General features: G+C 43.7%; 48 protein-coding genes and 4 pseudogenes. 20 read left to right on the top strand and 32 right to left on the bottom strand.

What is annotated here, in order from left to right; all coding sequences use genetic code 11:
- Positions 1-391: 391 nt before the first annotated feature.
- From rplY to AB4405_RS20365, 5 genes are all read right to left on the bottom strand, one after another.
- Complete coding sequence (gene rplY / locus AB4405_RS20385) at positions 392-670, bottom strand: 50S ribosomal protein L25 (RefSeq protein WP_102470064.1); 279 nt, start codon at positions 668-670, stop codon at positions 392-394.
- Between the two features lie 167 nt (positions 671-837).
- On the bottom strand, positions 838-2214 hold the full coding sequence (locus AB4405_RS20380) for an ATP-binding protein (protein WP_372062597.1): 1377 nt from the start codon (positions 2212-2214) through the stop codon (positions 838-840).
- Positions 2207-2863 carry a response regulator transcription factor gene (locus AB4405_RS20375; protein ID WP_102470066.1) on the bottom strand — a complete coding sequence of 219 codons (657 nt, stop codon included), beginning with the start codon at positions 2861-2863 and terminating at the stop codon, positions 2207-2209. The genes AB4405_RS20380 and AB4405_RS20375 overlap by 8 nt, the downstream gene beginning before the upstream one ends.
- An 82-nt stretch (positions 2864-2945) precedes the next feature.
- Entirely contained in the window at positions 2946-3368 is a 423-nt protein-coding gene (locus AB4405_RS20370; protein ID WP_372062596.1) for a PepSY domain-containing protein, read from the bottom strand.
- A gap of 77 nt (positions 3369-3445) precedes the next feature.
- Complete coding sequence (locus tag AB4405_RS20365; protein ID WP_372062595.1) at positions 3446-5185, bottom strand: DEAD/DEAH box helicase; 1740 nt, start codon at positions 5183-5185, stop codon at positions 3446-3448.
- Positions 5186-5256: 71 nt separating this feature from the next.
- Between AB4405_RS20365 and rsuA the strand changes: the two genes are divergently transcribed.
- The 3 genes from rsuA (at position 5257) to AB4405_RS20350 (ending at position 8219) form a co-directional block, all read left to right on the top strand.
- A complete protein-coding gene (rsuA, locus tag AB4405_RS20360; protein ID WP_102470069.1) occupies positions 5257-5955 on the top strand; it encodes a 16S rRNA pseudouridine(516) synthase RsuA in 699 nt (232 codons plus the stop codon).
- A 402-nt stretch (positions 5956-6357) separates the two neighbouring features.
- On the top strand, positions 6358-7563 hold the full coding sequence (locus AB4405_RS20355) for a Bcr/CflA family multidrug efflux MFS transporter (protein ID WP_372062594.1): 1206 nt from the start codon (positions 6358-6360) through the stop codon (positions 7561-7563).
- Positions 7563-8219, top strand: coding sequence for a DUF2913 family protein (locus AB4405_RS20350; RefSeq protein WP_102470071.1), 657 nt, complete (start codon positions 7563-7565; stop codon positions 8217-8219). Before AB4405_RS20355 ends, AB4405_RS20350 begins: the two co-directional genes overlap by 1 nt.
- A 166-nt stretch (positions 8220-8385) precedes the next feature.
- Here the strand turns inward: AB4405_RS20350 and AB4405_RS20345 are convergent, their stop codons facing one another.
- From AB4405_RS20345 to AB4405_RS20335, 3 genes are all read right to left on the bottom strand, one after another.
- On the bottom strand, positions 8386-11187 hold the full coding sequence (locus AB4405_RS20345; RefSeq protein WP_372062593.1) for an Hsp70 family protein: 2802 nt from the start codon (positions 11185-11187) through the stop codon (positions 8386-8388).
- A gap of 95 nt (positions 11188-11282) precedes the next feature.
- Positions 11283-13121, bottom strand: coding sequence for an Hsp70 family protein (locus AB4405_RS20340; protein ID WP_372062592.1), 1839 nt, complete (start codon positions 13119-13121; stop codon positions 11283-11285).
- Entirely contained in the window at positions 13121-13753 is a 633-nt protein-coding gene (locus AB4405_RS20335) for a DUF2760 domain-containing protein (RefSeq protein WP_372062591.1), read from the bottom strand. The genes AB4405_RS20340 and AB4405_RS20335 overlap by 1 nt, the downstream gene beginning before the upstream one ends.
- A gap of 381 nt (positions 13754-14134) precedes the next feature.
- Between AB4405_RS20335 and AB4405_RS20330 the strand changes: the two genes are divergently transcribed.
- Complete coding sequence (locus AB4405_RS20330; RefSeq protein WP_372062590.1) at positions 14135-15670, top strand: diguanylate cyclase domain-containing protein; 1536 nt, start codon at positions 14135-14137, stop codon at positions 15668-15670.
- 90 nt (positions 15671-15760) lie between these two features.
- Positions 15761-16291: an exonuclease domain-containing protein gene (locus tag AB4405_RS20325; RefSeq protein ID WP_372062589.1), complete on the top strand. Its 531-nt coding sequence runs from the start codon at positions 15761-15763 to the stop codon at positions 16289-16291.
- Between the two features lie 108 nt (positions 16292-16399).
- On the opposite strand, the gene AB4405_RS20320 is transcribed toward AB4405_RS20325, so the two are convergent.
- The 3 genes from AB4405_RS20320 to AB4405_RS20310 form a co-directional block, all read right to left on the bottom strand.
- The gene (locus AB4405_RS20320) at positions 16400-16846 is read right to left on the bottom strand and encodes a TerB family tellurite resistance protein (protein WP_102470077.1); all 447 of its coding nucleotides are present in this window, start codon (positions 16844-16846) and stop codon (positions 16400-16402) included.
- Between the two features lie 71 nt (positions 16847-16917).
- Positions 16918-18870, bottom strand: a complete 1953-nt coding sequence (locus AB4405_RS20315) for an alkaline phosphatase family protein (protein WP_372062588.1) — start codon at positions 18868-18870, stop codon at positions 16918-16920.
- A complete protein-coding gene (locus tag AB4405_RS20310; RefSeq protein WP_372062587.1) occupies positions 18867-19295 on the bottom strand; it encodes a hypothetical protein in 429 nt (142 codons plus the stop codon). Before AB4405_RS20310 ends, AB4405_RS20315 begins: the two co-directional genes overlap by 4 nt.
- Positions 19296-19546: 251 nt before the next feature.
- Here AB4405_RS20310 and AB4405_RS20305 point away from each other — a divergent pair, with 251 nt between their 5' ends.
- The 3 genes from AB4405_RS20305 (at position 19547) to AB4405_RS20295 (ending at position 25657) form a co-directional block, all read left to right on the top strand.
- Positions 19547-20872: a MipA/OmpV family protein gene (locus AB4405_RS20305; RefSeq protein ID WP_372062586.1), complete on the top strand. Its 1326-nt coding sequence runs from the start codon at positions 19547-19549 to the stop codon at positions 20870-20872.
- 163 nt (positions 20873-21035) lie between these two features.
- Entirely contained in the window at positions 21036-24962 is a 3927-nt protein-coding gene (hrpA, locus tag AB4405_RS20300; protein WP_372062585.1) for an ATP-dependent RNA helicase HrpA, read from the top strand.
- 170 nt (positions 24963-25132) lie between these two features.
- Positions 25133-25657 carry an outer membrane beta-barrel protein gene (locus AB4405_RS20295; protein WP_372062584.1) on the top strand — a complete coding sequence of 175 codons (525 nt, stop codon included), beginning with the start codon at positions 25133-25135 and terminating at the stop codon, positions 25655-25657.
- A 174-nt stretch (positions 25658-25831) separates the two neighbouring features.
- Here the strand turns inward: AB4405_RS20295 and AB4405_RS20290 are convergent, their stop codons facing one another.
- From AB4405_RS20290 to AB4405_RS20270, 5 genes are all read right to left on the bottom strand, one after another.
- Positions 25832-26605 carry an EAL domain-containing protein gene (locus AB4405_RS20290; RefSeq protein ID WP_372062583.1) on the bottom strand — a complete coding sequence of 258 codons (774 nt, stop codon included), beginning with the start codon at positions 26603-26605 and terminating at the stop codon, positions 25832-25834.
- Positions 26606-26719: 114 nt separating this feature from the next.
- Positions 26720-28591, bottom strand: coding sequence for a methyl-accepting chemotaxis protein (locus AB4405_RS20285; protein ID WP_372062582.1), 1872 nt, complete (start codon positions 28589-28591; stop codon positions 26720-26722).
- A gap of 583 nt (positions 28592-29174) precedes the next feature.
- Positions 29175-29711 carry a porin family protein gene (locus AB4405_RS20280; protein ID WP_372062581.1) on the bottom strand — a complete coding sequence of 179 codons (537 nt, stop codon included), beginning with the start codon at positions 29709-29711 and terminating at the stop codon, positions 29175-29177.
- Between the two features lie 109 nt (positions 29712-29820).
- The gene (locus AB4405_RS20275; RefSeq protein ID WP_372062657.1) at positions 29821-30231 is read right to left on the bottom strand and encodes a glycine zipper family protein; all 411 of its coding nucleotides are present in this window, start codon (positions 30229-30231) and stop codon (positions 29821-29823) included.
- Between the two features lie 193 nt (positions 30232-30424).
- Positions 30425-31330, bottom strand: coding sequence for a LysR family transcriptional regulator (locus AB4405_RS20270; RefSeq protein WP_372062580.1), 906 nt, complete (start codon positions 31328-31330; stop codon positions 30425-30427).
- Between the two features lie 150 nt (positions 31331-31480).
- Here AB4405_RS20270 and AB4405_RS20265 point away from each other — a divergent pair.
- A pseudogene (locus tag AB4405_RS20265) lies at positions 31481-32685 on the top strand (MFS transporter).
- A gap of 198 nt (positions 32686-32883) precedes the next feature.
- On the opposite strand, the gene AB4405_RS20260 reads toward AB4405_RS20265, so the two are convergent.
- A complete protein-coding gene (locus tag AB4405_RS20260; RefSeq protein WP_372062579.1) occupies positions 32884-33252 on the bottom strand; it encodes a hypothetical protein in 369 nt (122 codons plus the stop codon).
- A 656-nt stretch (positions 33253-33908) separates the two neighbouring features.
- Positions 33909-34358: a hypothetical protein gene (locus AB4405_RS20255; protein WP_372062578.1), complete on the bottom strand. Its 450-nt coding sequence runs from the start codon at positions 34356-34358 to the stop codon at positions 33909-33911.
- Positions 34359-34388: 30 nt separating this feature from the next.
- On the opposite strand from AB4405_RS20255, the gene AB4405_RS20250 reads away from it, so the two are divergent.
- The 6 genes from AB4405_RS20250 to AB4405_RS20225 all read left to right on the top strand — a co-directional run bounded on the left by AB4405_RS20250 (position 34389) and on the right by AB4405_RS20225 (position 38039).
- The gene (locus tag AB4405_RS20250) at positions 34389-35468 is read left to right on the top strand and encodes a helix-turn-helix transcriptional regulator (protein ID WP_372062577.1); all 1080 of its coding nucleotides are present in this window, start codon (positions 34389-34391) and stop codon (positions 35466-35468) included.
- Between the two features lie 2 nt (positions 35469-35470).
- Positions 35471-36007: a hypothetical protein gene (locus tag AB4405_RS20245; RefSeq protein ID WP_372062576.1), complete on the top strand. Its 537-nt coding sequence runs from the start codon at positions 35471-35473 to the stop codon at positions 36005-36007.
- A gap of 66 nt (positions 36008-36073) precedes the next feature.
- The gene (locus AB4405_RS20240; RefSeq protein ID WP_372062575.1) at positions 36074-36511 is read left to right on the top strand and encodes a hypothetical protein; all 438 of its coding nucleotides are present in this window, start codon (positions 36074-36076) and stop codon (positions 36509-36511) included.
- A 218-nt stretch (positions 36512-36729) separates the two neighbouring features.
- Positions 36730-37452: an NAD-dependent deacetylase gene (locus tag AB4405_RS20235; RefSeq protein WP_372062574.1), complete on the top strand. Its 723-nt coding sequence runs from the start codon at positions 36730-36732 to the stop codon at positions 37450-37452.
- Positions 37449-37763: a cyclic-phosphate processing receiver domain-containing protein gene (locus AB4405_RS20230; RefSeq protein ID WP_372062573.1), complete on the top strand. Its 315-nt coding sequence runs from the start codon at positions 37449-37451 to the stop codon at positions 37761-37763. The genes AB4405_RS20235 and AB4405_RS20230 overlap by 4 nt, the downstream gene beginning before the upstream one ends.
- Before the next feature lie 45 nt (positions 37764-37808).
- Positions 37809-38039 carry a hypothetical protein gene (locus AB4405_RS20225; protein WP_372062572.1) on the top strand — a complete coding sequence of 77 codons (231 nt, stop codon included), beginning with the start codon at positions 37809-37811 and terminating at the stop codon, positions 38037-38039.
- Positions 38040-38448: 409 nt separating this feature from the next.
- Here the strand turns inward: AB4405_RS20225 and AB4405_RS20220 are convergent.
- The 4 genes and pseudogenes from AB4405_RS20220 to AB4405_RS20205 all read right to left on the bottom strand — a co-directional run.
- A pseudogene (locus AB4405_RS20220) lies at positions 38449-38718 on the bottom strand (carboxypeptidase M32); the annotation flags it as partial.
- Between the two features lie 226 nt (positions 38719-38944).
- Positions 38945-39262: a hypothetical protein gene (locus AB4405_RS20215; protein ID WP_372062571.1), complete on the bottom strand. Its 318-nt coding sequence runs from the start codon at positions 39260-39262 to the stop codon at positions 38945-38947.
- Positions 39262-39747: a DUF4405 domain-containing protein gene (locus AB4405_RS20210; protein ID WP_372062570.1), complete on the bottom strand. Its 486-nt coding sequence runs from the start codon at positions 39745-39747 to the stop codon at positions 39262-39264. The genes AB4405_RS20215 and AB4405_RS20210 overlap by 1 nt, the downstream gene beginning before the upstream one ends.
- A gap of 506 nt (positions 39748-40253) precedes the next feature.
- Positions 40254-40522: pseudogene (locus AB4405_RS20205) on the bottom strand (carboxypeptidase M32); the annotation flags it as partial.
- A 191-nt stretch (positions 40523-40713) separates the two neighbouring features.
- Between AB4405_RS20205 and AB4405_RS20200 the strand changes: the two are divergent.
- Both AB4405_RS20200 and AB4405_RS20195 read left to right on the top strand, forming a co-directional pair.
- A pseudogene (locus tag AB4405_RS20200) lies at positions 40714-43068 on the top strand (TOTE conflict system archaeo-eukaryotic primase domain-containing protein).
- Positions 43065-43676, top strand: coding sequence for a Fic/DOC family protein (locus AB4405_RS20195; RefSeq protein ID WP_372062569.1), 612 nt, complete (start codon positions 43065-43067; stop codon positions 43674-43676). The pseudogene AB4405_RS20200 and the gene AB4405_RS20195 overlap by 4 nt, the downstream one beginning before the upstream one ends.
- A gap of 269 nt (positions 43677-43945) precedes the next feature.
- Here AB4405_RS20195 and AB4405_RS20190 read toward each other — a convergent pair whose 3' ends face one another.
- Complete coding sequence (locus AB4405_RS20190) at positions 43946-45427, bottom strand: carboxypeptidase M32 (protein ID WP_372062568.1); 1482 nt, start codon at positions 45425-45427, stop codon at positions 43946-43948.
- A 244-nt stretch (positions 45428-45671) separates the two neighbouring features.
- Between AB4405_RS20190 and AB4405_RS20185 the strand changes: the two genes are divergently transcribed.
- Positions 45672-46307, top strand: a complete 636-nt coding sequence (locus AB4405_RS20185; RefSeq protein ID WP_372062567.1) for a LysE family translocator — start codon at positions 45672-45674, stop codon at positions 46305-46307.
- A gap of 5 nt (positions 46308-46312) precedes the next feature.
- Here AB4405_RS20185 and AB4405_RS20180 read toward each other — a convergent pair whose 3' ends face one another.
- The 9 genes from AB4405_RS20180 to AB4405_RS20140 all read right to left on the bottom strand — a co-directional run bounded on the left by AB4405_RS20180 (position 46313) and on the right by AB4405_RS20140 (position 53914).
- On the bottom strand, positions 46313-46564 hold the full coding sequence (locus AB4405_RS20180) for a hypothetical protein (RefSeq protein ID WP_372062566.1): 252 nt from the start codon (positions 46562-46564) through the stop codon (positions 46313-46315).
- Positions 46565-46662: 98 nt separating this feature from the next.
- Positions 46663-47406 (bottom strand): alpha/beta fold hydrolase, encoded by a 744-nt coding sequence (locus AB4405_RS20175; protein ID WP_372062565.1) that lies wholly within the window; start codon positions 47404-47406, stop codon positions 46663-46665.
- Positions 47388-48404 carry a DUF2817 domain-containing protein gene (locus AB4405_RS20170; protein WP_372062564.1) on the bottom strand — a complete coding sequence of 339 codons (1017 nt, stop codon included), beginning with the start codon at positions 48402-48404 and terminating at the stop codon, positions 47388-47390. The genes AB4405_RS20175 and AB4405_RS20170 overlap by 19 nt, the downstream gene beginning before the upstream one ends.
- 298 nt (positions 48405-48702) lie before the next feature.
- Positions 48703-48972, bottom strand: coding sequence for a DUF2960 domain-containing protein (locus tag AB4405_RS20165; protein WP_102470097.1), 270 nt, complete (start codon positions 48970-48972; stop codon positions 48703-48705).
- Positions 48973-48998: 26 nt separating this feature from the next.
- Positions 48999-50777, bottom strand: a complete 1779-nt coding sequence (locus tag AB4405_RS20160) for a bifunctional molybdopterin-guanine dinucleotide biosynthesis adaptor protein MobB/molybdopterin molybdotransferase MoeA (protein ID WP_372062656.1) — start codon at positions 50775-50777, stop codon at positions 48999-49001.
- Positions 50778-50957: 180 nt separating this feature from the next.
- Positions 50958-51542: a molybdenum cofactor guanylyltransferase MobA gene (mobA, locus tag AB4405_RS20155; RefSeq protein WP_372062563.1), complete on the bottom strand. Its 585-nt coding sequence runs from the start codon at positions 51540-51542 to the stop codon at positions 50958-50960.
- Positions 51520-52242 carry an energy-coupling factor ABC transporter ATP-binding protein gene (locus AB4405_RS20150; RefSeq protein WP_372062562.1) on the bottom strand — a complete coding sequence of 241 codons (723 nt, stop codon included), beginning with the start codon at positions 52240-52242 and terminating at the stop codon, positions 51520-51522. The genes mobA and AB4405_RS20150 overlap by 23 nt, the downstream gene beginning before the upstream one ends.
- Before the next feature lie 152 nt (positions 52243-52394).
- Positions 52395-53096: an ABC transporter permease gene (locus tag AB4405_RS20145; protein WP_102470101.1), complete on the bottom strand. Its 702-nt coding sequence runs from the start codon at positions 53094-53096 to the stop codon at positions 52395-52397.
- Positions 53096-53914, bottom strand: coding sequence for a substrate-binding domain-containing protein (locus AB4405_RS20140; protein ID WP_372062655.1), 819 nt, complete (start codon positions 53912-53914; stop codon positions 53096-53098). Before AB4405_RS20140 ends, AB4405_RS20145 begins: the two co-directional genes overlap by 1 nt.
- A 255-nt stretch (positions 53915-54169) precedes the next feature.
- On the opposite strand from AB4405_RS20140, the gene AB4405_RS20135 reads away from it, so the two are divergent.
- Together AB4405_RS20135 and AB4405_RS20130 are read left to right on the top strand one after the other, a co-directional pair.
- On the top strand, positions 54170-55630 hold the full coding sequence (locus tag AB4405_RS20135; protein WP_372062561.1) for a sigma-54-dependent transcriptional regulator: 1461 nt from the start codon (positions 54170-54172) through the stop codon (positions 55628-55630).
- Positions 55608-57665, top strand: coding sequence for a cache domain-containing protein (locus tag AB4405_RS20130; RefSeq protein ID WP_372062560.1), 2058 nt, complete (start codon positions 55608-55610; stop codon positions 57663-57665). Before AB4405_RS20135 ends, AB4405_RS20130 begins: the two co-directional genes overlap by 23 nt.
- The last annotated feature ends 6 nt before the right edge of the window (positions 57666-57671 follow it).

Raw genomic sequence — 57671 nt, 5'->3', positions numbered from 1 at the left:
ACCCAGTCAATTGGCTGGGTATTTTTAATAAAACTTAAGAGCATGACAGAATCGATTGGTACTTATCCCGTCAAGATCCCTCAGTTTTCTCCTAGTTGAATTTGGCTAGCAATACTCCTAAGGTTTCCATTAGAAAAATTACTGTATAAATTCATCTTTCGTCCACCCTTAATACGCCCAAGCAAGGTTGGGATCAAAGTGGGGTAGAGGAGGGTTGATTAGTTTCAGTGTATTGCGCGAGATTTTAGACGTTTTTGAGGGCTCAGAAACGGTGAAACCCCGATGTTGGTAGCATCGGGGTTTCGAATTTCTTTAGATTACTTAGTTGGTAAGACTGAGAATCTTTTTATGCAAAAGGTTGGATTTATCCAACTAATTCCTTGGTAGGAAATTAGATACGGATGAAGTCCATGTGCTCAACCTTTGGCTTGTACGCGTGACGTTGAACGTCTTGCGGCTTAACCTTAACTTCTGCGCCGTCAATCAATAGAGTGATTGCTTCGTAGAACTCAGGCTTGTCCATTTGGTTGATCACTTCATCGTGCGTAAGCGCGATAGAGATAGGTGCTGCTTCACCACCGTAGATGATTGCTGGGAATTTGCCAGCGTGACGTAGGCGGCGGCTCGCACCCTTACCTAGTTCAGTACGTACTACTGCTTCGAATTTCATAGTATTTACTCTCAATTAGTAAAATTAATAAATGCCGTTCTAATCTTAGCGACCTAGTTAGAACATATATCGTTAAAAAAGCATCAAAGATACTCTCAAAACGAGCGCGGATACTAACATTCAATAGTAGTCTGAGCAATAGATTCGGAGTGATATCTATAGATTTTTTAATCCTTTACTGCTCTTAACGTCAGCGTTGCTTTTAAACCACCCAATTTGCTTAAAGAAAGAACAAGATCGCCACGATAACCATGAGCCATTTCACTGACGATGTTTAGCCCTAGACCTGTACCCGGAGTGGTTTCATCTAGACGTACACCGCGTTTTATCACATCTTGGCATTGTGCCTCTGGGATGCCGACACCGTCATCTTCGATGATGATTTGAATGGCGTCGTTATCCAGTGCGAGAGAGTGAACCCGTATGAGGCTTTCTCCCCACTTGTATGCGTTTTCTATTAAGTTACCCAGCATTTCGTCGAGGTCAGTCTTTTCAACCGCGACGAACAAGTCGGGGTCCAATTCGTTAATAAGCGCAATTTCTCGCTGTGCGTAAACCTTATCAAACGCCAAAGACATTGCGTCTACGCGCTCACTTGGGTTTGCTTTCACCGATAGGATGTTCATTGCACCGGCCATACGTGCTCGGCCTAAGTGGTAATCAATCTGTGATTGAATTTGAAGTAGGGCGGGCGCCAGTTTATTTCTATCGGCTTCGTCTAGGTTCGCTTGCTCGTTTTTCAAGATGGACAACGGAGTTTTTAGTGCGTGAGATAAATTACCCGCGTGGTTTCTTGCTCTGGCGAGTAACTCTTGATAATGGAAAATCAATGCGTTGAGGTCATTCACTAATGGTGCGATCTCTTTTGGATATTGCTCGTCTAAGGATTGACGCTCACCGTTTCGCAACATTTGTAGCTCTTTTTGCATCTTGTTAAGTGGGCGGAGTGACCAGCTAACTTGCGCGACAACGAGGCTGAGAAGGCCTAGCATCATAATGCCGAGTATCACCCATACTTGGTTTGTTAAGGTGTGCAGTGCTTTGTCTATAGGATCTTCGTCTTGTGCGACAATAATAGTGACACCGTCACTTATATCTGGAAGAAACACCGTTCTTTTTATCGCGACAAGGCGCTCATCACGCGCGCCAAAATAAGAAGACGCGTGTGCGCGCTCTTTTTGCGATATATCTTTGTCCCAAAGTGAGCGAGACCGTAGCGTATCGGCAGGGGTTTTGATGTGCCAATACAATCCACTATAAGGTTGGTTAAATCTAGGGTCAGAAAGGCGTGACGACAAAACTAGGCGACCTTGCTTATCTGTTTCTAAGTTGGCCGCAATTTCATCCATAGAGCGTCCCAATTGTGTTTCTAGATCTTGAACCAGATACTCACGAACCAGGCCTGGGATGATGACACCCGCTGCGATGGTTATTACCGACAGCCACAACGACGCTGCAAGAAGTAATCGGGTTTTAAGGCTGAGTTTTTTAAACCCAGCCTTCAGTGATGAAGCTCGAGAAGGAACAATGTCTTGTTTAGGCATTGAGTTGGTATCCAAGACCTCGTACTGTTTTAATAATTTTCGGTGATATCTTTTTGCGGATGCGTCCAATAAACACTTCAACCGTATTTGAATCACGGTCAAAATCTTGTTTATAAATATGCTCGACTAGCTCAGTGCGAGAAATGACTTTATCCGCGTTATGAACAAAATACGCAACGACTTTGTATTCAAGCGCCGTAAGGCTTACGGCCTGACCTTGCCACATGACTTTTGACGATCGCGTATCCAAGCTTAGATCGCCCATCTGTACGATGGGAGAGGCGTTTCCTGATGCTCGGCGCAGTTGAGCTCGAATGCGTGCGATAAGTTCGATCATCTCAAATGGTTTGGTTAAGTAATCATCTGCACCAGCGTTCAACCCTTCCACTCGTTGGCTTAGGGTGTCGCGTGCGCTCAATATCACCACAGGGGTATTGATATTCTCGTCACGAATGCCTTTAAGAACGGTTAACCCATCGATTTTCGGTAATCCTAAGTCTAGGACAATAACGTCCCATTCTTCGGATGTTGCACGGTAAAGTGCATCAATGCCATCTTGTGCGAGTTCAGGCACCCATTCGGCACTCTCGAGCGTTGCTAAAATTTGTTCACCCAATTTAGGGTCATCTTCCACTACAAGAATTTTCATTATTATAATCTCTTCGGTATCTCGTCATAAACTTATGATGACTTATCGTTATGTTGAACGGCCGATATATGGTTTGACGCGCCTATTTTTTTATCACTCTTTGAAGATTATGGCCTTTTATTTCCATTAGCTCCAATGTGGTCGCGTTGTACTCAACCTGAATAACATCTTGTTCGTGCATAAGTTTTAATTCGTAGGTCCACTCATTATCGTCTTCTTCGAGCTCGACTTTGATTACTCGCCCGTTCAGATCATTCTCGACGGTGGCGAATAATTCTGAAAATGGCCGGATTAAGCCATCTTGTACCGCTTCGTACACCTCATCTTGGTCTTCATCAAATTCAATTCGAGCGTCACCAAGAGGGACATCTTGAACGAGCTCATGGCCATTAGGTGAGTCAGAGAAAAACTCGGCATGAACGGTTGCCGGCAGTATCAATATAAAAGATAGCGCGATTAAGGGCAGTTGGGAGTTCAAAAATGATCCTTTTGGTTTAATGGTCATGTTAAGCACCTATCAGAAGAGTTAATGGTTACTGTAATGCAAAGTATAATGTTTTCAATATGAATAGAAGCTGAATGCTATGACTTCAACTCGTCATCAAAGATTTTATCGCGAAGTTTCCAAAAACGACCACTTTTTCGTGCGATGACAAAAGCGGGCAAACGGAATCTATGTTGATTGTTTACAACCTTAGTCGGTGAGGTTGCATCAAATTCTCGGTGCTTATCAGCAAGGTGTGGTCGCACAAACCGGGCAAGGAACCCTTCTTTTTGTTTCTTTGTCGTGAGCGACCAAAACTCACTGACTTGCGCCTCATTCTCACCAATGTAATTCACACGAAGACTACTTTTACCCTTGTTGTCTTTGTGTACAGATAGTGACATATCGATACACTCAAACACGAGCGCGTCTTTTAAATTTAACGCTTCTTTTAGTTTTTTGTCGGGATCAACCAAGGTTGCATCGCATTCATGACAAATTCTCGCTGCGATATCATTATCGGCGCCACATTCGTTACAGTATTTAGCCCTAAATCGATAGTTACAGTGTTCACGCTCTTTGGTGTCTTCATCGGTAAAATATCCTTGGCACTTACGTCCAAAATGCTCGAGCAGGAAACCATTACTGTCGAGCTTGCCCCAAAAGTTATTATTAAATCCACACGCAGGGCAAGGGATGGTAATGATCTCGGAATCCGAATCGGGTTTAGGATTGCCTATCTCGGGTTGATATAAATCGTATGTATTCCCTGCATAATCGAGCACAAGGCATTCCGTTTTTCCTTCCGAAAGGCGAAGGCCTCGTCCAACAATTTGTTGATATAACCCAACGGATTCTGTTGGACGAAGAATGGCAATGAGGTCAACATGCGGTGCGTCAAAGCCTGTTGTTAATACGGAGACATTAACCAAATATTTAATTCGTTTTTCTTTGAAGTCATTGATGATGGAATCGCGATCAGGTGTCGGTGTATCACCGATGACGATTTGGCTGCTATCGGCAGGTAATAATGCGAGTATCTCCTGAGCATGGCGAACGGTTGCTGCAAATATCATGATGCCTTGTTTATCCGCACTGTACCGAATGATTTGCTCGATGATTTGTGGTGTTGCTCGCTTTGACTGTTCAATGACGAGGTCTAACTCTGATTCTTTGTACTTTCCCATACTCGAAGGTTTAAGCTGCGAAAAGTCATAGCTGAGTACCGGTGCATCAATAAGTTTTGCAGGTGTTAAAAATCCTTCATCCAGCAAATATTGAATTGGTAACTCGAAGATGCAGTCTTTAAAAAAACGGGGTTCGTCGCTGCGAACCAGGCCTTTTGTGTGATATTGGTAAATCCAACCAACACCGAGTCGATAGGGGGTTGCTGTTAGCCCGAGTATCTTAATGCCGGGGTTGACTTCGCTTAAGTGAGAAATGACTTTTTGGTAGCTTGAGGTTTTGACTTCAGGCACCCGATGGCATTCGTCAATGACGAGCAGGGAAAATTGGTTCGCAAAGTGGTGTAGGTTTCGTACTACGGATTGAACAGAGGCAAAAACTACTTGTTCAGAGGTTTCCTTCCTTCCTAGTCCGGCCGAAAATATCGAACCACTGAGTCCGTAGTCTTCATATTTCGCGTGGTTCTGTTCGACAAGTTCTTTGACATGAGCAAGAACGAGGACACGACCTCTGGCCAAGCGAGCAAGTTCAGCGATTACGAGGCTTTTGCCCGCTCCAGTAGGCAATACGATGACTGCTGGCGTGTCATTTTTGCGAAAATAGTGGATAACCGCTTTAACGGAATCGGCTTGATACGGACGAAGTGTGTACATATGAGTGAGTTTGACTCTACATCTGGCAGAAAAGCCCATATAATAGCGGACTTAATCAGATTGAGGTATTCATGCGTTTAGATAAATTTTTGTGTGATTCGCTAGGTGTCACCCGTAGAGAAGCAACCATCCTTTTAAGAAAGGGTGAAGTGACCGTTAACGACGAGATAAAAAAAAGCGGTTCCGTTAAGGTAAGCGAGCAATGTCGTGTCGAATGGCAAGAGCGTGAAATTACGGTGAAAGGTCCTCGTTATATCATGTTGTATAAGCCTGAAGGCTTTGTCTGCTCGCATGAAGACGGTTCGAATCAAACGGCGTTTGAGTTACTTGATGAAATCAAAATGGATTCACTTCATTTTGCTGGCCGTTTAGATGTTGATACGACAGGCTTGGTATTGATTACTGATGACGGTCAATGGTCGCACCGTATTACTTCCCCTAAGCATAAGTGCCAAAAAACATATCGTGTATGGTTGGTTGAGCCAGTTGAAGACGATTATGTTGAGAAGTTTAAGCAAGGTATTGAGCTGCGAAGTGAAAAAGCGCCGACACTGCCTGCTCACCTAGAAGTGAGAGCCGAAAAAGAAGTGTTGTTAACTATCCATGAAGGGAAGTATCACCAAGTTAAGCGCATGTTTGCGGCATTAGGCAACAAAGTCGAAGCATTACATCGTGAACGAATCGGTGAAATTGAACTAGATGAAGAATTGGAACTTGGTGAATATCGTTATTTAACCCAAGAAGAAATTGACTCGATCTGGAAAAAGTAATACAAAAGAGAGTGTTATCACTGTGGTGAATCCTTCTTGCCTGTCACCATAGTGTCTGGAATAAGTGTTATGCCTTTCAAATACCATGGCACTTATTTTATTGTTGTGATTTAAAGAGCCGCACTATCACCCCATTGTGAACGACCGTTGTCTAAAGAAATACGATAGAGTTTACAAAGAACGCAGTACGAGTATTCCTAGAGACTTATGTGGCGACAAAGTTATAAGCATACCGTTACTCGTGCTTTCTTACTGCAATGAAACGAGCTCTGTGAGAATAAAAGCAGCTTTTTAGTAACAAAGGCAATGGTCGGCAATGACCTCAATTTGGAATGATTGAGTCTTTTTAGCTTATTTGAATGCATGGAATGCCTGATAATAGCGCAATCAATTAGGAGCGATATGAGTTCTAAACCACTATCGCAGCCCGACATACCCCAGCTAGGCCTTCTTTTATTCCTAGTTCTTGGCGCAATTGGTGCTCTTACACCACTCGCGATCGACATGTACTTGCCTGCAATGCCAACGATTGCACAAGACCTTGGGGTAAATGCCGGTGCTGTTCAAATAACACTTACGGTATACACAGCGGGTTTTGCGCTCGGTCAATTGTTACATGGACCTCTAACCGATAGTTATGGCCGCAGACCAATCTTACTCTTTGGAGTGTTCTTTTTTGGTATCGCTTCAGCGGTAAGTGCTACGACGACGAGTATAGAATCCTTGACGTTAGTACGAACCGCGCAAGGTTTTGCTGGCGCAGCGGCGGCGGTGATTATTCAAGCAATTGTACGCGATATGTTCGACAAAGAAGACTTTGCTCGAACCATGTCGTTTGTAACATTAGTGATTACGCTTGCCCCGTTAGTCGCGCCAATGATCGGCGGACACCTTGCTATTTGGTTCGGCTGGCGCTCAATTTTCTGGGTGTTAACCGCATTTTCTGTTGTCGTTATTGCTGCGGTATTGTGGAAAATACCAGAGACACTAGCACCAGAAAATCGACAACCATTGCGATTTCGAACCACGATAAAAAACTATGCACGTTTGTGTAAAAACCCAGTTGCGATGGGGCTGATGTTTTCAGGCGCCTTTTCGTTTGCAGGTATGTTTGCCTTCTTGACCGCGGGTTCGTTTGTCTACATCGATATTTACGGGGTGACACCCGATCAATTTGGATACCTGTTTGGTTTAAATATCATCACAATGATCATCATGACCAGCATCAACGGCCGCCTCGTCAAGAAAGTGGGTCTGCACGGCATGCTAAAGTTTGGCTTAAGCGTTCAGCTTTTTGCCGGGTTAGGGTTGTTAGCAAGTGGTCTTTTGGATCTTGGTATCTGGGGAATTGTTCCTTTTGTTATGTTGTTTATTGGGACACTCTCCACGATTGGTAGTAACTCAATGGGTCTACTATTGAGTGGTTACCCTAAAATGGCAGGGACGACTTCGTCGCTTGCTGGCACACTAAGATTTGGTACGGGTTCGTTGGTTGGCGCGATTGTTGCGGTTCTTCCGGGCGGATCTATTTGGCCAATGATTGTATTAATGGCCATTTGTTCGGTATTATCCGCGGGCTTATATTGGACACTAGGAAAAAAAGCATAATGTCTGAGTATTATTCAGAAATCCAAAACGTTGTGAACAGTGCACTTGAAGAACTAGAACAAGGGCATGAGAGTGGCAAGGTGATTAACTCACCGACGTCGAACAATTTGTTCCTGCTTCGTTGGGTAACAAAAAGTATTAAATCGCAACGCTTTCATAAAGTCATTGCTGGTGACATTATTCGATGGCAAAAAATGGGTCGTTCGAAAGGTAATGACGCCATGCTTGAATCTACTTTCCGTCGTATCTCTGGGTACTATGGAGAATTCTTTGGTGATGAAACTAAAGTCGTTACCGATGCAATGATTGAAACGTTCCTTGAAGATATGGAACAAGCAGACTGGGGTGTGACCACGTCTGAAGTGTTGACGGACGGCAGCAAGGTTCAATTTTTTACGGATGGCCAAAACTCATTTGCATTGTGTGCGAACCAATGTGATGACTGTTTTGATGGTGAAAAGTTGGTGAAACCAATGAGCTGGTTTGTACGTGGTAATCATGCAGAGTTTATTACCAAAGCGTATGAAGCGGGTTTTATGTTGCATAAGCGTACCGATTACAAATCGAAGGTTAAGTATCATGGGGAGTACCTTGTGTACCCAATGAATCAAGGCCCGCAGCTTGTTGAGATCCCGTTGTCTTATGTGGTTAAGTAAACCACTATAAAATGACGATTCATTATTAAACAACTCGGTTATTAATAATGATTGAGCGTAGATAAAAGAAAAGGTGAACCCTACATGGGCTCACCTTTTTTAATGTTTGTGCTTATCGTCTTAACCAGCAACCAGCAACCAGCAACCAGCAACCAGCAACCAGTAATTAGTGATTAATTAGTTGCAAACCAACGGGTAATGCGTCACCAAAGACTCGTTTTGAATCTGATTCTGATAATACTTGTACTTCGCTGACAAGCGAAATCCAGCTTTCTGGCGCCTTAGTTTGACGAAGTTTCGTTAAGATCTGTTCGCGGTAGTCATCAGCGATATCGAGTGTTCGATCCCCTGTTTTTCGACACATCAATACACACGCAAAGCCTATCATCGACTCTTTTGACCAATCAAGCGCAAGCAATTTAGGTAACCATTGCTCAATTTGTTCTTTAGGGATGACGTTGTGTTGACTGCCATATAATGGCGTGCGAGAACCCAAACGCCCTAAAGCCCAGCAATGAGCTTGTAGGAATTGAGGCTGGTTAATGATTTTGCTGAGATACCAACTCGCCAGCAAAACTTTATCATCCACATACAGGTTCTCCAAACTGGCCGAGAGTCGGACCATTGCCTCATAACCTTTGTCTTTTGCCGCTTGAAAGGTCTTGGCGTTTTTCATCGCGCCAGGGTGCAGGTATTTGGCGATGTCGCTCAGTATGATTTCCTGTTGTTCTTCATTGAGGCCACCAGAAACACGACGCCAAAATACCCACCAATCACTCCAGCCTTGATGGTTTTGAAACTGAATACCTTGCTGATAGATGCCCCAAATTTGTTCCATACGCCATGAATCCGTGGCATCGCCAAACCCAGGACGCATGCAAAAACCGGTAAGACGTAACCAGTTTTTTTCGTGTTGCTCAGAGCGGCGACGACGTTTACGGCCGAGCGTGAAGGTGTCGACAAGCGAACGAAGAGAGTGAAAGTCCCAGGCTTCTTTTTTGCCGAGCTTTTTCTCTAACTCTTTACTGAGCGTTTTAATTTCTTTGGTATCAGCGCTGTTTTTGTTGCCACTGTATAGCCGAGAAACTAACGCCTGACTCACCTCAAGACCTGGGTGGATCTTGATGTCATTTTGTTCGGATTGTTTATTGCGAACTTCAAACTCTAACTCCCAGCGCTGATTGTCATTTTCAACACTGACGCATTCAACTTTTAACGTACCCACTTCAGTTAACTGGCAAGCCAGTTGAACCTCGACGCGTTGCTTTTGATTCTCAGCGAGCGCGACATCGTCACCCTGTAACGTATTTATGTAGGGTGGTAATGGTAAGAACTGATCTGGGTCGATACTCGCTAACATGCCATTTTGTACTTTTTGATGTTGGCCAAAAAAATCATGGGTAGATGTTAACAAGTTAAAGCGAACAGGCTCGCCTAGCGTTAGCGAGAATCGGCGCCCAGACAATCGAATTTCTTGACCCTCATCTGTGCCTTTAGACAGCAAGCACAGTGCCTGACCTAGTTTGTTCTTTTCCTGAAGGTGTAAGAAATAAGAACGAGCACTACCGCCGCCAATCTTTAACTGTGCACCGCGCCGAGCTTTAGCAAACGCAACGGCTCCAAGCGCCACTGACCAATCAGGGTGGGGGTTATTCAGTAGGGTGACAGGCGATCCTTTCCAACCTTCGATAAGCTCGATAACACGCTTGGTCACTAATTGACTGTTAAACACGCCCCCGTTGAGCAAAATGCCGACTGGAATCGCAGGCTCTTTGTCACTGTTTAGGGCGTCTTTTGATACTTCTTGATGCAAATGCAAGAATTCGGAAACGTGTTTACTCACAGCAGGATCAGCCACGTAAGGCAGGCCAAACTCAACAACCGCGCTGCGCTTTTTATCGGGTAACTCACCGAACTCGGTAGTTGGGAAGAACCCATCTAAGGCGATGTTGTGGACTTCGGTTTTGCTTATTGAGATGCTTTTTGTGCCCCCAATGAGACGAGAACCACTTCCTAGCATCGTGATCTTCATTTCATCGGGTGCCGCTTCTGAGAGTAACGCTTCTTTGGCTTTGCGAGTTTGTTGGATAAGCTTAGTCAAGCTCGCGGCATTCAGTTTCTTTGTTTGGTTAAAACGTTGCTCGGCCACGTGGGCGAGGGCTAAGTCGAGGTTGTCTCCGCCCAGCATCAAGTGCTCACCAACCCCAATACGGTTCAATGCTAAGGTATTGTCGTCATCATGTGTTGCTTCAATTAAGCTTAAATCAGTCGTACCACCGCCAACATCACACACCAATATGAGCGGTATTTGAGCCAGCTCTTGTGAAGCCGTTTCTTTATGTCTAGCGTACCAGTCATAACACACCGCTTGTGGTTCCTCGAGTAGATGCACTCGAAGTAGTCCTGCTTTCTTTGCTGCGTCTAAGGTCAGCTTTCGCGCAGTTTCATCAAACGAGGCCGGCACCGTGATGACGACATCTTGGTCTTCAAGCTTGTTGTAATGGTGACGGTGGTTCCACGCTTGGCGAATATGGTTGAGATAACTTGCACTCGCGATAACGGGGGAGACTTTTTCTACATCTTGGGTACCAGCCCATGGCAGAATATCGTCCTCTCGGTCAACGCCTTGGTGTGAGAGCCAGCTTTTAGCGCTGGACACCTGGCGTCCTTCTACTTTCGCACCAAGCTCTCGTGCCCATTCACCAATAATGACCTTGTTGAGATCGCCTGCAACCGGCTGGTGTTCCCATGGAAGCGTTAAATCGGAGTCGGAGACTTGTTGAGAGGCGGGGTGATAGCGAAACGAAGGCAGTAATGTTTTACGCACCACTTCACCGGGCCCGACTAGCTGGTCGATTTCAAATAGTTCAACGGGCACGTTTGAGAGGTCGTCTTGAATTTCACAGAATGCAACGACGGTGTTGGTTGTGCCTAGGTCAATACCAACCAAATATTGAGAAGATGCCATGATGCGCTCCAATCAGATATGAGAAGAGACAAACGGCACTAAAAAGTGCCGTTTGAGATAGGGTGTTTCAAAGGTCAATATGGGTAACCTAAACGCTAGGCGTCTTCACGGACGTCAAATTCAACGTGCCATTTTTGACCATTATCGGCGGCGATAGCTTCGAGGTATAACGTACCGAGCTCCGTGACTCGCGAGGAGAGTGTGACCGGGACTACTTCACCGCTGGTTCTGCCTTCAGACACCGGTAAGGTGACTTGGATTTCTGGCAGTTCTTCTAGCTCTTCAGGCTTCCAATAATCTAGGTGTACGCCAGCATTGTCTTCACGACGTATCGTTGAACCAAAGAATTGGAAGTGAACCGGCTGGCCGATCACTAATCCAAATTCTTGACTAGGAACATCGACACTGCTGCCTTCTTCCATGCCAAATGGTGCGACACAAAGTGCTTCCATTGGTGGTGCCATGCCTGGAATCGCCGGCATCGCACTTTCAATACCGATATAGTAGCTTGATGCAATACCACCACGAATACGAACGCCTTGTCCACGACGTACACTGCCGTAGTATGCCGCGCCGCTTGCTACCGCGAGGTCAAGATCAAGACCAGTCAACATTTTCGCTGAGCTCGCATTCGCGGTTTCTAACCAGCTATTGATGGTGTTAAAAAGACGGTCAGAAAGCAGAGGTGACTTTAATACACCACCGTTGAAAAGTACTGCCGTTGGTTTGATAAACTCAGGCGCGGCTTGCATGCCTGGCATTCCTGCGAAAGCTTGATCCGCTGCGTTACTTTGGCGGCTCAAAAAGGCAGCAATGTGACGTGTCACCGCCGCGTCTTGAGCATAAGGCAGGCCCATTTGCGTCAATGCACCGCGTGAACGCTGTACAGGGTGTTCTTGAATCCCAACTTGCGGGAAGAACCCATCTACCAACGTTTGCTGTACTTCTTCTTGAGTCAACTCAGTTTTGAGCGTTGCGCCAAGCAATTTAGAACCACGGCTTGGTACAACGATTGGGACGGACTGAAGCTCTGAATCATTCAAAAGCGCTTCTTTGGCGTCGCGGCATGCGTGAGTCATCGCTTGAACTTGCCACGGTTGCAGCTCTTTGCCGTCTTGAGCAAGCTTCATTTTAAGGCGATAAGCCAGAGCAAGATCCATATTGTCACCGCCAAGCAAGATATGCTCACCAACAGCAACACGTTCTAGATTTAGGTTTCCTTCGTTTTCAGTAACGGCAACCAAAGACAAATCGGTCGTACCGCCACCCACATCAACGACAAGTACAATGTCGCCCACGTCAACTTCATCGCGCCATGCATCATTGCTATTGTCGATCCAGCTATAAAGTGCCGCTTGTGGCTCTTCAAGTAGTGTTAGATGCATTAAACCAATATTACGCGCCGCTTCTGCCGTGAGATCTCGAGCGGCTGGGTCGAATGAAGCCGGAACCGTGATGGTGACATCTTGTTCTTCGAGCTTAGCGTCTGGATGTACGTGATTCCAAGCGTTTTTAAGATGCTCTAGGTACAATTCTGTGACGCGCAATGGTGATACCTTGACGACTTCTTCTGGGCTGCCTTGTGGCAAAAAGTCTTCTCTACGGTTTACACCACCATGGCATAACCATGATTTCGCACTCGCGACCAAACGAATAGGGGTTTTTGATCCCAAGTTGCGAGCAATGGCACCTACGAGTGCATTGGGTTGTTCCGTCCATGGCAATGTACGTGAGCCATGGCCAAGCTCGTGTTCGTGTGGCTGGTAAAGAAATGAGCCAAGCTGGCTAAGGCTTTCGACGGTGCCAGGTGAGGTCAGTTGAGGAATTGACATCACTTCTACTTCGGCGTTTTCATCCTGCGCGTCAACAAATGACATAACGCAGTGCGTGGTACCAAGGTCGATACCAACACTAAATTTTGCGTTGTGATCCATTATAATTCTACCTCTGCTGGAGCGATGATTGAGGCATCGTAATTTTCAGACAACTTCGGCAAATTAATGTTGTCCGCTTTCCAGCCTTTATGAACTAACACACCAGAGAATGGTGCGTTACCAGTGACATTGCCCGTTAGGCGAATAGCTTGTGGATTAAAGCCTTCTTCAATAGTGAGGCGCGATTCTTCGTCTTCAGTACGAATTGGAGAAAGAACGAAGTAGTCGCCGATGACTTTTTTACCACCAGAATGAACGACTCGCGCTGCTGCGCCAACTTCTTCATCAGAGAAAGCCGTCAGATCTTCTTGGAGGAAGTCAATAATACGCGCTTCCTGTTGCATAAGGGACAGCAGTTGCATTGCTGAATCGGTAGGCGCGGTGGCGAGTTTAGATTCGATTTCGACGACTTTCTCAACAACTTTTTCTACTTCAATAATCTTTTCTACTTCAACGATTTTTTCTACAGGTTTTTCAACCTCAATAATCTTTTCGATAGGTTTCTCTACGATTTTTTCAACGACTTTACTCTTACGAGAAACCGCAATAGCTAAAAGCAGTACGCTGGATGCCGCAAGGCCCGCGTGGAGCATGTCGAAGGTTGTAGGAATAACATTTAGATCGAAGGTCATAGGGGATTCTCTATGTGTCTGTCATTAGGTGCTAACTTTGGGGCGAATTCTAACATAATCAAGACTCTTAGCGCGATGCTTTCACAATAATGTCATTTGAAAGTGAGTTTATTGGTGAATAAATAAGCATATAGTGATGATTTTACAAATTTAAGTGATCTTTGCTGTTTTTCTAACCTTAGTGACTAGGGCGGAAGAAAAAGGCGTGTAAAATCTGATGCATAGGTGAAAAATAAGAGTACACAGTACCGTTATTTTATCTATGCAGTGGTGAAATAAGTCATTCGTGAGTGTGCTGATGGTGGCACATTGGCTGACGGCGTAAATAACAACAATCAGCACTGCTTAAAAAATAATTATTAGCTAGGGCAGTAATTCAGGATGAATACAGGTTTAAATACGGGCGATCATGGAGTGAAGCGATACTCAGTGATGGTCTTCATTATCGGGTTGTTAATAACACTATTTATTACACATATCGTCTACACAGGGCAGCAAAAGCTTGCCGAATCCAATTTTGATTTCCTCATACAAAACCAAGCCGAAAATATTAAAGAACTGGTGATGATGGATGTTAGCTTTATAGGCTCGGGGGCGGGCTTTTATCATGCCACCACTCCGGATGCTTGGCGCAGTTTTGCATCTTTTGCTGAGCCTCTAGTTGCAAGCTCAAAAAGCTTGATCGCTATGCAATGGATGAAAAAAGTGTATCCAGAGCAACTTGATAGCCATGTGGCAAGGGTGCGTGAGCGATTCCCTGATTATGCTATCTATACTGTTCCGAAAGATCAGCCGGTGACGCAGGGATATATTCTTGAAAATGATGCTCCCATCTACGTGGCGAGTGATATTTTTCCGGTTAACACTGCTAACCTAAGAGCTTTGGGGTACTACTCTTCAAGAGAGCGCGTTCGCCGCGTTATCGAAAAGTCGATGCTTGACGGCCAACCCAGTTTATCGGATAAAATTCGATTGTTACAAGATGGGTTTGATCGTTCGATTCCAAAACAAGGCATGTTGGTTTATCACCCGGTATTTGAGCCGGGTGGTGCAGCGTTGCGAGGCGTTGTGATTGGTGTGATTCGGACAACGGTGTATTTTGAACAGATTGTGTCGAGAACATCGATTGACAAGGAAGTCGGGATTCGCGTTGTGGACTTAGGATTCGACGCAGAAGATGATCCTATTATGTATCAAAGTGAATCTTGGAACGCGATACAAGGCGATGAGAAAGTCGTAAAAATAGACTTGTATGACCGCCAATGGAGCCTGCAATTTCGACACGATAGCTCGTTGGCTGGTAACGAGACGCTGATTTTAGTATGCGTGGTGTCTGGCGGGATGATTATTTCATTGCTGCTGGCGTACGTTGTACAGCTTATGCTGCGAGAACAGCGCCGTTTGACAAAACTAGTGAATCGTCGAACCAAAGATCTGCAGTATTTAGTTGAACGTGATCCGTTGACAGAGGTGCATAACCGTCGGGCGTTCAATAGACTGGTTGAGTATCATATATCTTGTAATAAGCCATTCTCGTTGGCGATCTTGGATATTGATTTATTCAAGCGAATTAACGATCAATATGGCCATGTGATTGGCGATGAAATTTTGGTTCAAGTTGCTTCGCATATAAAGCGAAATATGTATCCCGATGACATGCTATTTCGATTAGGAGGAGACGAGTTTGCGATTATCAGTCGCTGTATTGATTATGCGTCGTTACAGCGTTATCTAATGAGCATTTGTGATCAAGTCCGGGGGCTTAACTGGTTGGAGATTGATACTCAATTCCACTGCACACTCAGTATTGGCGCTGCGGTTTATCGTGGAGAGTCGTTAGAGCATCTGATGAATCGTGCCGATGAGCAGTTATACATCAGTAAGGCTAGAGGCCGTGATAAAGCGAATGTTGCTTGATTCTAAAGCAGTTAAGCCCGGAGCTATCGAGGTTTCGATTGTTTTGAGCTACACTTCTGCCCGTTGTTTATTTGATAATCTAAAGTTGCTATGAATTATAACCGCGTCGTTTGTTTTGATCTTGAAATGTGTTGTTGGAATGTTGATGGCGTCGGCACGACTGGAGAGATCATTGAAGTTGGTTTGGCAGAAATAGACCTCGTGACTCAGCAAGTGGTGAAACGGGCTCAATACTATGTGAAGCCAGAAACAGACGAAGTTTCGTTATTCTGCGCTGAGTTAACTGGGATTACCCCGCGAAAAATAGAAAAACAAGGCCGACCATTAGCGGCGGTGATTCAGTCGATGGCCAAAAACTTTGGTGGTCGCAACAAAATATATGCCGCTTGGGGGCGAGATGATGCCATCTTGTTCGAAGAATGCATTGCTAAAGGTATCACCCCCCCGTTCAAAGAGTTTGTGAATCTTGCGACACTCTATCGTATGCAAAATCGACTCAAGGAAAAGCGTATAGGCCACAAAGCTGCGCAAGAAGCAAAAGGTATCGAATGGGAAGGGCGTCAGCATTCTGGTTATGTTGATGCTTATAACCTCGCTAAACTTGCGTTAACGATGTTGTAGTCGATTCAATGTCGCTATTCGTGTTATGAGTCAATCATAAACCGAACAGCCGAGGTGACTCTGGCTGTTCAAAAGACACTGATGCGATACATGACGAGTATGTATTCGCTATTTGTTCACTATTTGAAGTTTTGCTCGAATGAACTCACTGTGATCAACGTACAGAAGTTCGGCGACCTTACGAATCACGGCATCCTCTAACGGGTCAATGATGCCATCTGCGTTAGCCACTTCCCACATGGCTTTAATTAATTCAAATCGTTTCTCTTGAGACAGTTCGCGTAACCCAGATGTGAAATCATAGAGTGATGCTGATTCTTTCACTTTCTCTTTTGCCTGTTGGATCAATAATTGCGCGTCATCATCAGTTAACTCAAGTAAGCGAGCGATGAGCGTTTGTTTCGCTTGCTCCTCTTTTAAGTCGATGTGATGATCGGCATTCGACACTTCGCACAATAGCGCCGCAATGGCAAGATTTGGGCTAATGGTGTTGCTTTGTGATAAATCGCTACCCTCGATCAATTGTTTAAATATAGAGGTGATTGAACTAAACATAGGGGATCCTCATTTGACGCCTAACCATTAATACATAGTGTCTCATGAAGCGAAACTCAAGCACTTTGTGTTTAGGAATGATCATTAATTTCAGGGAAATGTGTTTCAGTGCCGTCGCTGTGTATGACGCAGATTTCGCTTGGCTTACCATCACTATCGAGTTTAAGTCGGCCAATACCGCTACGATTAACCAAGTGGTTCGACGCTGGTGGACTTGGATGGCGCTTAAATATTTTCAACTGCTTACGCTTAGTAAACCAGTTAAGCGGAGAGCGAGGGGTGTAAAGCCACGCATCAAGCTTGCCAAATAGATTGAGCAGTACTGCCGGAAACTCGTTCTTAATGCCACTACAAGTAATTTGATAAATATGAGAGTCGGTTTCTCGATAGCGAAGCGCGATATCATAAACAAAGGAGTAATGAACATCACCGGATAGGATGACAAAGTTTTTCGGCGTTTTTGAATGAGTGAAAATCGATAATAATGTATTCGCACTGCCCGGGTGCGCCATCCAGTTCTCTGCATCGATCATCAGTGGTTTTCCTGCAATCGTCGCCAGACGTTGCATGGTTTCAATGAACTTTACACCGAACATCGGCGCGGCTGATACAACGATGACTGAGTCTTGATCGATCAGCTCGTGTTGAAATTCAACCAAGGCTTCCCAATCCATAAGACCTGAGGGCTTGTTTAGGTTCGACTCCGATCGCCAGCGTCGAGTTCTTGTATCTAACACGACGACTTTTGGCGTTGAGTTGATGGAAAAATGCCAGCGCTCATACCGCAACAAATCATAGATAGTCTCATCAAGAATTTGCTTGTCCAACTGAGCCGAGGGCTCTCCGGGTTTGAATAAGTTCGTTAGTGTACGGTGCCAGTCGGTGTGATAGATGCTCGGGTCGTTTCCCCATGCTTGGCACAATAAATAGGATAATAAGCCATTGCCGATGATCTGTTTTGAAAACGGGTGTTCATAGGCTGCTTTTTCCCATCCCACAGTTAAATTCCAATCATCGGTAATATCATGGTCATCAAAAATCATGTACGTCGGGATATGTGCAAGTACGCGACGCACTTGTGACAAGCCTTCAATGAACTGATTAATGTGCGCTTTTTCTTCATACCATTCTTGCTGGAAATGAAGCGATAGACTTTCACCGTTGACGATGAATTGCGCGTCTTCGAGCCGGTCAATATTGACATGTGTCCATAATTCTGGAGACCACACCAACAGATACATAGCAATGAACTCGGAAAACGTGACGAGATGGTTATGAGCGTCAGTAGAGCTAAAGATAGGGGTGTCGCTGGTATTAAACCTTGTTTGTTGCGGCCTTGCTTTGGGCAACAGCTCATCTCTACGGTAAAGGGTTTTAGGGTGCAGATACAGCGCTTGGCTGTCGGCAACCGACCCCTTAGTAAAGTCTTCATTTGGTAGCTCTAGAAGCTCAATTACTTGGTGAATAGCGTCGAGCATTGGCCCCGCCACATGGTCGGCATAGATCTGGTCGCCATTGAGTAATAACATGTCAGGGCGATGGTGAATGCTCTTTTGTAGCTGAGCATCGATGGCCAATAAACTATCGCCACTGTGGTGGTGGGGGTTCCTGCACGAACCATGGAGTATATGGTCGGCACGATCGGAAACATTAAAGTCAATCCCACGCCCTTCAGAATAAGAAAGGTCTGTTGGTAAAATACTGTTGTTTACCTCGTCAATAAAAATGTCATATCGAGCGTTTATATCCAATCTAAGGTGATGGGCGTCCGTTGCAAGGTTTTGAGTATCGAATGTGAAGTCAGGCTTGAAATGCGCGAGTATGATCCATAACTTGGGACTTAGTTGGTATGACTGTTCGTAGGAAATAGCGAAGTTTTCCGTCGTCTCACCATGTTGCAATGAAATAATTAGACGCGTTGGCTCAACCGACGATGCCATCCACAATGAAAACTCGTGCGGATTGACGCGCCTTAAAATTGGACCTGCAAGAATAGGGGCAAGAGACAACACGTGAGCAGTCATGATAGGTTCTCTTCAAGCGGTTGGGTTTGTAGTGTCGGTTCTTCGGTTGAAGTCAGTGATAGTTCAGGATGATTATCTACGCTATCCATTGATTCAAGTAACTCAACAAATTCACTGCTTGTGGACTCATGTCCGACGAGAAAAAATGCCAACAGTGCATCGATAGTGGTGTCTGAATGCTGAGATTGGGTCACGATGTCAGTCAGTCGAGTCCGTAATAGTTCGATTTCATGATCGACAAAGCCACGCCCTTCAGCGCCATCTTCCCCTTCATCTGGGGCATTATCAAACCCTAAGAATAACAGGTCGTTATCAAGTTTTGCTTCTACAAGACGCTCTGGCAGCCACTTTTCGCCTGTCACGACGTGGCATTCTCTGTCAATTGGCAAAGAATCGAGGATATTTTTTAAATTTGATACTTTCACGATTGGTCTAAATAGTGGAAACTATGTCACCGATAATGTGGTGCTATCGATCAACCGATGGGCCAATCACACTGTCGTGACATATAAATTCAATAAAACTAATAATATAACAACTCTTCTTCTTAGGGGTAGCGGTTGTTAGTATATTTGACATGATGCTTGCCTACCATCGGTAACATCGGTCTATTTTGTTGACACGAGCCCTAGTTTTTGTACTAAGAATGATTATTCGGCTGGAGAAACTGTAAGACATGATAAAGAAAAATCTCGCGTTGGGAGTGGCTGTTATTTTAGGTAGCCCCTCGGCCGCAAATGCAGCGCAAGAGGCAGAATGGGGTATTGCCGCGGTTTGGCGTACAGCAAATATCCCTTTTGAAACGCAGAGTGAAGATTCTACCGTGAGTACGTTCATCCCAATGATGTACTTCAAAAATGACTATGTGTTCCTCGACGGCATGACGGCAGGCGCGCATCTTTATAAAACGGATGATAAACAATTTGAATTGAATGCCATTACTCGACTACGTTTTATTGATATCCCAGCCGATGAACAAAATGCAGCGGGAGGGGATACCCTCGATTATGGTCTGCAATTGCGATACAACTTGGATGAGACGTGGCACCTTGATACAGAATTGATGACTGACAACGAGTTTCGCAAACACGCTAACTTGAGGTTACAAGGGACGCTAGATTACGGCGATCTTGAATTAAAGCCGAATGTCACACTGCGTTACAAAGACTCTGGATTTAATACGGAGTATTACGGTTCTTACAACGGCTATAGCCAAGACATCAATGGGGCGTTCGATTATGCCATGGGTGTTGACGCCAAATATCATGTGGTTTCAAACCTGTACATGTTGGGTTCGACGAACATTCGAATGCTTGATAATGCAGCGTATCATTCCGATGTCATTAAAGATCGATTTGAGGGTGAAGTTTACCTAGGGTTTGGCTTCTTCAATGAGAAGAAAAAAACAACAACATCTAAAGCGAAACAACATAGCCGGGATATCAGCACGAAGCCATACGTGAGAGTCGCGCACGGTTATGCATCGCCATCGGATATGGGTGATATTCTGACGTTCAATGGAAAACGTGACCCATACAATAACCAAGTAACCTCTATTTTTTACGGACACCCGTTAACCGATGAGTTGTTTGGTTTGCCTCTTGATATCTATTTGAGCCCAGGCTATGCGCATCACTGGAGTTCAGAAGTGCAAGAGACAGGCAATGAATTTGTGGCACTTATTAAAGCCTACTACACCTTTAACTGGCCGGTGAAAATGCGACTTGGTGTTGGTAATGGTGTGTCGTATATCGACAACGTGACTTACATTGAACAGCAAGAAATGGATAAGAAAGAAAAACGTGCCAGTCACGTTATGAACTACATTGATATCTCTTATGATGTCAATATTGGTTCAATCTTCAGAAAACCAAAGTGGGAAGCCTTGTGGTTGGGTTATTCATTACATCATCGAAGTGCTATTTTTGAAGCTTCATCGCAGTTCGGTCGAATCAAAGGCGGCAGTAACTACAGTACGGTTTACCTACAGTATGACTTTTAGCCATTTCAGATTTAAGCCGAGAGTTTGTGATTGAGCTAGCGGCATATAAGCTAAAAAGCCTCGCGTAAGCGGGGCTTTTTATTGTCGCCTGAGTTAACGCCAACACTGAGCTGTGCTACAATCCGGCCAGTTTGTAAATCGTAAAATTGAACTAGGAAACGTTTTGACTTCCTCTCTCTCTGAAAACAATAAAAATAATCCGGCGGCTAAAGCCAATAATGCACATTCGTTGAAGAAAGCACTGAATGACTGCATGATTCGCGACCGTTTTCGTCTGCATAAACGCATAAACGGTGCGAGCCGTATTAAGAATGAGCAGTCAAAAACGGCCGTGTTTGATGAAATTGCGATGGATATTGCGCAATCAATGATGAAAGCGCAGCAACGTAGCGCGCACAAAGCGACGATCAACTACCCAGAATTGTTGCCAGTTAGTCAAAAGAAAGATGATATTGCAAAAGCAATATTAGAAAACCAAGTGGTCATCGTTGCCGGTGAGACAGGGTCGGGGAAAACGACTCAGCTACCAAAAATCTGCTCAGAGCTTGGTCGTGGAAAGTTTGGTCTTATTGGCCATACTCAACCACGTCGACTTGCTGCTCGTTCAGTGGCCAACCGCATTGCTGAAGAGATGGACTCCCAATTAGGCGAGTTTGTCGGCTATAAGGTCCGATTTAACGACCAGATTTCAGACAACACGCAAATTAAGCTGATGACCGATGGTATCTTGCTAGCTGAGATCCAACATGACCGTTACCTCAATCAATATGACACCATCATTATCGATGAAGCGCACGAGCGTAGCCTCAACATCGATTTTATCTTGGGTTATCTAAGAGAGTTGTTACCAAAGCGCCCAGACCTCAAGATCATCATCACGTCCGCGACTATCGATCCAGAGCGTTTTTCAAAACACTTCAACGACGCGCCGATTATAGAGGTCTCAGGCCGCACTTACCCAGTTGATACACGTTATCGTCCATTGAATGGCGATGATGACGCCGATCGCGATCAGCTTGAAGGGATCTTTGAAGCCGTTGACGAGTTGTGTGATGAAGGGCTTGGCGACATCCTGATCTTTATGAACGGTGAACGAGAGATTCGTGATACCGCAGATGCGCTCAATAAACGTAACTTGCGTGACACTGAAGTGGTTCCTTTATATGCGCGACTATCATCAGGCGAACAGAACAAGATCTTCCAGTCGCATACCGGTCGACGCATTGTATTAGCAACCAACGTAGCAGAAACGTCATTAACGGTGCTAGGCATTCGTTATGTCATTGACCCAGGTACGGCGAGAATTAGCCGCTATAGCTACCGGACAAAAGTGCAGCGACTGCCAATAGAAGCGATCTCACAAGCCAGTGCCAATCAACGGAAAGGGCGATGTGGCCGTGTGGCTGAAGGTATCTGTATTCGTCTTTACTCAGAAGAAGATTTTGAGTCTCGTAGTGAGTTTACCGATCCTGAGATTTTACGCACCAACCTGGCTTCTGTTATTTTGCAAATGACGGCATTAGGGCTGGGCGATATTGATGCCTTCCCATTCGTTGAAGTGCCAGACAAGCGCAATGTCCAAGATGGTATTCGTTTGCTTGAAGAGTTAGGTGCCATTAACGACAAAGCAACGGATCCACGTAAACGTTTGACGCCAATTGGGCGACAGTTATCCAAATTGCCAATCGATCCAAGACTTGGTCGTATGGTCTTAGAAGCACCAAAGTTAGGGTGCTTGAAAGAAATCATGGTAATTGCGTCAGCGCTATCGATTCAAGACCCGCGTGAAAGACCGAGTGATAAACAACAAGCGTCGGATGAAAAGCATCGTCGATTCTTTGATAAAGAATCAGACTTTATGGCTTTCGTTAATCTATGGGACTACATCCAAGGCAAACAAAAAGAGCTGACAGGCAATCAATTTAGACGTCATTGTAAAACGGATTACCTGAACTACTTGCGCGTGCGTGAATGGCAGGATGTGTATTTTCAAATTCATCAAGCCATGCGTGAAATGGATGGTAAAGTCAATCAAGAACCCGCGAATGAGCAGTCCATTAATACCGCTTTACTTGTCGGTTTGCTGTCCCACATAGGCGTTAAAGACCAAGAGAAGAATGAATACCAAGGTGCTCGTAATGCCCGTTTTCATATCTTCCCAGGGTCAGGGCTGTTTAAGAAACAACCCAAGTGGATCATGTCAGCTGAGTTGGTCGAAACCTCAAAGCTGTGGGGACGAATCATTGCCAAGATTCAGCCAGAATGGATAGAACCTGTTGCGAAGCACTTGGTGAAAACCAGTTACAGCGAGCCGCATTGGTCCAAAAAACAAGCGGCCGTCATGGCTCATGAAAAAGTCATGTTGTACGGGATCCTCATTGTTCCTAAGCGCCTTGTGAACTATAGCAATATCGATCCGGCAGTGAGTCGTGAAATCTTTATTCGCAGTGCATTGGTCGAAGGTGAGTGGGAAACTAAGCATGCGTTTTTTAAGAAAAACCGTAAGTTGCTTCTTGAAGTAGAAGAGCTTGAGCATAAATCTCGTCGTCGCGACATATTGGTTGATGACGATGACCTGTTTGATTTCTATGACCAGCGAGTGGATACCGATGTCGTTTCCGGACGACACTTTGACACTTGGTGGAAAAAAGCCAGTCAAAAGAACAAAGACTTGCTGAATTTTGAGAAAGAACAGTTATTTAAGGGCGATGCTAGCCACGTCACTGAGTTGGATTACCCGAACTTTTGGTATCAAGGCGATTTTAAACTCAAACTGAGTTATCAGTTCGAGCCGGGCGAAGATAACGATGGAGTGACGGTTCACATTCCGTTGCCGATATTAAACCAAATCGACAGTGAAGGGTTTGATTGGCAAATTCCAGGGCTTCGACAAGAACTCATTATTAGCTTGATTAAGTCGCTGCCTAAAACAGTAAGAAAGAACTTTGTACCTGCGCCTAACTATGCCGATGCATTCTTGGCTCGAACGAAAGTGATGGAAGCGCCGCTATTGGACTCGCTGGAAAAAGAACTGCGTCGAATGACGGGCGTTGAGATTCTTAGAGAACAATGGAATCTGTCTCAGTTAACGGATCACTTAAGAATCACTTTTAGAGCGGTGGATCATCGAAACCGTAAACTCAAAGAAAATCGCGACCTTTACGAGCTTAAAGAAAGCCTAAAAGATAAAGTACAAGCAACCTTATCTAAAGTTGCGGATGACGACATCGAACAGCAAGGGTTGCATACTTGGAGTTTTGGTGAGCTTCCTAAGGTTTACTCTCAGAAACGAGGTGGATTCGATGTTAAGGCTTATCCAGCGCTAATGGATAAGAAAGACAGCGTTGAAATTAAGTTGTTCGAGACCGAAGTTGAGCAGGAGTTGGTTATGAAGGAAGGGCAGCGCCGCTTGGTGCTACTCAATGTACCTTCACCGATAAAATACTTGCACACGAACTTACCCAACAAATCTAAACTTGGGTTGTATTTCAACCCATATGGCAAAGTGTTAGACCTTATTGATGATTGTATATCGTGCGGTATTGATAAGTTGATCGAAGAGCAAGGTGGCTTGGTCTGGGATTCTGAGAAATTTGATACATTGAAAGAGCATGTACGTGCAAACTTAGATGAGACAGTGGTGGATATTGCTCAACAGGTCGAGACCATTCTTACCACGGCGTTTAACCTGAACAAAAAACTCAAAGGACGAGTGGATTTATCCATGGCCTTTGCCTTATCTGATGTTAAAGCTCAGATAGAAGGCTTGATTTTTAAAGGGTTTGCGACAGAGTGTGGCTGGAAACGCTTGCCTGATATTTTGCGCTATCTTCGCGCGATTGAACGCCGCTTAGAAAAACTGCCGATCGACCCAAATCGTGACCGTATGCATATTCTGAAAGTGGAATCAGTCACACAAGATTACAAAGAATTACTGAATAAAATTCCGAAAGGGATGAAGATACCTGAGAATGTGAAAGAAGTACGCTGGATGCTTGAAGAGCTTCGAGTGAGTTACTTTGCACAGCAATTAGGCACACCGTATCCTGTGTCTGATAAACGGGTTCGTAATGCCATCGATGCATGTTGATTGTAGATATCAACATGCATTCGATATTTTCATGAAAACAATGAATTAATTCAATAAGTTTGACTTAAATTTGAACTTTTAGCATTCCGTAAAGGGTATGCTATGTGTTATAAAGCTTCGCGGTGGCTTTTATTGGACTCGCCGCTATTTCATAGACAAGAAGGTTAACAATGAAAAAGACTCTTTTAGCGCTTGCGCTTATTGGTGCATCAACGTCAGCATTTGCTGATGCGTGGTTATATGGTGGCGTTTCTGCTGGTCGTGCTGACTATAATGATAACAATGACACACCAATGGGCTTTCATGTTGGTACAGGCATTCTACCAATCATTGGTGTTGAAGGCGGTTACTGGAAGCACGGTAACTTTGATATGACCAATAGAGATACGGGCGCAAGTGGCTACGCTGAACTAGGTTCATGGTACGCGGCGTTAAAGCCAAGTATCGACCTTGGCCCTGTTCAACTTTATGCGAAGGGTGGTCTCCATTACTTTAACGCGGATTACAAAAGTGGCTTGAGTAGCCAAGGCAGCGAGAGCGGTACAGACTTTATGTATGGTCTTGGTGCGGATTATTTTGTGACTGATATGCTATCTATTGGCGCAAGCTGGCAGCGTTTTAACGGTATTAAAACGGTAGCGGGTGGACAAGATCTCGATAGCTTTACTATCAATGCAACGCTTCACATTTTCTAAATTGTTATTGGCTTTGTAAGATAAAAATAGAAGCGGCCGAATTGGTCGCTTTTTATTGTGATGCGATCACGAAGCATCAATACCGCTAGCAGTGTGTTGGGCTGAACATCTGTCAATTTAGTGGCAAGTTAAACATCATAATCGCTTGGGGTGCCTTTGAGGTGTGTTTTTGGCTTACTGTGGAATCAGTGTCGGCATGTCTAAATAAAAGCCTTGAACAAAATCTATATCGAGATGACGTGCTATTTCGAGGTCGCCCGGACTCTCAATGCCTTCAAGAACAATCTTTTGATCGTTGCCTTTAATTAAATGTACTGCCTCAATTAATGGTAATGAGTTACCTTCGCGATATTGTTGTAGTAGCCCAATGTCAATTTTGACAATTTCTGGTTGAATGATTTTTAATCGATTTTCAGTGGAATGCCTTGATCCAAAATCATCTATCGCGACGTTAAAGTTATGGTTTTTCAAAAATTTGATTTTCTGCATTAGTGCTGTAGGGCAACTAGTTTCATTTTCTACAATCTCAACGACAACATTGGCATTACTATAGCTGCTTTGGCTAATACTATGTTTTTTTATACAACGTATCATAACGGGCCAAATTCTCTTGTGTACGCCTAGATACCCTAATGTATTGGGAGCCATGTTCAGAAAGACCTTACCGTGTAAATTGTCTTTGAATGCTCGATAATTTATTACGTGTAAAGTGGTGACCGCAAGATCCATATGGATCTTATTAATGGAAGAAAGTGTTGGCTGGTCAAAAAACGCATTAGGGGAAATGGTGTCCCCTGATGCGTTTTCACATCGGAGTAAAAGCTCGTACCCAAAAGGGGTCGTCGTATTCAAGTTATAAATAGTTTGAAATGCAGACGAAAGGAAGTAGTCGTTATATTGCAACTGAAAAGAAGACCCAGTATGAATGAGTGCTTTGTTAATGTTCATAATTATTAATACTTTAGAATACGGTCATTATTAAAAGCTAACAACGTTCACTCTATTGAGAGCAATTGAGTGAACGTTGTTAGTGTCAGATGGAGAAATTAAATAGAGCGAACTCTACACGATAAAACGATTTAAGGTGCTTTCTTGTTTGTTAACTTGTTCTATTTGCATTTCCATCGCAGTATTGGTTTCACTTGATGCTAGCGCTACCTGTTCACTGAGGTCTTTAATTTTCTTTGTATTGGCATTAATTTCTTTAGCGGCTGATGTTTGCTGTTCAGCTGATGTCGCGATTTGAATGTTCATCTCTGATATTTGTACAATATATTCTCGAATATCAACGAGGGATTGTTCTGCTTTTTGCGCACTTAGAACGGCTTGCTGAGCATTACTTCGACTTAACTCGATTTCGCTGCAGACTTGTGAAGACCCCAGTTTTAGCTCTTCGATTTTTTCATGAATTTCGGTTGTGGCTGCCTGTGTTTTCTGTGCCAGCGTTCGAACTTCATCTGCAACGACGGCAAAACCACGACCAGACTCACCTGCGCGGGCAGCTTCAATTGCGGCATTCAATGCTAATAAATTTGTTTGGTCAGCAATCTGATTGATGACATCAAGTATGCTACTAATGTTATCTGTAGCGATTGACAATTGCTGTACTTCGCTTGATGCCTTCGCGATTTTGTTCGATAACTCATTAATTATATTGTTGGTTTCGATTACAACGGCAGAGCCTTCTTGGCTGACACAGTCTGCCGCTTTGACGTAGTCGGCTGCGTTTCGAGTGTTATTAGCCACTTCCACCGAGGCACTGGTCATTTGGTTGATGGCGGTTGCTAATTGTGAAAGCTGTTGTTGTTGTTCTGACGTAGCAGCATACGAGGTTGAACTTGCTGCTGTTGTTTGGTGTGTTAATGCGAGTACTTCATTAGATACGTGCTTTGAATCAATCATTTGCTTTTGAAGTTTATCCATAAAAGCGTTGAAGTTATTGGCAAGTAAAGAAAATTCCAAATCGGTGTGAGTATCCAATCGTCTTGTCAGATCGCCTTCGCCATTCGCAATGTCGGCAATGGCGAAGTTAAGGTCATTAAGAGGCTTGAAGAGATAGTGGATCAGTAGCGATAACGAGCAGACGATCACTAATATACCGATTATGGCAATTAAGATGACTTGATTTCGCATGTCATCAATACTTGAAAACGCAATGTCGGTGTCAACAATGGACCCAATATAAGCGCCACTTCCGGGCATTTCGATTAGGTTAATAAGCTGATGAGCGTTATCAATTAACAATTCTTGTGGGCCTTCAGTAAGCTTCACACCCGGTGCAAACTGCGTCATGGGCAGACCGTTATAACGGCGGTTAGGGTGCGCAATCGTCATGCCGTCTTCCGTGATTATAAACAGGTAGCCAGCATCAAATAGGTTGGTTTGGTTAATGAGTTCGGCGAGAGGTAATAGAGACACATCAAACACAACGCCTCCGACGAATTCACCTTCTGAGTCAAATAAAGGCGACGAAACAGAGATGATCATTTCTTGTGTCGATGAGTCGACGTACGGATCTGTGACGACTGTCCTCATCGCGTTTTTCATCTCGATATACCACGGCCGTTGCCTAGCATCATAGCTATCGGAGGGTACCCAGTTGTCATTACTAATTAATTGACCGTTACTTTCATATCCAACCCCAATGGCTTGAAAGCTATTTTTGAGAGTAGGGGAAGCAATGATATTTTGAACATAGGCAGAATCATTTGCGCTAATATTCAATGATTCAGTCACTGAATTAGCGAGGTTGTTGTTTGATGTTAACTCATAGGTCACCATATGTTTAACAGCAGTCATTAATTCTTGAATGCTGTTATCGATATGACGCTCTAATTCGTTTCGAGCGGTAATTTGTTGGGTAAAACCTAATGCTGAAATAGTGAGCATTAATAATAAACTAGAGGCAATAACGATTTTTGTTCTGAATTTCATAATAGTATTTTCGTAGCCTAGCGATATCTGATACGTCGCTTATAAATTTATGGCGCTATTATGAACGAATGTTACAAAAAATGGGGGTATAAACAATATAACCATTGGTTATATTGAAAGGGATTTTATTGCCAAGGTGTTGTAATGAAAGGTTAAAGTAAATTATCTTTATTTAAAGAAGGAACCTCATAGTTAGGGTGTTAAATTATAAAGCTTGCAATTTTAATATCTGGCATCAACCCAATGTTGAAGTTTTCTATTAATGGTTTTTCAAAGTAAAATAAAAAATTAGCGATAATTCTATATTACTGTAACTAAACTCTAGTTTATTAGTTCCAGTTTTCTTTGTTTTATAAGGGCGTGGATCTGTATTTATGTTAATGATTACAGTAGATATATACAATATGTTGCTATAAGTATAATTGCATTAATATCGATTAATCGCCTTATTGACTATGTTATGGACCACACCAGAAGATCCGCTCTAGAAATTAAATATTGCTATTGATTACTGTTTTTAATAATTAGTAGTGATAGGCAGGGCTTCAATGATGGCAACGCTGCCTATCATACGAATTAGGATTTAAAACTTATAACCGAAGGTGATGGACAGCTGATCCATATCAACACTTTCAACATTGTAAAAATCGTAGCGTAAGTCAGCATAGACGCCCATATCAAGGGTTGCTCGAACACCGAGTCCACCCATTAATGATGTCTCAGTGAAAGAATCTGGGGTGTAATTGGCGAAGGAAATTGTTTCATCTACTCGCACTAACCCGACAGCACCGTAAGGCTTAATGGACCAACTATCAAGAGTAAACATATACCCTAGGTCTGTATCGAATTTTACATTGTTACCATTGATATCTGCGCCAAATACCGAATTGCTATTATTTTGATACGACAAGTTGATACCTACGATACGGTTGATATCATAACCATACTCCAATTTGATACCATCTCCCCAATCTAAGCCAGAGTTACCCACAACCAAATCGGTGTTTGAGTATCCTAAACCTATCCGGTGACCTGACACGTCGTTGTAATCTTCTGCAAAACTTGAGATTGAAGTGGCAAACAAAAATACAGCAGGAATTAGGTGCTTTGTATATGTCATATAATTAGAACCTTTGTAGTGGTAGCATCCGTTCTAATTAATCCATGATAAGAATGTGTTGACTTGTAAATGACCACCTCTTTAAGAGGAGTAGACGAATTTTCTACGCTCAACTATTTTTATCGTTGTTCGCTTTGTTTTCTTTTTCTGCTTCAGCAAGTTGCTCTTCCAGTTCGCGAATTCTGATTTCAGCCTCTAACTCAGCAACGCGCTTTTCTGCATCGCTACGATGGTCTTGAGATACACCGTCAGCGAGAACTTTTGTATCGCTAGACGATCGTGAGTCATCGAGATCCTTCATTGAACCAGCAACACCACCAGCAACGCCACCCGCTACCGCAGTCTTTGCAGCAAGTCCTGCATCACCTGTTAGAGCGCCCACTGTAGCACCGAGTAAAACCCCACCTGCAGCACCGCGATTGCGCGCAGCATTTTCGTTGTCTGAATCAAAGGCGGGTGAAGCGCATCCTGCAAGTACCATCAATGTTGCTGTGACCAGTGCGGCCTTAGTGTGTTTGATTGTAAATGTCATTTCGTATCTCACTGTGTGTTGTTGGGGCGTAGAGATAATACAAAATGACGTTTACTTTAAGAATTGATTATTCGTTATAGGGCTGATAACCAAATCGAATCACGCTCTGTTTAGGCCAAATTGTGATGCTCGATAGTGGCAGCCTCGTCTTGGTGAGTGGTTTTGACGGGGTATCGCGAGATTAAAACTTATCAAGCAAGAACTCTAGAAACAGTCTGATTCGTTTGGGTTGATATTGACGACTCGCGTAAACCACATTCAGGTCGGAGCTAAATGCCGACGTCGACGTCGTGAAGTTAGCCATGTAATCGTCGAGTACGGTGACTAATCGATGATCATCCAGATCAGCTTGAATATCTAATTGAGATTTTAGTGCTATACCTGCGCCGGCGAGCGCCCAATGACGGACGACTTCTCCATCATCAGAAAAACGGCATGGTAGTAAGGTAATTGAGTGGCGGTCTTCTTCGTTGTGAAAATGCCAAGTTTTTAGTTCTTCATGGCTTCTCAACATTGCCAAACAGTCGTGATTTAACAAATCACGCGGGGTTTTCGGTGTCCCCATTCGCTGTAAATAAGAAGGTGAGGCACAGAGTAAACGCGTACTTGATGCGAGACGCCTTGATACTAGTGAACTGTCAGCGAGCTCTCCATATCGAATGACAATATCGACACCTGACTCGGTTACATTGGACAGGCTGTCGTTGAGGTACAAGTGAGGAATAACATCGGGGTAACGTTGGCAAAATTCATCGAGAATAGGAAGGATCGCCTGTTTGCCGATGTCTTTAGGGGCGGAGACTTTAAGCGTGCCTTTCACCTCTTTTAAGCCATTTTGAAGTAAGTTCTCAGTCTCATTGACGTTTTCAATAATATCCAGACATGCTTGATAGTACAACGCACCTGAGTCGGTTAGTGATAAGTGACGGGTGCTGCGGTTGAGCAGTTTCACGCTATAGCGCTGCTCTAGAGATTGTAAGCGGGCAGTCACCGTTGCTGGAGACAGCCCAAGCTCGCGTCCAGCAGCAGCAAGGCCTTGATGCTTAACAATACTGACGAACAATGTCATGTCTGAGAATTTGTCCATGTCTCTCTCTTAATTCGGCTCAGTTGAATAATGAATTCACATATTAACCAATTATCAAAATAAAGTGAACGAATATACTGGCTGTATTCGATATAGAGAGCGCCAGTAAAGTTAATGATAGCTGGCGATGAGAGATTAAGTGAGATGACAATGAACAAAGATAAAATGCCGCTTCAGGTTTGGATACTAACACTGGCCGCGTTCGCGATTGGTACCGCAGAGTTTGTCATCGCGGGGATTTTACCTCAGATAGCAACGTCACTATTGATTACTGAAGGACAGGCAGGGTATTTGATTAGTGCCTATGCGCTAGCGATTGTCTTCGGTGGACCGATATTGACTATCTATCTCGCTCGGTTCAACAAAAAATGGTCCTGGCGAGCTTGATGGTGTTGTTTATATTGGGGAATGTATTGTCAGCGTTTGCGCCAAACTATGAGGTATTGATGTGGAGCCGAGTTGTTACTGGCTTGGTCCAAGGGCCTTTTTACGGTATTGGCGCTGTCGTTGCTACCAACCTAGTGTCTGAAAAAATGGCTGGTCGAGCGGTTGGGCAAATGTTTGCAGGTTTGACGCTTGCTAATGTCCTTGGCGTACCAGGAGGGACGTGGATTGGGCTACAGTTTGGTTGGCATGTGACGTTTCTTGTTGTTGCGAGTCTTGGCTTGGTTGCGATGTTATTTATACTCGCTGTGGTTCAGTCAACCGGGCATGGCGAAGCGAAGAATATACGAGACCAGTTGTTAGCATTCAAAAATCCAATGCTACTAATGAGTTTGGCGATAACGGTGTTTGCGTGGTCAGGGTTTATGACGTTGTATGGGTATCTTGCTCCAATAGCTATGCACATCACTGGCTTTGACGAAGGTGCGGTCACGTGGATTTTAGTTATTGTGGGTGTTGGGTTAATTGTCGGTAATACATTGGGCGGTCGTTCATCGGATATCAATCTTCAGAAGTCATCCATGTTTTGGGCGATGGCTATGGTCTTGTCCCTCGTACTTGTTGGGTTGTCCGTTGATAGCAAGGTGTTGTTTGTCGCCGCGGCATTTGTGTTTGGTGTCGCCTCGTTTGCCAACGTCCCTGCGATGCAACTTCGAGTAATGAATCATGGTGGAAATGGTCAAGAGTTAGCCGCAACAGCCAATATTTCCGCGTTTAATCTAGCCAATGCATTTGGTGGAATACTTGGTGGTGTAGTGATTGATAGCCAACTGGGCGCAAGTATGATTCCCTTTGCCGCGGTGTTGGTTCCGGTTGTTGGGTTAGCATTTATATTTCAGACCAACAAACGTGAAAAACAGGCATTTGCTAAAGAAGATAATAATTTACATTCGTTGCCACAAACTGACTAGTGAAGGCGCAATATCATTCACTACTTTAGTAAAAGCGAGTGCTGCTTCATGTCATGACCGTATTTTAATGGTAGAAATACGGTCATGAATAGCGCAGGCAGCCTTAAAGATCTTGTTAGAGAGGCCATTAACGTTATCGAAATATTGTTGGTTTTGTTCTCTATAATTACGGAGTGTCTTTATAATTGGTTTTATGTTTTAGTTAATAGCAAGGCCATAAATAAGCAGAAGAGTCATAATACTATCGACGGCAATAATTGATTTCATTGGCGCTCTCAACCTGCCGTTTCCGGTGAATAAAATCGTACCTATTAATAAAGTTTTAGATAAGATAGCGGCTAACGTGATAACGGTCGTCAGTGCTGTATTCTGAGATGCAGTGATCATTAAAGCTCCGAGAATTGCTGTATTGAAGCCCCACGTACGTGAAAATAGGCGCCCTAAGCTTTCAGTCACCGACATTTTATAACTAAGTTGCAAATACTTGTCTAGAAAGATGCCTTGTAACCCAGCTGTAATTGTTATGATTCCGCCCCACAATAATGTGTTAGCTAATACTTCATTCATTTATATTCTTACCATTTTTCTTAGTACTATATGATTCACGTAATGTGAAATAAGATGCGAGATAGTCTTACAGGTATTCATTTTTCCTGAGTTGACTAAGTTTTATTATTGTAATCGCCTTGGCGTTCTATGGTAATTGGATTGCATTGAAAAGTGAGTTTAGTTTTATTCAGTGTTCGAAATGAGCGTGTTTGTAATCACAGAAGAAGCATGTCTGGTTGATCATCGCCAACGACATTTTGCTTTATAAGTAAAGAGAGCATATTTTTGACGCGCATTGAAACGAATTGAAAGGCTGAAAAACAATATCATCATGTTCTTCTACTGTTTTGAATTGCTGCCTGTACTTGCAAATACTCCTATGCCCTAAATGCAAATCAGAGGTTAAAAATAATCTACTCACTCGCCTTTCCTATGTAATCGGTAAACAACATTAATGTTATAAGTGTCGGTGTATTTGGTTACTATGGATACTATCATTGCATTCTTCGCCTATATTTCTCTTGCTGAACGGAATTATCATAAGGCAAGCGATTAAGATCGGAACTCTTGAGTCTTCTCTTAAGAATGAAAATAAAAGTATCTATTGTCCCCACGCTAAACTTGCTTGACGATAGCAAGAGCTTTTGTATCTAGTTGACTAAAGCTTGATGAGTTCAGGTGTTGTTATTAATTTTCTCAAGTAACAGATTTTTCATTTTGAGAATGGAAAGCTTATTCTTTTTAGACTTAGAATATTTGGTTAGATGTTCTTCTGGTCCGAGCTTCTTAATTCTTCGAAAGATTTTTATTAATGCGGCTCTCTCCTTTTTATTGGTTGGGATGAGATACTGAAGTTCGTTTTTACCAGACCAAACAACATTAAGATTGAATTTTCTCTTATCCTCGATAGATCCAAACTCATTGCAACAATAATGTAGGCAATAATCACATTTTGGGTCGTCCATCCAAATGTGGTGGTAATAGCCGCTCGACATTTCATAGAATCCTTGAATACAGTTGAAACCATGCCATTCATAGCAGTCATTTTTAGCATCATATTTTTCTCCCAAATATTCGATTACTTCGTCTTTTGTAAATGGACCTGAGTTGGTTTCTTCTGTCATATTACTTCTCCTTCAGTAAAGCTTGTGACGATGCTCATAATATACAAAGCGGTAACGACAGGTTCTGTCGTCATCAGATGGATAATTGGATATATTGTCTATCCGATTGTAATTACTGAATTAAATTTTATGGAAAGCTTTGAGAACAAGAGAGCAGTGCTCGCAAAAGTACCAATGAAAGGAAAAATCACTGCGCAGAAAATTCAGGAAAAGCTAGAGGCAGAAGGCAACATGTTGTCACTAAGAAGCGTTCAACGCATTCTTAAAAGCCTAGCTAAATACGGCGTTGAGTCAGATACAGGAAAACCGATTGGTTGGTCGCGAGAGCAAGGGCTTGATTTAGGATTAACGGGAATGGATTTAAGTACCGCCATTACCCTAAATCTTGTTGAGAAACACCTAGAGCAGGTTATTCCTCCATCCTTGTTCAGTAATTTGGAATCCCACTTCAACGGCGCTAGACACTATCTTCGATATGAAAACAAAACACCTCGAGGGCTTTGGCCACGCAAAGTGTACATCCATCAAAAAGGTATGCCTTTGCTCCCTTCAAAGCTCGATGCTGAAACGATAAACGTTATTTACAAAGCCGTGCTTGAAGAAATGTGTATCAGACTGGTTTATCGCTCATTGTCTTCTGATAAAGATCAGCGTGTCATTTTCCACCCATTTGGTATCGCCTTGCGCGGAGAGCGGAATTATCTAGTCGGAAAATTTGATGGCTACAGCGATGTTCGCCAACTTTCATTCAACCGTGTAATCAATGCCGAATCCTCTTGTTTTCCAGCCATTGTTGACGAAGGCTTCTCACTAGAGACATACGTTCAACAAGGTGAAATGGGCGTAATACGCAGCTTAGATAAACTTGCGATAACGCTATGGGTAACGCCAGTGTTTGCCAGAATCCTTGATGAAACACCACTAAATGACGTTCAGTCAATTAAACCCAAAGGTGAAGATTTTCTCATCCGCGCGAAAGTGGATGACACCGATGAATTGCGTCATTGGCTCCTATCTGTTTGCAACCATGCAACAGTAGTAGAGCCTTTGGCATTACGTGAAGAAATAAAACAAACCCTTAGAGATAGTATCTCGTGGTATGAGGACTAAAAATGTGTAATTTAGAAAACAAAGCCGTACCTATTATTGATGTTTATTGGAAAGGTCCAATCGCACTAAACGAACTCAAAAAGTTAGAGGAACCTGAGGTGCAAGTGCTTTATCAAATTTATGGGCATCACCCTGTATATGGCCCAGAGAGTCTTCTCTATATCGGGAAAACGGAACAGTTAAATGGGGTGAAGGATAGACTTCCAGAGCATAAATGGATTGATAGTCAATGCGATGAGTGCAAAATTTACTACGCAAGTTGTGCTGAATTTATTGATTGGCAGACGTGGGAAAACTCTGGTGATGAATACCCTAAATATGATTCATTAGAAAATGGAATAACTATTAATGATATTGAATCACTACTCATTTATGCTCACCATCCATCAGGAAACTCACAATCAATCCAAACTTTGGGTATTGATGTTAAGAGGCATTTTCGAGTATTCAATACTGGAAAACGCAAGGCACTTGAGCGAGAGCTAAGTACTCAGTATTTCAACGCTGTTAACTACATAAATAATAGTAAGACTCAGTAACATCATACGACAATTCTTGTCGCAACCTTGTTGCATACTCTCTTCAATTAACTGGAGAGAGTATAAATGTCTTACAACACCTTTCGCTTAGCGGAACACTACACGTCAATTCAGCACCAGATATTCGATGATCGCGATAACATCGGTTCGCTTTATGAAAAACTAGGTGACTGTGTTACCGAGTATTTATTTCTATCTCATTTGGTCAAAAAAATAGAATCAATCTCGTGCGAACAGAATTTGCTTGCGATTATAAGCCAGCTTATTGAGTTTGAATTAGCGCAGTTTCAGCCACTAGGTCTAATCCCAATACATAAAGAAGGGCCTAGATGCTTTAATGGTGAGGCAGTCTACCTGTCTAATGACTGCTTGGTGATCAAAGTGTCTTCTTACCAATTTCCCACATGGCAGGTTTTGTTAACTGTTGTCGCACGAACGATTTACTCAGATTTTCCAAATACGCAGATGCAAACACACTTTGAGTTCTCAGGAGTAACTTTATGAAAGTTTGTCTTGATGGTTTTCGACCTACACCAAATGGTTGGATGAGGGCGTTTATGCAACATCAAACGATTGAAGTACTAAAAGAATACAAAGCAAGTGAACTGAATTATCCATTATTTGAATATATCAGTGATTTATTGTTTTTTGTTGCGCTATGCGTCAAAACCTGTCGCATATCTTATTTACTATTAGTCTCAACAGTTTAATCACGAGAGAAGATGATGGTAAATAACACAGAAAAGAGAAAGATTGTTGTGTTTACAGGCGCAGGTATAAGTGCCGAAAGTGGTTTGCGCACTTTTCGAGATGGTGATGGTTTGTGGGAAAGTTATCCTATTCATGAACTAGCAACGAAAGATGCCTTTGAGCGTAACCCTAAGCTAGTGCTGAGCTTTTACAATCAACGTAAGGTTGCCGCCAAAAATGCACAACCTAACAAAGCTCACATAGCATTAGCTGAATTAGAGGATGTATATGACGTGGTCATCATTACTCAGAATGTCGATGACTTGCATGAAAGAGCGGGCAGTTCGAAAGTTATTCACCTACATGGGCAGTTAAACCGCGCCCAAAGTACCATTGAATCTTCAACTATTTATGACTGGGATAAGCAGATTGAGATTGGTCAACATTGTGAATTAAATAGCCAATTGAGACCTAATATTGTTTGGTTTGGCGAACCAGTGATGTATTTAGAGGAGGCAAGGAAACATATTAAGTCTGCTTACAAAGTACTTGGAGTTGGAAGCTCTCTGTCAGTTCAGCCAGCCGCCAGCTTACTCAATAAAGCGCCATTCAGGGCTGAGAAAATTCTTATTTCCCTTGAAATTAAGGGGAAAGTTCCTTTTGGTTACAAGTTCATGAGAGGCAAGGCAGCAAGTATCGTTCCCGTTATATGCAAGAACTGGCAAGAATTAGGACTCAGTGGTAGATGCAAATGAAGGTCTATTTAGATGATGAGAGACAGGCCCCCGAAGGTTGGTATCGAGTTTATTGGCCAGAAGAGGCGATCGCGCTTTTGAATAAAGGTGATGTCACTGAAATCAGTCTTGATCATGACCTAGGCGATGATGAGCACGGTACTGGTTATGATGTAGTGTTGTGGATCGAAGAAGCTGTTGCTTTGCGAGGTTTCAAACCACCAATTATTCACGTTCATAGCGCCAACTCATCAGCGAGGTATAAGATGTCACTAGGTATAGCCAACATAGAGTTACTTTCATCTGCTCACAGCCAGTTGAATGAATTTTAAGCACAGACCTGATGTATGGTTGGTATTAAATATACGAGAAGCATTATGCGTGGAAGTGAACTGTACCAAGCAATTCGTAAGTTACAACTTTCAGGGCTGACCAGAGAGCAAGCGGCTGCTTATGCTCATGAGCTTTATCTAGCGAAATACTTCCCAAAAACGTATGACTCAAGGAGAGCTTTTAAACGATTTCATAGTGTCGGTTTTTCTGATTCTGTAGCCGATATTTTGGTTAAAATGCTATGGAAACTCAGATGCTGCAGTATCGGTGATTAGAACGAGGGTTGAACGGTGGGAAGAGAATCACGATTAACAATGACGAATCCGTAAGCAGTAGTCAGCCGAGGCCTCGTAATCACCGCTGATTAGTAACAAGCTATTGTGGAGGATGCTTTGCTCAAGTCAGAATGTATATAAGTAATTTTATTTGCCATACTTTCAGGTAATTATTTCTTTGCTAAACTAGAAAAAAGCAACTTGGAATTGTCTACATTTGAGTTAGAGAGCGCTGCTTTGTGTTTGACAAGGAATAAACCAACTTTGCCTTTGGCTTTTTGAGCTTCTACATCAGGCCGTTGTGTTCCTAAGGGGAGTAATACTTGTACTATACTTCTTCTCACTTTGGTTCTACTTGCATAGCAAGTTCTGCAAGCAGAACACTTCAATTTGGTTGACGTCTACCAATCTATAGATAACGATTTCTCAAATGGTCTTGGAAAAACTGTGCGTTTAAGGTTTCTCCAGTGGCCTGACTAACTAGTTCATCAGTAGTTAATAAACTACCTTTACTCCAGATGTTTTCTGATAACCAGGAGAAAATTGGAGAGAGGTCACCGCTTAAAATTGCTGAATCGACATCAACTGTTTTCTTCATTGCAGCCATGAATTGAGCGGCATACATGGCTCCCAGCGTATAGCTAGGGAAATATCCGTAACTTCCATCTGTCCAGTGGAGAATATGACCTGCATCTTTAGGTAGTTACGGCTGTCCAAATTGTTGCTAGCGGGGCGACTTAACTCAGAAATACCCCATTGTAACTATTGCATCCAAACTAATGTCTCGATGATTTGGTAACTTTGATCTACAAATAGTAATGAATGGCAAAAGGCAGACCTATCCTCGCTAGTTCAGTGGCAGCGGGCGCGTCGAGTGTTATACCTCTGGCTGAGACATTGTTTGACTAGTGGGCAGGCCGAGTAGGCTTGTTTTGGTTGTCGCGTGTACGTTTTTTGAAAAAAAAAGCAAAGAGCTTTATCACGCCAATACACAAAAAGGCGGGGACCATGGTCAGCACAGTAAGCTTAACAAATGAGACGCCGAAAATCGCAAACCCAGATAGGTTTCGTTTTCCTTCTTCGGGTGCAAGATCGGCTGCTGCATTATTTATTGTTCCTGCCCAAGTTGATAGCTCTAAGGTCCACATTACTGCACAAATGATAAGCGAGATGATTAAGATAATAGCTGAGCGCTGTTTCCAACGATAAACGAGATATTTCATTATACACCTGCCTTAGTGTTGTGTTTCTGTCTCATTTTGCTGGTCACACCTTTTATCCACTGCCAGTGTAGAGCAAGATGGATACCAAGCATTGGCATCACTAGGTTTCCTAGGTCATGATGTAGCTTGGACCAAACAGGCAGTATTTCTACTGGCATATTGAGCTGAGGTAGCAAAGCTTCGGAAGCTAAGAATCCACTGAGTGTTGCCATCAGCATGACCAAGTAGAACAAAGCATCCCAAACCGCGTTGAATCGATCTTTAGCAGATTGCTTGTGGATGAAGTTTTTTGGAAGAGATACCATCCAGTCCCAATGCAGTAGTAAGTGGATAATCAAAGGAATAATAAACAAAAGGCTCAGCCATTCGTGAGCCGCTACACCTGTTGCTTTGGGAATACAGACAAAGATAAAGCTGACCAGCAGTAGGATGTCCATGACATACTGAGTCTTTACCAAACTATCTTTCCATGTGCGAGTTTGCATGATCAATTGCCTGATAGGTTGTTAAGCCATAAAAAATTCATGATTATAAATTAGCAAGTCGGCAGATTGATTCAATTGATTTTACAGTAATTTACAGTTAGAAATGCCGCGCGTCTTGATAGCACGGCATTTGTGATCGGTTCCAGATAGATTGGGCATCAAGTTAAGCGATTTTTCATGCCTTTAATAATCGGGCTTTGACCAGTTTACATCATGGGATTGATGATTTTTAATCCTAATCACCTAAACTACACACTGAGAGTGTAGTCAATCTCAGTAAAGTCAAACATGTTCAGAGTTGTTATTTCTCTGTGTGATAGGCTTTTGAGACAACAAAGCTGTCTTCAAACCAGTTCCAACTTTGCCTTTTGCATTTTGAACCTTTGCATCAGGCCGTTGTGTTCCTAAGGGGAATAGTACTTGTACAATGCTTCTTCACACTTTGGTTCTACTTGCATAGCAAGTTCTGCAAGCAGAACACTTCAATTTGGTTGACGTCTACTAATCTATAGATGACGATTTTTCAAATGATCTTGGAAAAACTGTGTATTCAGCGTTTCCCCAGTGGCTTGTTTTACCAATTCATCCGTGGTTAATAAGCTGCCCTGCTCCATATGTTGTCTGAAAGCCAAGTGAAGATAGGGGATAGGTCACCGCTTTCAACCACAGCGTTTACATCAACCGTTTTCTTCATTGCTGCCATAAACTGCGCCGCATACATCGCGCCTAAAGTGTAGCTAGGAAAGTAACCAAAAGCACCATCTGTCCAGTGGAGAATGTAACCTGCATTTCTAGTTGGATATTACTTCGGGATCTACAGCGCTAGTCGGCTATCGAAAGATAAGAAACAATGACTGGCGGGGTGCTAGGATGTTATGTGTTATGTGTTATGTGTTATGTTTGCATGTTAGGGTGAGAAGAAGCGTTTCACTACTATGAATTTGCCACGGAGTAGGTAGTAACATCATGGATGAACTCAGTGCGATAAAACAGAAGATATCGGCACTTACATCAGAGCTAGCATTGCTTGAAAGCCAAAAAAGACAGCTTATAGCCTCGAAGAGTATTGAGTCTTCAGACTTTTGCAAGGCCATGTCACCCAAGCTGAAAATTGAGCTATTTCAACGTTACTTTCGCGGAAATTCCCGTTGCTATGCGGTTCGTTGGCAAAACAAGCAAGGACGTTCTGGTTACTCCCTTGCATGCAATAATGAATGGCAGCAAGGGCTTTGTAACAAACCGAAAGTCAAATGCCTTGAATGCCCAAATCAATCGTTCAAGCCTCTTGATGAAACCGCCATATATGATCATTTATCGGGGAAATCTATCGTTGGAATTTACCCGATGGATGCTGATAGCAACTGCTGTTTCCTTGCTATCGATTTCGATAAAAAAGATTGGAAAGAAGCTTCACTGGCTTATGTTGAGGCATGCCGACGTAATGAGATAGATTTCTTGTTTGAACGTTCACGCTCAGGTAATGGTGCTCATGTATGGATTTTCTTTGAAACTAAAGTAGATGCAGCTAGTGCGCGAAAACTGGGTTTTATGCTTCTCGATCAAGCGATGCGAATCCACGGAGCATTGTCCTTTGAATCCTATGATCGTCTCTTTCCTAATCAAGACGTTTTGCCTGTAGCTGGGATAGGAAACTTGATTGCTCTACCACTCCAAAAAGGTGCAAGAGCAGAAGGTAACTCTGAATTTATTGATGAAGAGTTTTCGTCTTATCAAGATCAATGGCAGATACTGGCTTCAACAAAAAAGTTGACTCTCTCTGCTCTGACAAAGCTTGTAACCTCTTATAGTTCTAATCAGTCTACTGATAGTTCTACATCGGATTCCACATTGCCACCGTGGGACCGAAACTTACCAGTTACTTCTTCGGTGATATCAGATTGCCCTGACAGTATTGAAATAACGTTGGCAAACAGAATCTATCTTCCTATCGAAACATTACCTAATGCTCTTATTGCCAGTTTGAAAAAGCTGGCATCGTTTTCAAATCCTAAGTTTTTCAAGGCACAAGGACTGCGGTTATCGACGAACGGAATATCCAGGTACATATCGTTGGCAGAAATCGATAGTGGGTATCTTGTTCTGCCAAGAGGTTGCATTGATGATACTTGTGATTTACTTAAACAGTCTGGGATCAGCTTACTCTTTAATGATAAAAGAAGGTCAGGAGACCGACTGAGCAGCATCCAATTCAGTGGCGAGCTAAGGGAAGAGCAAAAGAAAGCGGTGGATGCGGTTTCTAAATTTGATATTGGCGTGTTGCATGCGCCTACAGCATTTGGAAAGACTATAACGGCAATAGGTCTGTTGTGTAAAAGAAAGGTCAATACCCTAATCCTTGTTCACAATAAGCAACTCGTAGACCAATGGCAGGAAAGGCTAAAGGCATTTACGACGAATGTTGAGATAGGTGTGATTACAGGATCCAAGAAAAAGCCAACGAAGTCTGTTGACGTCGCAACCTATCAAAGCTTGCTTAACCGAAGCGATAATACGGTCAATTCTGTTGTCCATGAATACGGGCAGATCATCATCGACGAATGCCATCACCTGTCAGCACCACAATATGAAAAATTATTGGGAGAGGTGCACGCAAAGTACATACTTGGTATTAGTGCGACTCTGGAACGTAGAGACGGTCACCAGCCAATTATTTTCATGCAGGCGGGGAGGGTAAGGCATACTATTACTTCGTCCAGCTCGGTCAAGTTTACTCAGAGCCTTCAAAAGAAGGAGGTTCATTTTGAACCACCGCTTCAACTAGCAACTCAAGACCCTCGGCCACACATTGCAGATGTGTACAGGTGGTTGATTGAGCATGAAATAAGAAATAAGCTAATCATCAGTGATATTGAAGCTGAAGTGAAAAAAGAGCGCGTACCTATCGTTCTTACAGAGCGCCGAGAGCACGCGAAATTGATGAGTGAAATGCTAACCCAGAGAGCTATTCAGAACGAGGTGCTTGTTGGCGCAATGAAAAAGAAAGATCGAGACGAGGTTAATGAAAAGCTGGCCACAACTCAGGTGCTGGTAGCGACAGGTCGGTTTATTGGGGAAGGCTTTGATTTACCCCGACTTGATACATTAGTTCTCGCATTACCTGTATCCTAGAAAGGAGCGCTTGTTCAATATGTCGGAAGGATACAGCGGGAGTATGACGGTAAGATGGAAATCCGAGTTATCGATTATGTAGACATGAAAATTCCAATGTTGGCAAGAATGTTTTCAAAGCGGAACAGGGGATATAAGGCATTAGGTTTTGTAGAATCAGGTGCATTCAAGCAGGAGAATTTCAAGCTATGAATAGATACGAACTCGATTCATCAGAAACACGATACGAAAATGGGTCACAAGGCAAAGTGCTGGCTAATAAACTAGGCATCATAGATTCTGATGAAATGGATGATGTTGAAGCAATCCTTTTAACAAAGCTGTATGAGAAAGTTTTTGAGCTGGATGATACTGATCTGAAGGTGACGTTTCCTAACGTTATTGATTGGCATAGGCAGTGGCTTGGCAACGTCTACGAATGGGCTGGAATGGTCAGAAATGTCGATATGGGGAAAGGAGGGTTTCAATTTACATCTCCACTTCAGATCGGAAGATGTATTGAGTTATTTGAACAGGACTACTTATCAAAGTTTGAAGCAATCCCTGATATGAGCATTGAAGAGTTAGTATCTTATCTAGCTCGAAGTCACATTGAACTTATTCTGATTCATCCGTTTAGAGAAGGAAACGGAAGAATAAGTCGTCTTCTTATGGACGTGATGTGTAACAAAGCGGGGTTAGGCTTATTAGATTACAGCTTATGGGATAAGCACAAAGACTTTTATATTGCATCAATTCAAGCTGGCGTAGCTCACGAATACCAGTATATGGAAAGATTGGTACGAGATTTAATTAGCTAGTGATAGGCTGCTATACTTTCGTTTACTTGCTTCTAGGCGTTTCTCGATTTTTTGCACAGGGGAGCCTGTTTCGATCGCAGTAGAACTTGCAACTGCACGGTAAATCATTTTTTGGGTAACTTTCGTTTTCTTCTGCGCCATATGTAATTGACCAACTTGGTTACTGCTTCATACCCATATAATACAGCAACATTTGATTTTATGCACCTGCTGTGTCCAAGTGAAAAGTGTCAGTGAACTATACTCAGCCAAGTTCACTGACAAGTGTTTTACAGGTAACGACTTCTCAAATGTTCTTGAAAGAACTGCGCATTCAACGTTTCACCCGTTGCTTGCTTCACTAAATCATCGGTGGTCAGCAAGCTGCCCTTGCTCCAAATATTCGATTCTAACCAAGTGAAGATAGGGGATAGATCACCACTTTCAATCACAGAGTTCACATCCACCGTTTTCTTCATTGAAGCCATGAACTGAGCCGCGTACATCGCACCTAGTGTATAAGATGGGAAGTAACCAAACGCGCCATCTGTCCAGTGAATGTCCTGCATGCACCCATCTTTGTAGTTGTCTTTCGTAGACAACCCTAAATATTGCTGCATTTTGGTGTCCCACAATTCCGGGATATCGTTATAACTAATTTTGCCATTCATAAGGTCGCGTTCTATTTCATAACGCAGAATAACATGAGCAGGGTAGGTGAGCTCGTCAGCATCAACCCGAATAAATCCGGGTTGGACTCTGGTGTAGATTTTTTTCAGGTTGTCAGGAGCAAAGACCGTAGTGTCGTTAGCGGAGAAGTGTTTGCTGGCTAGGGGGGCGAGATTTCCGATAAATGCGTCACTTCGCCCGAGCTGCATTTCAAAAAATAACGACTGAGATTCATGGATACCCATAGAGCGCGCTTGTCCTGCTGGTAATCCAGCCCATTGTAGAGGCAGCCCTTGTTCGTAGCGAGCGTGACCGGTTTCATGAACAATACCCATTAAAGACTGAACGAAATCGTGTTCATCATACCGAGTTGTGATGCGAACATCTTGTTGAACACCCCCACAGAATGGATGAGAGCTGATATCAAGACGGCCATGGTTGAAATCAAAATTCAGTAATGACATCACCTCTAGGCCTAATGCGTTTTGTGCCGCGGTAGAATACGTTTCGTTGGTGGTATGTACCGACTCGAGCTTCTGTTTTTCTTGGACTTGTTGCGTCAATTCAGGCAGCCAAGACGTCAGGTCGCCAAAAATACGATCGAGTTGTTCAGAGTTGACGCCTGGCTCATAGATATCCAGCATAGCGTCATAGGGCGTTAAGCTAGATACCTCACCGCGAATTTGAGCTTCCTCTTGTGAAAGCTGCACCACTTCTTCAAAGTTTTTACAAAAGCCATTCCAGTCGTTTTGACCGCGCTGTGTTCGCCAAGCGTGTTCGCATTTAGAGCCTGCTAGAGACTTCGCTTTGACAAGATCTTCAGGTACAACCGTCGTCAAACGCCATTGCCTCTCCATTTCATTTAGGCTTGCTTGCTGAGATGATGACAAACACTCTTCTTGTGCGTTACTGATGAGATCAGCAAGATGCGGGGCAGTCGAGAGCTGATGAATATGTAAAGACAGCTGAGCCATCGCTTCGGAGCGGGCTTGATTGCCACCTGATGGCATCATTGCGGCGGCATCCCAACCACAAATTGAGGAGAGATGACCGAAATTTGAGATTGTTTTGTAGTGTTCAACGAGCTTGTTGTAGTTTTCCATGTCGGTTGACCTTCCGAGTGAACGATGATTATAAGTTAACACCTACAAGCGTTTACGAAAAGATGAAGCGATGACAGAGTCACGGTTTTTTAGGCCACCATGTGTGACCTAACGCTTTGAGCGTGTTGACGAAGCTGGGTTTCTTTTCCGTGTAAGGTATGGCTATTTGTCGTCGCTTGAGTCAAAATCCGAGACAAGGCTATCAGCTCATTAGTTTTTGAATTAACTTGTACAGTGGACGTTTATGCATATCTTGAATCTTGAAGCTTTTCTTATTGCGATTGTTATCCTAACCATGACGCCGGGTCTAGATACCGCGCTGGTGATTAGAAACACGTCGAGAGGTGGGTTTCATGATGGTGCGTTGACCAGCTTAGGTATTTGCTCGGGTCTATTTGTACATGCCACATTTTCTGCGCTTGGGATCTCTGTGATTCTAACGCAATCTGCAGAGTTGTTTTCATTGGTTAAAGGCATTGGTGCGGCGTACCTTATTTGGCTAGGAATTTCGAGTTTACGTGCACTAAGAGCTTCATCCAATGTGAGTGTTAGCGAAATAGCGACACAGAATTTAAATGCGGGTAAGTCACTGCGCGAGGGCTTTTTGTCTAACGTTCTAAACCCGAAAACGGCGGTGTTCTATCTCGCGTTCTTGCCTCAGTTTATTAATCCAGACTTTTCGCCGTTGATACAATCAATGACCATGGCATCAATCCATTTTGTCATTGCCATGGCTTGGCAGTGCGGCTTATCAGGGATGTTAAACTCTGCGAAAACACTTCTTAAAAATGGTCGTTTTATTCGTTGGATGGAAGGCACAACAGGGGTCGTTTTGATTGCGCTTGGTGTGAAACTGCTGATTGAAGACCCACAAATATAGCGGCGTTAAGACTGTTTGTGCTTAGCTTCAATCAGAGATTTTTGTGTAGCGAGTAGCTTTTTAACCGTCACCGACGGAGCCTTTAAGACATATTGTTCGAAGCATCGGTACGATGAGTCGACTTCGTTGATGTCCTTACAGAAATTTCGGGCGTCAATATTGTGTTGGTATAACTCATGCTCCGTCGCAAACTGGTCGTGTGTCGCACATCCCGCAAGTACAGAAAAGACAACGGTCAAAGATAACAATCTAAACATATTCACTCTTATCAATAGCGTAACTTCATACAATTACACCAAGTATTATAATTATTTATTAGTGAGTTAGTGGCCATTTTCCGCCATAAGTTCCCTCATCATATGAATTTTTGAAACCAACCATAAAGAAATCGGGCAAGTTCTTCCGGCTTTTCTGATGGTAGATCATGAGCATCGCTTGCATAACACATATGTTGTACACCCCATGCTTTCGCTATCGCTAAACCTGCCTGACTACTGACTAATTGATCACTTTCACTTGTAATGACCAATGTTGGGCATCGAGGAGCAATGGCCGGCCCCTTAAATCTCGCGGCTGCGATCAGCTGACGAAGTGCATTCGAAAAACTCACTGGGTGTGATTGCCTCAACGTTAAATAATGATGCAATACGTCTGGCTGGCTAACATGGCGGGGGTAAGTGACGTTGAGGACCGCGGTTTCAAAAGGCTTTGATCCTAGTAACTTTGAGCCACATAAGTAAGGAAGCTTAAGCAAATTAATCCGTTGCCAAAAATGACTATAGCGAGAGAAACTAGGATTAATGAGCGTCAAGCTTGCCACATTATTAGGTAATCGATGTGCCCAAGATGAGGCGAGCATCGAACCCATTGAAATGGCGACAAGGTGGTAGCGCTCGCAGTCACTGGGCAATTGGTGCAGTACGGAGGGCAACATAGACTCAATATTGGTTGGACTACGTTGTTGAAAAAGCGCGCCATTCCCAGGCACGTTTGGTGTGATGATAACCAGGTCAGGGTCGAGAGCAGTGAATGCATCAATCATCCTCTGCCAATGTCCAGACTCCCTAAGCAACCCCCTGACTAAGACGATGGGTACCATAACTTTGTGGCCTTCTTGGTTAATCGACTTTGTTCATCCGCACTCATATTCGTTAATAACTCATTGTCGAGCACCTGCGTGAGATAGCCCAATAATGCACTATGACGACGTTGAACCCGTTTGATGCGATGTGGTTTTGTGGGGTGAAACAGTTGGCTAAATTTTAGCAGTTGCATCGGGTTTTTTTTAACCCAAAGCCACGAACCGAGCTCAAGCGTTAGAGGGACAAAGGGATTCGTTGAGGTCTCATAGTGTTTGAGGTGCATCCAGTCCCAAAAATCCCCGTGAGTGGTGTATTGATGACATTGAGGTTCAAACTGATATAGCTCGTACTGTGCGTAACTTTTGCGAAAGAGAGAGTACAACAAATAAAACTGATGCAGATTGTGTGGGGGATGTTTGTGATGAGCGAAAGGGAACCACAGCCGGTCCCGTGTACCAAAACCGCTATGGAGATCAAGCACAATGGTTGACCGTGCATGCTTCGAAATATTGAGGATATGCGATGACAGCACCTTAAGTTCTTGTTCCATATCGTCAGGATTTCCTCTATACCATGGCAAACGAGCGCTGATCGTTTGGCCCGCATAGAGCTGGTATTTCGTATTGTGAGAGTTAATGGGGGCGTTTCTCATCAAATCGACGCCGTTATGATTAGCGCGAGTGTTTAAGGCGACGCCCCACGGGTTGACGACAGGAACCGTGATGATTTTTATCTTGTCTAGCGTCTCGCTAAGACGTTTATCCCACTGCAACCGTTTAAGCAAATTCCGAATAAAAGAAAGGATGATTTGGCTGCCAATTTTTTCCACGCCGTGTATAGACCCTGTAAGAATTAAGCACGGCGCGGTGGGATCTTCGTTGCCCATTGATAGCATATACAGCGGAAGATTGTGATCACCATGTCCAATATGTGCAAGAGTGGTGAGCGACAGTGCGGAGTAGCGCTCGGCATAGTCTTCAATATGCCTCAGTTCCCGTGGCGTTGCGACAAACATAATTCGACTCGAGTTGGTTTTCTTTAGTCTACTGTCGAGAGTGAATCAGAGGTGTTAAATATTTGTGACCTGTCGTGTGATTAAAACAGGTGTCGGTGAACTTCACTGGGCGTAGTGAGAGCCTAAAGAGAAATTGGAATGAAGGTATTATCGAAGGGTGGGGAGGTGTTGTTTAATGAGAAGTATGATACCAAGCGCATGACAAGATACAAAACGCATGATTAGCCATATGAGGGTTTTACTCAAATGACTGATCATGCGTGGAGTCGGACGCGTTGGTTACCTGAGGCCTTCTGGGTTAAGACTTAGGTTTTTTCCCAACACCATGGTTTTCTTTTAAAGCCAAAGTGAGTTTGCTGAAACCAAGCTTACGGAAATGGTTGTCACGGTAATTACGAACGGACTTAGTGTCTGAAATGGCTTCAATTTGCTGTTCCATTTTTAGAAACTCAGTCAAATCGATGCCTTCCGCTTCCGCAACGGCTTCGTGGATATTACGATGCTGCTGGTAAGAAAACGTCAGTGTTTTGTCTTCTTCTTTATAGGTGTAAAGGATAGTACGTGCCATAGTTTGGACCTGCTTAAAATTTTACGCTAGATTCTGCCCTGAAGTGGGACGATTGTCACGCTTTCGCCTGTTTTTACTGTATCAATGTGGGGGGCAATTTCTATAAGACAATTGGCTTCACTCATTGAACGCAAGATACCAGAGCCTTGTTTGCCGGTTGTACGCACCGTTAGTTGCCCTGATTGCTCATCCATGGTGTAAATCCCTCGGCTGAACTCAGTTCGGCCTTGGCGTGAGCGAAGCGGTGTTTCTGCAATTGCAGAGGCTTTAAATGGTAAGAATTCTCGGATACCTTGCATTTTTTTGATGGCAGGTTCAACGAAGTTGAGAAATGACACCATAACCGCAACAGGGTTACCTGGTAGCCCGAAGAAGGGTTTGTTATTGATATGTCCAAACGCAAGAGGGCGGCCTGGTCGCATATTGATACGCCAGAAGTTTACGTTGCCGCTTTTTTCTAACACATCTTTAATGAAATCGGCGTCTCCCACCGATACGCCACCGGAAGTGATCACGAGATCGGCCGATTCGCTTGCATTTATGATTGCGGCTTCCATGACGGATTCGTCATCTTCTAAAATGCCAAGGTCGACGATATCACAACCGAGCTTTTGCAACATGGCCATGATGGTGAAACGATTAGAGTCGTAAATAGAATTAGATAGTAGCGGTTGTCCAGGAGCTTGCACCTCATCGCCTGTAGAGAAAACTGCGACCTTAAGCTTGCGTTTTACCTCTACCTCACCGAAGCCTAGAGAGCCAATCATGCCAAGTTCAGGGGCTTCAATTAATGTGCCTTTCTTGAACACGGCTTGGCCCATTGCAAGATCTTCACCGGCCTGACGTACATTTTGTCCTGAAGAAATCGAGGTCGAACCAAATGTGACACTATCACTGCTGTGGTTTGCTTGTTCACGCATGACGACCGTGTCCGCCCCGTCAGGCATCGGCGCACCCGTCATAATTTGTGCGGCTTGGCCATGAGTTAACGTGCCATCAAAGCCATGTCCAGCCATAATACTGGCGACAACCTTGAAATCCTCGTGACCAATGTCGTCACCGCGTATGGCAAACCCATCCATTGCTGAATTGGTGAACGCAGGGACATTGATTGGTGAAATGATGTCTTGTGCAAGCACGCGCCCATAGGCTGACATCAAGGGCAGCACCTCGGTGATTGGTGATGACAAGACGGCATCTAATATCTTTGCTTGTCCTTGTTGGACGGACAATAACGCAGGGGATAGCGTATCGCAGCAAGCCGCGGGCGTGTCCACGTTGTGCTCAGGCTTGACGTAATTGAGTATAAATTGAGTGATGGCTTCTAAGTCGTTGATGTTCATAGTAGGAATCGCAACATTTAAGTCGTCATCGTTACTATCACTTGCAATCGCAATGATGTTGTCATCGTTAGGGTGCAACCAAGGTTTGCCGACTTCTTGTCTGTTCAATTCGATCTTAGGAAAGGCAATGTTTTTGCAGCCTTCAACTAAGATAAGATCTAATGCCGAATGATCAAAGCGAGAGAGCAGGTATTCAAAATTTGCCTCTTCTTCAGGGGTTTCGGTCATGAGTGCATGACGATAGCGAGAGGAGATCAGCATTTGGCTCGCTCCCGCTTTACGCAAGCGGTAGCTGTCTTTGCCTGGCTTATCCACATCAAAATTATGATGTGCGTGTTTGAGTACGCCAATCTTAAGCCCTGCTGCGGTTAATTTAGGCAGTAGGATTTCTAATAATGTGGTTTTACCGGTGCCGCTATAAGCAGCAAAGCCGAGTAGTGGAATGTTTTTGATTTTTTTTATGGTCATAACAAACTCTGATTACGGTAATAGTATTAACGATGATAAGTATTAACGACGATACATCGTTAATGATTCAATAGCTAAACGCCGTGCGACTCATATTAATACTTACAATTACAAGATGCGGTTGGCGCGTTGATAAAGCGTGAACATCGTATGAACAATAGGCGCTGCATCGAATCACTTTTGTTTGGCGAGCTTAGCCAACTCTTCGGGCGTATTGAGGTTGATGAAACACTCTGGTGAGTCAGAGAAATCAACATACTCAGTATGACAATCTTTATAGAGAAGAATGATTTTCCTATCGCCGCGCTCTAAGAACGCTTCTAACTTTGGTAGCACACGTTGGTGAAACATGGTGAACACGGGTTGATGGAAATCTCCGTCGTGTGCCACTAATATATCTGTTTCATTAGTGACCGCGTCACAAAATCGTTGAATCAATGAGGTATCGATAAAGGGGCTATCACAAGGAACAAACCCTACCCAATCGGTTGTTGCTGCAGTAAGCCCGGCGTGCATGCCACCAAGAGGGCCAGGATAATCAGGGAAAGTATCACTGATGACAGGGGCATATTGTTGATAACGTTCGTGATTGCGGTTGGCATTGATGGTGATGTTGTTAGTTTGAACGGACAACTTTTCTAGTACATGCTCAATTAAAGGTCGGCCATCGAGCTCAATCAGCCCTTTGTCATTACCGCCCATTCGTGAGGCTTGACCTCCTGCGAGGACAACCCAGCTAGTCTGCTCTGGATGCAGCATAAGTACTCTCTTGATTCGTGTTATTTCTATCGATAACTTGCAGTAACGGTGATTCTATCAAGGTACAATCTTTTATCCACCACTGTTTTCGACACAACGCCGTGAGTTCATTAGCTTGGTGGCTAGTGACAACAATACTGGACCCTAAATCCAACAAACTCCGCGCCATCGATACTAGTCGCTCTATCGATTCCTGGTCGAGCGAAGCACTGGGTTCATCCATGAGTAGGATTGACGGTTTTAAAACCCAAGCTCGCGCCATTGCTACGCGTTGCTTTTCGCCTCCTGATAGCACGGATACATGTTCATCAGCAAGCGTCTCTAGGCCAACGAGTCTAAGCGCGGCAATAACATCTGCCCGTTTGTCATGGGCGTTCTGCGTTCGATGCTTCAGCCCATACACCACGTTTTGATAAACGCTACCGTCAAAAAGATAAGCTGACTGGTGGAGGTATATGACATCTTTACGACCAGAAGTTGCAAAGAACCGACTGAGTAGCCCTTTCTTTCTCGGTTCAATATCGCCCGAACTGGGTTTCAGCAAGCCGGCTAATATTTTAAGTAACGTTGTCTTTCCGACGCCATTTGCCCCTTTCAAATAGACAGCTTCATTGGGGCCAATAGTTAAGCTGGGGATATGAAAGAGTACACGGGTATTAAATCGCATGGAAATCTGCTTTGCTTTCAGTTGTATCGTCATTATTTTTATCGTCCTAAAGCAGAATCTTAGAATAAGTATAGTGGTTGAGCATCACTTTGTATGAATCAGATTTATTGCCAATTGAGTCGCTTCTACGCGCTTTAGTCTCAGTCATGCCTGATGTTTAAGGGCCAGTGATTAATGACTGGTTTCTAGTGCGTTCGCAGTACGCCTTTGCCTCGCATTGAAGAGAGTACAAAATTTAAAATTAGTGCTAGTAGCAACAATACAATCCCAAGTGCCACACCCTGGGCAAACGCCCCCTTATGACTTTCCATTGCAATGGCCGTAGGGATATTACGGGTCAACCCCATAATATTGCCGCCGACCATCATTGAGCAGCCGACTTCTGTGACAATTCGAGAAAACCCAGCAACAACCGCGGCGAGTAATGGGAAGCGAGATTCCCAAATTAATGTCATTAGTGTTCTAGTTCGTGAAACGCCAAGCGTAATTGACGTTTCCATTGCGCGTCGGTCGGTACTTTGAAGCGCACCATGCATCATTGACACCAGTACTGGGAAACAAATCAGTATCTGACCGATAATCATCGCTTTTTGGGTAAACAGCATCTGCCAATCGCCTAATGGACCAGATCGTGACAGCATCATGTAGAGTAATAATCCAATAACGACCGTTGGAATGGCTTGCAGTGTGTTGACTAACGACAGCAACATCCATTTCCCTGGAAAATTGGTATAAGCGAGCAGGTAAGAACAGAGGATCGCAGGTAAGACGACTAAGGACACCGCCGAAACGGAGACACTAAAAGAGACCGCGACGATTTTCCAAAGCTCGCGGTCTAGGCTAAATAGGAGGCTAAACGCCTCCATGGTTGTTTCTGTGATACTCATTACTGACCGGATTTATCTGCGTTTGCTACAAACAATTGCTCGCCCATTTTACGGTAACTGTTGATCATAGATTGTCCTTTATCTGATACCAACCACTGGCTTAATGCTTTTGCGCCTTCGGTGTTTAAAGTAGGGAAGCGCTCGGGGTTAACTAAGATAACTTGGTATGGGTTAAACAGTTCTTTGTCGCCTTCAAACACAATTTTTAGGTCAAGCTTTGCTTGGTAAGCTAACCATGTGCCTCGATCGGTCATCGTGTAGCCTTGCATTTCTGAGGCCATGTTAAGTGTTGGCCCCATTCCTTGACCTACTGAACGATAGCCACCAAAGTTTGGTTCAATTTTACTTTGTTGCCAAATCTGTAGTTCTTTTTTATGTGTACCAGAATCGTCACCTCGTGAGATGAAAATAGCGTTAGTCTTGGCGATGCTCTCAAAGACGCTATCAATGGTTTTTTGATCATGGATGTGGGCAGGGTCACTTTTAGGTCCAACAATCACAAAGTCGTTATACATCACTTTGTGAGGCTCAATCCCATAGCCAGCAGAAACAAAGGCGGCTTCGGCTTTTGGTGCATGAGTCATGACGACATCAACATCACCATTTTCGCCCATTCTGAGCGATTTGCCTGTACCTGCGGCGATAATATCTACTTGATAGCCGCTTTCTTTTGTAAATTCAGGCAGTAAATAGTCGAGTAAACCGGAGTGATACGTACTCGTGGTAGTAGCAAGTTTAATGCGAGGGAGTTCGGTATTATTGGTTTCTGCATAAGCCGTTACAGAAAGCGTTGCCACAGAAAGGGCTGAAACCATCAACTGAGGGAGTTTCATAATAATGTCCATTTTGTTTATTTTTTAGGTGAGCAGTTTGCTCTTGATTACACATCATGTAAGCAAAGACAATGCCATAATTTTTAAAGGAAAAAAGTGGTAAAGTGCGACATTTTGTTAAAAACTTTTGTAGGTCAACTACAATTAATTTGAGCTGAGACAAAATGTCGCAATTCTAATAAGGATATTTTGACTCAGATTGGTACACTCTGTCTCAAATAGGAATAATAACAAGTATTTATGGCATTCTTTGACCCCTCAGAAAAAACACAGTCTCATGTTTCTCCTTATCTCGCGTTTTCGGCGTTAGTTGTCGACGATGAAGTAGGCATGCAAACCGTTCTTAAAAAAGCGCTCAGAAAAGCCTTTGGTCATGTTGAAACCGCGGGTAGCGTTGAAGAAGCAGAGGAGTTAAGACTCAAACACCATTATGACCTCATCATTCTTGATATTAATTTGCCTGGTCGTTCTGGGATCGAATGGGAAGAAGCATTTAGCGATTTAGACCGTAAGGCCGACATCATTTTCATGACAGGTTATGCTGATTTGGACGTCGCAATTAGTGCGTTAAAACTAGGCGCATCAGACTTCATATTAAAGCCATTTAATCTCCAGCAAATGTTACAAGCAGTACAACGCTGCATGGATAAGCGGCTAGCAGAACGAGTCACGGTGGCATTGAGTCACGATATTAGTCGAAGGGTATCAAAAGATTTAATCGGGTCTTCGGTCAAAACCACACAACTTAAACAGTTGATTAGTCAGTTCGCACCATCTAAGGCGTCAGTTTTGATTGAGGGTGAGTCTGGCACGGGCAAAGAATTGGTGGCGCGTGGGCTTCATGATGCCAGTAAAAGACAGGGCCCTTATGTGGCAATAAATTGTGGTGCGTTGGCGCCTGAATTACTGGAAAGTGAGTTATTTGGCCATACTGCTGGTGCATTTACTGGGGCGAAAAAGAGTCGTGAAGGGTTGTTTCGGGTTGCAAGTGGTGGGACGTTATTTCTAGATGAGATTGGTGAAATGCCCTTAGCGATGCAGGCTTCACTGCTTCGCGTGTTAGAGCAACGCACTGTGAGGCCAGTTGGAACTGAGCGAGAAGTCAGTATCGATGTTCGAGTTGTTGCTGCGACGAATCGAAATCTGCGACAACAAGTTGAACAGGGTAAGTTTAGACAAGATCTGTTCTATCGCTTGAACGTGTTGAAGATTGAAGTGCCATCGTTGCGCAGCCGATTGTCGGATTTAAATGAACTGGTGCCTTATTTGACAAGACGTTTAGCGAAAGAGCTGGGTGTGGTCGAGCCTAAATGGGCCCACGAAGATATGTTTGCGATGCAAGATTACGATTGGCCCGGTAATGTGCGGGAACTGAAAAACATGCTAGAGCGATGTATTTTACTGAACAAACCGCCCGCCCATTATTTTAGGGAACTCAATGGAGGACCGGTTAATGCTTCCATTACGCTGTCTGCGAATGATATGTCGACTATGCCAGCCGTGGCGATTAATGGCGATGTACAATTTGGCTATCCCGACTCATGGTCGTTGAAAGATGTTGAAAAAGCGCATATTCAACAAGTAATGGATTTTCACTCGGGTAACAAATCTGCAGCGTCGCGTGACTTGGGTGTCGCTCGGAAAACATTAGAGCGAAAATACAAAGAGTGGGACGACAATGAGCTATCGAATGAAAGCTGATGGCAATATATTGAGCCGACTACGCTTTCGCACCCAAGCCATGGTGCGTTATCGTCTTCTGTTTCTCACCTCCGCACCGATTATTCTAACGTTGATTGCCATGTTTGCGATTACTGCGTATTGGTCAATTCACTATACGTGGCAAAGTGCCTTGGTGGATGTTGATGAGCGGCTCAACATCGTTACCGATAAGATGGAAAGCCTTCAGGTTGAGCAGTATGACCACCTGAGCGCTTTCTCTGAGTCTTATGAATTTCGAACACGTCTTCAGCACATCCAAACCGCTCAAGAATTTGATGATTGGGTCAAAGCACAAAATCTTCGCTACCAGCTCGACTACCTAAGGTGGATTCCGGTAGATGCTGATGCGTCAACCTTGAGACATGATGATTCTGCTGCTTATCGTAAAATGGCAGATCAACGTTCGTTTTTCGATGTACTTACTCGCGCGGATGCATTTAATTTAGCCCCCCAATTGTCCGAACACTCAGAAGTGCGTCATCAAGACAATCATCGTCTAGAAACCCGTTCATTGGTCAGTCGTTCCGTTATTGCTGTTTATGACGATAGCAGTGCACTCATTGGTTATCTCGATGGCGGTGTACTTCTCAATAATAACTTGGGTTTGGTTGATATGATCCGCGATACCATTTATCCAGTATCCGACGAAGCTCATCATGTAAAAGGTACGGTAACTATTTTCTTAGATGATCTTCGAGTCGCCACCAATGTGCCTATTGAAGCCTCGTATCAAGGTAGAAGAGCGGTAGGGACGATGGTCTCTGATTCGGTGAGTAAAAGTGTTCTTGAAGAGGGACATCGCTGGATCGATAACGCCTACGTCTATGACACATGGTACATCGCGGGCTACGACCCGTTGCGCGATATCAACGATAACATTGTCGGTATTGTTTACACCGGCTATCGGTCGTGGCCTTTGTTAAAAACCTATTTAACGAATTTAGGTGAGGTCACGGTATTAATTGTCAGTATCTTGTTTATCTCAGGGTTCATTGTGTATCGCGGTGCTAGAGGGTTATTTAAACCAATCGAACAAATTCATCGGGTGGTTAAAATGGTTCAGCTGGGTAAAGACGATGAGCGAATCGGGGATATAGGGCTCAACAATCAGCATGAATTGAGTCAGTTGGCTAAGCAGTTTGACAACATGCTAAATCAGCTTCAATTTCGAAACGAACAGATTCAAGAAGCCGCTCATGAACTTGAAGCAAAAGTGGCATCTCGAACCGCAAGCTTGAAAGAAAAAACGGAACAGCTTGAGTTACATATCCACCTTTTGAATCAAACCAAAGACAAACTAATTGTTAATGAAAAGCTTGCGGCGTTAGGTGAATTGACCGCAGGCATTGCTCATGAGATCAATAACCCAACCGCGGTGATTTTAGGTAATGTCGAACTGTTGAAGTTCGAATTAGGTGAAAATTCGGCAGCGGTAGAAGAGGAAGTCGATGCGATTCTTGTTCAGATTGACCGAATTCGTAATATTACCCGCAGTTTGTTGCAATACAGCCGACAGGGGGGGGTTCAAGATGAAGTGACGTGGCAACACGTCAACCCGATTGTTGATGAGAGCGTCACCTTGGTAAGAACCGGCGCTAAGAAGCGGGGTATTGAGTTCTATGTCGACTTGCATGCCAAAACACCTGTTGAGATCAATCGTCATCAACTATTACAGATATTAGTTAACTTACAAATGAACGCGATACATGCCATGCAAGGGAAAGGGCGCCTTACTGTTTTAAGTGAAGACTGGGTTGATGGTAAGGAACGTATTGGGGCACTGATTCATATTATTGATGAAGGCTGTGGAATATCTGATGTGAACTTAAAACGTATATTTGATCCATTTTTTACCACCAAACGAGATGGTACGGGGTTGGGTCTGTCCGTTTCTCAAAGTATATTGAGTCAGACAGGAGGAGAAATCAAAGTGACCTCTACGCTAGGGAAAGGCAGTCAATTTACCTTGTATCTTCCTAACAAGGCCGATCAGCATCTGCTGGTTAGTGGTTAGTGGTTA

The sequence above is a fragment of the Vibrio sp. 10N.261.51.F12 genome, from assembly GCF_041471725.1.
Lineage (GTDB): Bacteria > Pseudomonadota > Gammaproteobacteria > Enterobacterales > Vibrionaceae > Vibrio.
This window is presented reverse-complemented; position numbering and strand designations above follow the sequence as displayed.

Coding starts and splice junctions, on each gene's coding strand:
- rplY (WP_102470064.1), bottom strand. CDS start 670: ATGAAATTCGAAGCAGTAGTACGTACTGAACTAGGTAAGGGTGCGAGC.
- AB4405_RS20380 (WP_372062597.1), bottom strand. CDS start 2,214: ATGCCTAAACAAGACATTGTTCCTTCTCGAGCTTCATCACTGAAGGCT.
- AB4405_RS20375 (WP_102470066.1), bottom strand. CDS start 2,863: ATGAAAATTCTTGTAGTGGAAGATGACCCTAAATTGGGTGAACAAATT.
- AB4405_RS20370 (WP_372062596.1), bottom strand. CDS start 3,368: ATGACCATTAAACCAAAAGGATCATTTTTGAACTCCCAACTGCCCTTA.
- AB4405_RS20365 (WP_372062595.1), bottom strand. CDS start 5,185: ATGTACACACTTCGTCCGTATCAAGCCGATTCCGTTAAAGCGGTTATC.
- rsuA (WP_102470069.1), top strand. CDS start 5,257: ATGCGTTTAGATAAATTTTTGTGTGATTCGCTAGGTGTCACCCGTAGA.
- AB4405_RS20355 (WP_372062594.1), top strand. CDS start 6,358: ATGAGTTCTAAACCACTATCGCAGCCCGACATACCCCAGCTAGGCCTT.
- AB4405_RS20350 (WP_102470071.1), top strand. CDS start 7,563: ATGTCTGAGTATTATTCAGAAATCCAAAACGTTGTGAACAGTGCACTT.
- AB4405_RS20345 (WP_372062593.1), bottom strand. CDS start 11,187: ATGGCATCTTCTCAATATTTGGTTGGTATTGACCTAGGCACAACCAAC.
- AB4405_RS20340 (WP_372062592.1), bottom strand. CDS start 13,121: ATGGATCACAACGCAAAATTTAGTGTTGGTATCGACCTTGGTACCACG.
- AB4405_RS20335 (WP_372062591.1), bottom strand. CDS start 13,753: ATGACCTTCGATCTAAATGTTATTCCTACAACCTTCGACATGCTCCAC.
- AB4405_RS20330 (WP_372062590.1), top strand. CDS start 14,135: ATGAATACAGGTTTAAATACGGGCGATCATGGAGTGAAGCGATACTCA.
- AB4405_RS20325 (WP_372062589.1), top strand. CDS start 15,761: ATGAATTATAACCGCGTCGTTTGTTTTGATCTTGAAATGTGTTGTTGG.
- AB4405_RS20320 (WP_102470077.1), bottom strand. CDS start 16,846: ATGTTTAGTTCAATCACCTCTATATTTAAACAATTGATCGAGGGTAGC.
- AB4405_RS20315 (WP_372062588.1), bottom strand. CDS start 18,870: ATGACTGCTCACGTGTTGTCTCTTGCCCCTATTCTTGCAGGTCCAATT.
- AB4405_RS20305 (WP_372062586.1), top strand. CDS start 19,547: ATGATAAAGAAAAATCTCGCGTTGGGAGTGGCTGTTATTTTAGGTAGC.
- AB4405_RS20295 (WP_372062584.1), top strand. CDS start 25,133: ATGAAAAAGACTCTTTTAGCGCTTGCGCTTATTGGTGCATCAACGTCA.
- AB4405_RS20290 (WP_372062583.1), bottom strand. CDS start 26,605: ATGAACATTAACAAAGCACTCATTCATACTGGGTCTTCTTTTCAGTTG.
- AB4405_RS20285 (WP_372062582.1), bottom strand. CDS start 28,591: ATGAAATTCAGAACAAAAATCGTTATTGCCTCTAGTTTATTATTAATG.
- AB4405_RS20280 (WP_372062581.1), bottom strand. CDS start 29,711: ATGACATATACAAAGCACCTAATTCCTGCTGTATTTTTGTTTGCCACT.
- AB4405_RS20270 (WP_372062580.1), bottom strand. CDS start 31,330: ATGGACAAATTCTCAGACATGACATTGTTCGTCAGTATTGTTAAGCAT.
- AB4405_RS20260 (WP_372062579.1), bottom strand. CDS start 33,252: ATGAATGAAGTATTAGCTAACACATTATTGTGGGGCGGAATCATAACA.
- AB4405_RS20255 (WP_372062578.1), bottom strand. CDS start 34,358: ATGACAGAAGAAACCAACTCAGGTCCATTTACAAAAGACGAAGTAATC.
- AB4405_RS20250 (WP_372062577.1), top strand. CDS start 34,389: ATGCTCATAATATACAAAGCGGTAACGACAGGTTCTGTCGTCATCAGA.
- AB4405_RS20245 (WP_372062576.1), top strand. CDS start 35,471: ATGTGTAATTTAGAAAACAAAGCCGTACCTATTATTGATGTTTATTGG.
- AB4405_RS20240 (WP_372062575.1), top strand. CDS start 36,074: ATGTCTTACAACACCTTTCGCTTAGCGGAACACTACACGTCAATTCAG.
- AB4405_RS20235 (WP_372062574.1), top strand. CDS start 36,730: ATGATGGTAAATAACACAGAAAAGAGAAAGATTGTTGTGTTTACAGGC.
- AB4405_RS20230 (WP_372062573.1), top strand. CDS start 37,449: ATGAAGGTCTATTTAGATGATGAGAGACAGGCCCCCGAAGGTTGGTAT.
- AB4405_RS20225 (WP_372062572.1), top strand. CDS start 37,809: ATGCGTGGAAGTGAACTGTACCAAGCAATTCGTAAGTTACAACTTTCA.
- AB4405_RS20215 (WP_372062571.1), bottom strand. CDS start 39,262: ATGAAATATCTCGTTTATCGTTGGAAACAGCGCTCAGCTATTATCTTA.
- AB4405_RS20210 (WP_372062570.1), bottom strand. CDS start 39,747: ATGCAAACTCGCACATGGAAAGATAGTTTGGTAAAGACTCAGTATGTC.
- AB4405_RS20195 (WP_372062569.1), top strand. CDS start 43,065: ATGAATAGATACGAACTCGATTCATCAGAAACACGATACGAAAATGGG.
- AB4405_RS20190 (WP_372062568.1), bottom strand. CDS start 45,427: ATGGAAAACTACAACAAGCTCGTTGAACACTACAAAACAATCTCAAAT.
- AB4405_RS20185 (WP_372062567.1), top strand. CDS start 45,672: ATGCATATCTTGAATCTTGAAGCTTTTCTTATTGCGATTGTTATCCTA.
- AB4405_RS20180 (WP_372062566.1), bottom strand. CDS start 46,564: ATGTTTAGATTGTTATCTTTGACCGTTGTCTTTTCTGTACTTGCGGGA.
- AB4405_RS20175 (WP_372062565.1), bottom strand. CDS start 47,406: ATGGTACCCATCGTCTTAGTCAGGGGGTTGCTTAGGGAGTCTGGACAT.
- AB4405_RS20170 (WP_372062564.1), bottom strand. CDS start 48,404: ATGTTTGTCGCAACGCCACGGGAACTGAGGCATATTGAAGACTATGCC.
- AB4405_RS20165 (WP_102470097.1), bottom strand. CDS start 48,972: ATGGCACGTACTATCCTTTACACCTATAAAGAAGAAGACAAAACACTG.
- mobA (WP_372062563.1), bottom strand. CDS start 51,542: ATGCTGCATCCAGAGCAGACTAGCTGGGTTGTCCTCGCAGGAGGTCAA.
- AB4405_RS20150 (WP_372062562.1), bottom strand. CDS start 52,242: ATGACGATACAACTGAAAGCAAAGCAGATTTCCATGCGATTTAATACC.
- AB4405_RS20145 (WP_102470101.1), bottom strand. CDS start 53,096: ATGAGTATCACAGAAACAACCATGGAGGCGTTTAGCCTCCTATTTAGC.
- AB4405_RS20135 (WP_372062561.1), top strand. CDS start 54,170: ATGGCATTCTTTGACCCCTCAGAAAAAACACAGTCTCATGTTTCTCCT.
- AB4405_RS20130 (WP_372062560.1), top strand. CDS start 55,608: ATGAGCTATCGAATGAAAGCTGATGGCAATATATTGAGCCGACTACGC.